Source organism: Acinetobacter sp. IK23, assembly GCF_035615275.1.
GTDB lineage: Bacteria > Pseudomonadota > Gammaproteobacteria > Pseudomonadales > Moraxellaceae > Acinetobacter > Acinetobacter seifertii.
Genome location: NZ_JANBNX010000017.1, coordinates 1 through 57,671, shown reverse-complemented (window position 1 = coordinate 57,671; position 57,671 = coordinate 1). Strand labels below are relative to the sequence as shown.

Genomic DNA, 57,671 nt, shown 5'->3' with positions numbered 1-57,671 from the left:
GAATTGTGCGGCAAGTTCACTGCTATAAACTTCACCTGTTGGGTTACGTGCAATAAAAACTGCATTCTTAGGCGCTTGCATACCAATTTTTTTGGCAACCCGATGCCATCCACGTGGAGTTTTCCCAGTATTTTCTTGTTCCCCTATTCCATTCTTACCTGTAGAAACTACATAAAACTTATTATGCTTAGGAAGGTTTAAAGTTTGGTTTGCTAAATCGATAAGAATATCTGCATCTTCAAGTTTAAATTGGGACATGGAATTTCTTCTCTTATGTGAACTCAACTCTATTTTGAGCTTTAATAAAATGAAATGGGAAATTTGTCGGGTGTCATAAATAAAAGATTATCAATCTTCTTTTATCTACGCGCAGTTTCACTGCTTGTCTTGCACCAAAATTAAAAGATTATCAATCTTCTTTTATCTACGTGCAGTTTCACTGCTTGTCTTGCGCCAAAATTAAAAGATTATCAATCTTTTAATTTTGGCTCAGGGCGTAGCCATAACCAAATTGCAACAACGAGCATGGTAGTATCAGTGAAAACTTTCACCCAAAATGGCGCAGTGGTAAACAGCATTAAAATACCGCTTACGGTCATCATAATACTGGCAATCCATTTCGCTTTACGTGGTACTGTGCCATTTGCTCGCCAGTCACGTAGAGTTGGCCCATATTTCGGGTGATTTAACAACCATGCATCCATCTGAGGCCATCCTTTTGAGGCAGCCCAAGCAGCCAGAATAAGAAACACTGTTGTCGGCATGCCCGGTAAAATTGCTCCAATAATACCAAGCGTGATAAAAATCACGACCAGAGTTCGCCAAAACAATGTTCGCATATATAAACCTTAAACTATTGTTGATCGTAGTATAAAGTGTTTTTCTGGTATTGTTTTGTTGATTAACCATGAAATTGGGATGAATTATTTCGAGTACTCAACGTATGAATATTGCCTCAGTTAAAACATCCTATTTTGAACCATGGTTACAGTTTAATCACCCAATGGTAAGACAATTAGCATTTACCATTGCTAGCCCTAATTTACTTTGCCATCTTCCTCAAAGTCTCGCTATTCAGCATAGCTTTCAACTTCATTCTGATCTGACTTGGAGACAGCATTTTCAAAACTATCTACCACGTTTGCAACAACTAGATGAGTCTCCTGAACCTTTACTCCTGTTTATGTCTCGCCTTAAAAGCACGCGTTTAGGTTTACGTTTTGAGAACTTACTTTGGTTTTGGTTACAGGAAGACCAATATCATTCCTATCAATTATTAGGCCATAGTATTCAAAAAATTGAAGGGGCTAAGACGTTAGGTGAACTCGATTTTTTGGTTTTAAATAAAGAAACTCAACAAATTGAGCATTGGGAAGTTGCTCTAAAATATTATTTGGGCGAAGGACAATTAAATTTAGAACAATGGATTGGCCTAAATAGAGAAGATACTTTGAGTACAAAGCTTTATCACTTCACTGATAAGCAATTTCAATTTTCAGAAGCTTTAGATTGTAAAATTCAACAACGTTTTGCTGTTCTTAAAGGTCAGCTTTATCTACCACTCAATTTGGCTCAAGAGCAATCTATTCCTCACTGGATCAATTCAAACCGTCGTCTCGGATATTGGGGCACAAATATTCCTGACTCTAAATTTTATCGTCTAGAAAGGCATGAATGGCTTTGCCCTAATAAACAAGTAAGCTCAAATACGGCTTATTGGTGGACTGATGGCTTATATTGCAAAAATAACGAAGTCACCCAGTTTTATATGTTCAGACATCCTTCACTATTAAGCCTAGGCCATGTTGGCAACGAAAAAATGCAACTTTACAAGTAGGTATAGACTTCTAGAAACAATTTATAACGTTTTTACTATTAAATAGTCATGTTTCTTTTTACGTTTGTTTTTTAATCTAAATTTACTTCATTATTAAATTTAAACGGAGAAAATGATGAAAAAAGTTTTAGTCGCGTCTGTAATGATTGCATTTGTATTAACTGGCTGTAATACGTTCAAGGGTTTTGGTAAAGATGTCTCTAAAGCTGGTGATGCTGTAAGTAATACCGCACAAAAAACTGAGAATAAAATGTAAGTTATGTACAGCTTCGGAAAACCTTATCGCTTCGATAAGGTTTTTTTATTTTTAAATACCCAACCTTCAGAGATTCGCCTATTATATCGGACTATATTTCCCCTACCCAGCATGCAATTTCCGGTATGAACCACTCAGACACTCTCTCGCTTAGCTTAGAACTTTTACAACAGCCTTCTGTTACTCCTATTGACCATACTTGCCAAACCATTATGGCTGATCGCCTAGCGAAAGCTGGCTTTCATATTGAACCAATGCGTTTTGGGGATGTTGATAATTTATGGGCTCGTCGCGGAACTGAAGGCCCTGTATTTTGTTTTGCTGGACATACCGATGTTGTTCCAACAGGTCGTTTAGAAGCATGGAATTCAGACCCATTTGCACCAGAAATTCGTGATGGCAAATTATATGGCCGTGGTTCAGCTGATATGAAAACTGCCTTAGCTGCAATGGTGGTTGCATCTGAGCGTTTTGTAGCAAAGCATCCAGACCATAAAGGTTCAATTGCTTTTTTAATTACTTCAGATGAAGAAGGCCCTGCTGTTAACGGTACAGTTAAAGTTATTGAAACGCTTGAAAAGCGCGATGAAAAAATTACTTGGTGTTTGGTTGGTGAGCCATCAAGTACAAGTAAATTAGGTGATATTGTTAAGAACGGCCGCCGAGGTTCCTTAAATGGCGTATTGCACGTTCACGGTAAACAAGGTCATGTGGCGTATCCTCACCTAGCGCGTAACCCAATTCATGAAGCTTCAGCACCCTTAGCAGAGTTATGCCAAACTGTTTGGGACAATGGAAATGAATACTTTCCTGCAACTTCATTCCAAATTTCAAATATTCACTCAGGCACTGGTGCAACTAACGTTATTCCGGGTACTTTAGAAGTGACTTTCAACTTCCGTTACTCAACAGAAGTTACAGCTGAGCAGCTTAAGCAACGTGTGCATGAAATTTTAGATAAGCATGGTTTGCAATATGAGATTGACTGGAATTTATCTGGCCTGCCATTTTTGACACCAGTAGGTGAATTAGTTAACGCTGCTCAAACTGCTATTTTAAATGTAACTGGTACTGAGACTGAGCTATCTACTAGTGGTGGTACATCTGATGGGCGTTTCATTGCTCCAACAGGCGCACAAGTTTTAGAACTGGGTGTACTTAACGCTACTATTCATCAAATTAATGAACATGTAGATGTACACGATCTTGATCCTTTAACAGATATTTATGAGCAAATTTTAGAAAATTTACTAGCTTAAAATATTAAAAAAGTGATCTATATAAAAAGCACCTATATTAGGGTGCTTTTTATTATTTTCAGTTTTCATTATTCTGCTTTTAAGAACATGAAATAAGATTTTCATTTGTTAAATCAGAGAGATAATTTTAGAATTGTTATAGAACTTCTTTTGAATGCTTATCTATCCACTGCAATATAGTTGGCCAAACCTCTTTAGCCGCATTTTGACTCAGTGCAATTCGACTATGAGAATAATTTTCTAAGTTATTATTAGCATAGCCAAACTCACAGAATACATTGTTTTCATTTTCAAAGGCTTTTAAATATTTATAACAACCTTTAACAGGGGCAATAAATTTATCACCACTCCCAGAGATAGAGTATATTGGAACTCTTATAGAACTCATAAATTCTTTATAATCAATATTTTTAAATTCACTGATAAAATTTTGCTTTAAATTCCAATTAAACCAAGGCCGCATCGTATAATAGGTTTCATTTAAACGACCTAGCTTAAATTTATTAGCAGGAATCTGACCTAGACCTTTAGTTACTAGTTTTGCAGAAAACAACCTAATAAAATCAAATGAGTTATTTATAGCGCCAAATGCTTGGCAAGCAACTAAAGTAATACTTTTAATATTTTTCAAATATTCTGGATAGTTAATCAAGAACATTGTTAAGCATAAACCTCCACCACTATGCGTTACGCAGTGTAAAGAAGTTATATTAAAATGATCATGAATATAGTGAAATGCTGCCTTGTATTCATATAATGCAACGGTTTCAAAATTGAAGGGAATATCTGTTTTGGGACTAGTACCATGCCCCCGCCATTCTAAAATAAAGCAGATATAGCCTTCTCTTGCCAAATAATCCGCAATACCCATACAAACAGTTTTATCTGAAAATGCCCCATGAGATAAAAAAATGGCTTGCTTCTTCACCATACGATTATCTTTTTTATAAATTTCCCATAAGGCAAATTCACAATCATCATCCGTTTTTAAAATATGCAGCTCTTTATGAATTGACATTTATTTTTCTACTGTTGCAATGATTTTATTCTCGGTTGACTTAATAATGACTGAATAAGCGGAGTATAAAACTCTCCCTCATTAATCAGTTTAATACATTCATCACCGTACTCTACCCAGCCTTCTTCAACTAATGCATCCCAAATAAGCTTATAATCAAGTTTAATATCACTGTTAAAAATTTTCTCGTACTTTTTAGTGCTAATTTTCATTTCTTGCAATGCTTGAAATATCCAAATTAACTTTACGTCTTCAGTATCATGAATAAACATGCGTTCAACAGGAAGTTTATTCAATGATATTGCATTATAGTATTCGGTTAGATTTCGATGGTTCATTGCTGAGACAGATTTAATGCTTGATGAGTTTGGTTGCAATCTCATATTAACGGCTGCATAACCTATCCCACTCATTGTGGTCATTTTACTTTGGCCGTTTGCATCTAAACAATCTCTGAGATTATCTTCATATAAATATTTCTCTGAAATTAATAGGTTATTATCTTCTTTTTCCCAATCATATACTGTTTTTTGTTTATAGCCTCTGCTAATTAAAAATTGTTTTGCAATGTTATACATTTCAATTTTCTTCTCAATAGATGGCGTATTTTGCTTTTGTTTTGTCGCAAAGTCAGAACGGCCAGCGATATTAAGCTCATAGTGAGTAATATGCTTTATTCCTGATTGAACAATACTTTCCAAGTCTCCTAACATTGCTTCAACTGTTTGATTTGGCCAACCATAAATCAAATCGACGTTACAAGATAAAGAATATTTATGAAATAGCTCAATTGCATCAAAAACCTGCTTTCTTGTTTGTTTTCGGCCACTTGTAGCAATTAGTTCATCATTAACCTGTTGCACTCCCATACTGACACGATTAAAACCAGCATCCTTAATTGCTCTTATTTTATCTTCATTGAAAAGTTGAGGAATACCTTCTAATGTCATTTCTATAGGGCTAGATATACCAGCATCGGGAAAAAGAGAAGATACAACTTTAGTCAGTTTCATATAATCATTAGGCTGAAGTAAATTAGGTGTACCTCCTCCTACATATAAACTTTCAAGCTTAGCTCCCTGATAAAACTCTTTATATAAATGCGCTTCCTTACTTAAAAAATCCAGATAATAGTCCATCTCCCTCTTACCTTTATAATCTTGTGTAGGGAAAAGACAAAATCCACAATGGGGAGGATCAGTAGGAATACAATATGGAATACCTAAGTATAAGTTTATGGACTTATATTGAGCATCTGTATGCAGTAGTAAGTGATTATTTTCTTCTTCATTTAAATCTGTTTTCCACATTTTAGGTGAAGGATGAGTATGTAGAACCTTATTTGATAGATGTCGTACTTTATTTTTTTGTATGAATTTTTTAATTGCAGCAATATCCATAATCAATATATTTATCATTTTATATTAAAAAATATATTGTATTTAAATATAATATTTCATGCAATTGATTTAGCTTTTTTTTTTACATTCATCACTTATTTTCAAATTTAATTAAAGTTTAAAATCTTTAGCTGTATTTTATGAACTTACAAAATAATTGAGTCATCATAAAAAAAGGAACTCATTTGAGTTCCTTTTTACTTTATAAACCTAAAGTTTTTTCAATATATTCTAGGTTCGGAATATGGTAGCGTCGATCTTGCATTCGTACATATTTAAATACTGTTGGATGCTGTTCAGCTTCTTGGTGTTCATCTATTTCATCGACAATTTCAGAAATACGTAAACGAACAGAAAGCGGCATAGTTTTGCACATTAATGCAAACCGTTGGCTGATATCTTCCCCTTCAATTACCAAGGCTACAGCATATTGATCGGTTGTGTTATGAACTGAGTAGATAGGTAGCTTTACATCATGCCACTCAATATGTTTTACGCCATTTCTTACGTCCATGGCCGATAAGACAATATTTTGTGGCAACAGCATAGGTACCTGATCATTACATTCAATGATATAGGCATCAATAAAACCAGTTGAAACCGTAATAAGATGCTGTAGCTCTTGCTGGTCCATATTACCAATCAGAGATGTATTTACACTACCTTTCATGATTTGACCTCACTTTCAAACGCTACAAGTAAAGCATCGATATTCTCTAGTAATTCTTCCTCTTGGAAAGGTTTACCCATATATTGACTTACGCCTAATGAGAATGCTCGTTCTCGATGTTTTTCACCTGTTCGGGACGTAATCATAATAATTGGCATGTATTGATGCATATCATGATGTCGTACAAGATTCAGTACTTCGAAACCATCCATACGCGGCATTTCAATATCAAGTAGCATTAGATCTGGCTTAATGTTTTCTAGCTGCTCTATGGCATCCACACCATCTTTAGCCGTAACAACATCGTAGCCTTGGCGTTCAAGTAATCGAGACGTTACCTTACGTACAGTTACCGAGTCATCGACAATCATAACGAGACGGCGCTCGTCAGATTCACGTTGTCTATATACTGCTTCACCAAGCTGTTTATGACGCGGAGTAGACTGAATTTGTCGCGCAATATTTTGTCCGTCTAAAATTAAGCAAACTTGTCCATCACCTAAAATAGTCGCACCTGCAATTGCCCCAATGCTAGCGAACTGTTGGCCAATTGGTTTCACTACAATTTGTGCTCGAGAACCAATTAACTGGTCAACAAGTAAAGCTACCGTTTGGCCATTGTTGGCTTTAATCATTAAGACAGGTAATGAATACATCACGCCATTTAGACGCGGCATTGGTTGATTACCCACAAATTCTGAAAGATAACGTAATGGATAACGTTTATTTTCATACTCGAATAGTTCTTTAGGGCTTTCAAAATACTGTTCTAAAGAAGCTGGTGAAACTCGAACAATTCGATCGATTTGAGCAAGTGGAATCGCAAACTGCTGATCTGCCACTTTCACCATTAAGGCATCACTTACAGCTACCGTAGTCGGTACACGAATAGTAAATGTTGTTCCCTTACCATAAACAGAGTCTACGCTAACATGTCCACCTAGAGCCTTAATGTCGCTTTGTACAACATCGAGTCCAACACCACGCCCAGAGATTTGAGTAATCTGATCAGCGGTACTTAAACCTGGATGGAAAATCAGTTGTAAAATATCTTGGTGTTCCAAGTGCTGTTCCGGTTTGATCAGACCCGCAAGCAGTGCTTTTTGACGTACTTTTTCTACATCAATACCTTGTCCATCATCGCTAAAGACAACAACCACATCTGTACCTTGACGTTGAATATTGAGTTCAATACGCCCAGCTTCAGGTTTATTAGCTTGTTGACGTTGTGTTCTGTCTTCTAAGCCATGGTCAATTGTGTTTCTGAGCATATGCTCAAGCGGTGTTACCAAGCGTTCTAAAATATTACGGTCTAGTTCACCTTCAGTATTATTTACAAAAAGCTCAGCAGGTCTGTTCAATGCAGTAGAGGTCTGACGAACAATTCGCTGTAAACGTGGTAGTAACCGTGAAAATGGAACTAATCGTGTTCGCATCAAACCTTCTTGAATTTCTGCCTGAATTCGTGACTGTTGTAAAAGCAGACTTTCTGTATCTCTGATCTTGTGAGACAACGTATTTTTAAAGTCGACTAAGTCCGATGCAGATTCAGCAAGAGATTTCGATAACTGATTTAAAGATGAATATTGGTCCATCTCTAAAGGGTCAAAGTCGGTATAACGAGAATGCTCAATACCATGTTTGGCAATAATTTGTGTTTCTAACTCGCCTTCCATTCGACGTAACTGATCGGCAAGTCGTTGAATAGCCAATTCCATTTCAACCAATGTATGACCAAACTGACTTAGATCCATTTCAATTCGCGAACGGTTAATCGAATTTTCACCAGATAAATCAATCATCTTCTCGATTAAGTCTGCTGAAACTCGGATCATTTCATTATTTTGATCCAGACGTTCTGTTTGCTCCCATACTCCCATCATTGGTGGTGGTTCGGTACCATCACCTTGTATAAAGGTCATCACAGGTTCTGAGCTAAACAAATCAGCTTTCGTTAACTTCGCTGGAATTTGGATATTCGTTTCAAAGAATTGAATATTTTCTAAACTTTGTTGTAGTCCATCGAAATGCTGGTAGTTGTGCTTGAAAATTGCATCTTTTAGCCATGCAATTGCACTTTCGAGCAGATGGTCATAAATATTCGAGTTGAAGTGATGCAGTGCAAACTGTTCAAAAGTATTTTCCAGTTGATAAGCAATTGCATACACGGCCTCTAAACCGACCATGCGTGCACCACCCTTCAAACTGTGCACGGCTCTTTGTAACTGAAGCAAGATACTACGGTTCGTACGCTGATCAAACCATTGTTTCAATAGCACATCAGCCATTTCTAACAATTCAGCAGCTTCTTCGAGGAATGTCTGCTCAACAACGAGGGTAATATCTTCTTCGTCAACTACAGCTTCATTCTCTTGCGAGGATTCAACTGATGTTATTACTTCAACTGGCGTAGCCAATTCAGTAACAACGGTATCCAATACTTGATCGTGATGAGCTTCTAATTCGTCAACAACAACTTCTGTTTCCGCTGGTACCTCATTTATTAATACTTGAGACACCACCTCTTGTTCAGAGAATATCTCACTTTCAGTATCAAATACTTTAACCTCAGGTACAGGTTGGAAGTTAGAGTTTTTACCCGCTTGTTTTAACGCATTAATTGTGTAAGGAGCCGCATAATCTAGCTGTTTTTCACGCATGATTTGTAGACGATCGGCCAAGTCATCTTGAATCAAACGAATAAAATCAATTAGAGGTGAGGTTGCAATTAACTGCTTTTGAATTAAACGCTCATATATGCTTTCTAATTCATGGGTAATCGAACCGATATAAGTCGCCTGAACCATATTTGCTCCCCCTTTCAAGGTATGCAAATAACGCATTAAGTTGTTCAGAGCTGCAAAGTTTTCTTGCTCACCTACCCATATATTGAGATCAGTATCAATCCCCTCAAGTAGCTCATCAGCTTCTTCAAGGAAAATGTCCAAAAGGTCAGGATCAAAGTTTCGATTTACCTGTACAGATGAAATATACTGACGATCTTGCTGTACACTCTGGCTTAATACGGTCCAGTCGGCGGAATCTGATAAATTCTCTACCGTAATAACTTCTGGTTCTAGTTCAGTATTGAATAGTGGCTCATCAAAAGTAAAATTCTGATGAGGTAAATCGTTTTGAATACTCGGCGTATGTAACGTATAAAGTTTTAATTCTTCTAGAATACTTTGATGTTGCTTAACAATACCGACTCGCTGACCAGCAGCTAAAGCATCGAACAATTGAATAAGTTGTTGATGCGCTTTCTGATAAATTTCAAAAATATAGTCTGATTGCAACAAGACAGGTTTATCAAGCAATACATTATAGCTGTCTTTTAATTGGCTCGTATATTCATGCAAACCAAGCATTGCTTGAGAGTGAGTATGCTGTAGCAACAGATCAGCCTGTTCACTTAGACGTTCAAGATAACCAGGAAACTCGTTACGAATTCCTTTCTCAAAATCTAATTCTGCATCTAGTAACTCAGAAACATCTAGCAGCAATAATTGCGACACCAAACCATGTGAAGGCATTAATGGATCAGTTCGATCACCATGTTGCTCCACGTAGGCATCCCATGACTGATTAAACTGCGCCAATCTCGCTTCAAGCTGTTCACTTGAACTATTGCTAGATAGCAGTTCTAAGCTCTCGCCAATAAACTCACGATATTCTTGTAATAATAAAATCTCATCTGAATTAGAAGAAAGCTCCTCTTGCAATAAGATTTTAAATAAGTGCTCAACTTTAGTACTGGCTTCAAAAATTGTTTCGACCTGCGCCATTGCAGAACTGCCACGCAAAGTGTGTAGAGCACGTATTAAAGCATTGTAGCTATCATACTGATGTAGTTCTTGATTTAAGAACTGATTAATTGTCGATAAATGCTCTTCCGCCTCTTCCATAAACAAGGCTAAAGTTTCATTTAGATTTATTTCAATTTCAGTATGTACATCTTCAACAATTGGCTCAGCCAATAAATCTTGCTCAATATAGTCTAGCTCAAGCCCAGTGATTGTTTCGGCAGTAAGCGTATTTGAAAGTTGTAAAAGCTCTTCTAAAGCAGGTTCTAAACTTTGCTGTTGTTGTAGTTGTTGGCCTAATAAAATAAGCGGTCTAAAATCTACTGCATGTGCTCGTTTTTGCTTAAAGTTATCTACTAATTTAAGGAAATAGAACTTAAACACTAACTGAACATAGCCCTGAATAGCTGGAGTCAGCTTAAGGCTTTGATTGATTACTCGATTGAGCGTATCTTCAACTGTCCAAGCAAGCTCAGCTGAAGATTTAGCACCAATCATTCTCCCCGAACCTTTTAAGGTATGAAAATGGCGGCGAATTTCAGTGAGCGTAGCAGTATTTGCAGACTGCATCCATTCATTCAACAATGGCTGCAAATCAACAAAAATTTCATCAATTTCTTCGACAAAAATCTCAAGAAACTCAGCATCTTGTTCAGAATAGCTATCTTCAGGTAGCGTCATTGCTTCAGTTAAAGTTTTTAATATTTCTTTCATAGCAAAGGCTTCTTTTGCTTACCCCCTATGTGGGGAAAACTACAGAGTCAACACCAGAAAAATAGCTATTTCCCCAATATTTGTCTGGCGCTGCTCATACTTTTAAAAGAATAGCTATTATAAGAATAGCTATTCTCATCCCCCAATTTAGTCAGGTAATTTAAAGTCCGTTACTGACTCACGTAATGACTCCGACATGTTCGCCAATTCAGATACAGAACGAGCAGTATCGAAGGTTGCTGTTGTTGTTTGTGAAGTAATTTCTTGTACGACTGTCATGGTTGCAGCAATGTGACTCGCAGATGCTGACTGAAGTTTTGCAGCATCAGAAATGCTCGCAATTAAGTTTGCCAAGTCACCCGATACTTTTTGAATTTCATCAAGTGCAATACCCGCATCTTTCGCCAAGTTAGCACCACGTACAACCTCAGTTGTCGTTTGTTCCATCGAGATTACGGCTTCGTTGGTATCCGTTTGAATCGTTTTAACAAGCGTTTCAATCTGTTTAGTTGCTGAAGCAGAACGTTCTGCAAGACGTTGGACTTCATCGGCAACCACGGCGAAACCACGACCTGCTTCACCGGCCATAGATGCTTGAATTGCTGCATTTAATGCAAGAATGTTTGTTTGGTCTGCAATATCGTTAATAAGCGATACGATGTTACCAATTTCTTGTGAAGACTCACCCAAACGTTTAATACGTTTTGAAGTTTCCTGAATCTGTTCACGAATGGTATCCATACCCTCAATAGAACGGTTTACGACTTGTGCACCATTAGATGCAATAGATACCGAACGTTGTGCTACATTGGCAGATTCAGAAGCGTTGGCAGATACTTGGTCAATAGACAATGCCATTTCGTTCATTGCAGTTGATGCACCCGCAATTTCTTGTGCTTGGTGCTCAGATGCTTCTGCTAACTGGTTAGTAATGCTCTGAGTATCTTGTGTATAACGAGCAACTTCTTGAGAAGTTTCGTGAATTCGAGATACGAGGTCACGTAATTGGTCAATCGCAAAGTTAATCGAGTCGGCAATCGCACCAGTAAAGTCTTCAGATACCGTTGCATATGAACGCAAGTCACCATCTGCAAGATCGGCAATTTCATCGAGTAAACGTAAAATCGCATTCTGGTTACGATCATATTCTTCTTGTAATGTCGCTACACGCTGCTTATCTGCTTTACTACGAAGTGATAAAAGTTTTAAGACAGAACCAATTAAGCCAAGAAGCGATAATGTAAGCAATGCAACTAATGCAAAAGCCTGCCAACCGTATTGTGTTTGATCTGAAAGATCACCTAATGCGTTTAACATTGCATCAGATTGAGAGAAGATCTCACTAGATGATTGACGTACGTTTACGATCTGGTTGGTATGTTTAAGAACTGATGTCGCGGCAGATTTTAAAACTTTATCGTACTCAGTTTTAATGCCTTCCAAAGATTCACGCACTTCAGGAGAATCAACTTTAGCTACGCCTAATTCAGCATTTCCGTTTAGCTGCGCATCTAAATACACACCAAAAGTCTCGATATCGACACTAAAGTCATGCGCTGAGTTCTCAGAGTTCTCTGTACCAACGAAAACGGAGTTAATAGATCGTAGAATACGTTCCGCAATAAATACCTGGTTTTTAGCAACCACGACCTGATTACTTGATACTTTTTCACGAACCATCTTATCAACCATCAAGTTATATTCAGCTTGAATCTCAGGAATAGAGTCACTAATCGAGATATTCATATTATATAACTGGTTAATTACATCCTGTTGTGACGAGATCAAATCAATGTCATAAGCCAAAGATTTCCACAAGCCAGCTACTTTTTTGTATTCTTTTGAAGATGTACCATAAATGTCTTCGACATTTTTTATATTTTTGGCAAAAAGTTGACGCGATGCAACCAACTCTTTCATCGCTTCAGGTGATCCAGAAGCTGTTGCTTCCGTAGCCTGTCTAGAAATGGTTTGTGATAATAAGCGCAGCTCACCCATACTACGTGTTAATTCGTTATGGCGAGGTACACTATAGAATAAATAAGCAAGCGAAGTTGAAGCTACTACTAAACATACAGATGCTACATAAAGGATAGGCTTGGACTTTTTACTTTCCCCAAATAAACTGGCATATTGCTCAATTTGTGACTGGATTTTCGCAACAAAGTTGACATTCGATTTTTCGTTTACACTACGATTGCCACTTTTCTTTTTAAGTTTAAAGCCCATACAGCTTCTCCCCAGAAAAATATACTGTTTATTAACAGCATAAAAATTAGTTTATAAATTTTGTCGATGCATTCATGTAATGTGGGTTTTGCAATAGTCGACTAAATAAAAAGACGTGCCAGTGCTGATTATGCTGGTGAAAATACCCCTGACAATATTCTTTTAAATTTTCCTCCAAGTTTAAACTTTGAGAAAAAAAGCTTTTTTTATTAAAGTGTTGGATCCCCAAAACCTGATCAACAACCAGCCCCACATACTGATCTTGATGGCTAATACATAACACTTTTTGGGCAGCCGAAAATGCACTTCGTTGCCCTGAAATAAAATGTGCCAAGTCTGAAACCGAAAGTAACCTTCCCCGAATGTTTGCCAATCCTTTTACCCAACTTTGGGTATTTGGAACAGGTGTATATTTTGGTGGATAGATAACTTCTGACACTTCCCCAAGTGGTGCGACGAAGTATTGCCCTCTCATTTCAAAAGCAATTCCTGACCATCGCTCTGCTTCATTTTGGACTGAAGCGTAATTCTTATTACCTCGTTTAGATAAACGAAGTAACTCGATAAATCCGTTCGCGGCCATACTCGATCCTATAAGACGGGCTTAGACCCGCCGTTTATGTTTTTATGGATGGATGAGTTAATTTAGAAATTGTTTAATTACATCAATCAATTGCTTTTCTTCAATTGGCTTAATTAAGTAATCAAGCGCGCCTTGACGTTTGCCCCATACTCGGTCAGTTGCCTGATCTTTAGTACTCACAATAACAACTGGAATATGCTTAGTGTCTTCATCACGAGTAATCTGACGTGTTGCTTGAAAGCCATTTACACCAGGCATTACAACATCCATTAACACTAAATCAGGCTGTTCTGCTTTTGCCAAAGTTACACCATCCGCACCATTAGATGCTTCAAGTACATCATAACCATGCTTGGTTAAGATCTCTCTAAAACGATAAGTTTCTGTTGGTGAGTCATCAACAATAAGAATACGTGCCATTTCTTTGCCCTTAAATTACTTAATTATGAACTTACATGATTACGAATCGCATTTAGCAATTCATCTTTGCTAAAAGGTTTCGTCAAGTATTCATCTGAACCTACCACACGCCCTTTTGCCTGATCAAATAGACCATCTTTACTTGAGAGCATGATAACGGGAATGTTCTGATAATTTTGAGAGTTCTTAATCAGAGCACAAGTTTGATAACCGTCTAAACGAGGCATCATGATATCTACAAAAACGATATCCGGATTCGCTTCAGCAATTTTAGATAAAGCTTCAAATCCATCGACAGCAGTAATCACTTCACAACCTTCTCGTTGCAATAATGTTTCTGCTGTACGGCGAATAGTTTTTGAGTCATCAATAACCATTACTTTCAGATTTTGGAACGCATCTTCCATTTAATCTTCCATCCCCATAACATAAAATATAAATGCAATTTAACTTAAATTTGTTTTTACAGATTTATACGCATTTTTAACATATCTATACTTCTATTTTCAATGAAAGGTTTTTGTCTACTTTCTCATTTATAAACAATAACTTTTAACCTCATCACACTTTCGAAAAAATTATCATTTTTTTTATAATATTAATATTTTTATTCAGTTAAATAATAACTAATATATTTAAGATTAACTATTTAAAAATAAGTGGCTTAGCTTTCTTTTTTTGGGGAATTTTATGAATAAGCGGGTGAAATACGCCTTTTATAGGAACTGCTTGTCTGTATTTATAGGCATTGCTTCTTGTGGAGCACTGTTTTTCTCTTCCCCAACGTTTGCCGCAAATGATGCCCCTAAAGCTGTTTGGTATCGCTATTATGACCAACATGGGATTGCTAATATCAGTACATCCGTAACACCTGCACATATCCGTCATGGTTATGAAGCACTCGACCAAAATATGCAGGTGATAAAAAGAAATCATCCCTATAATTCAGAGACCGATTTAAATCAATCGTCACAACGCGCATTATCAGCCCGATACAGAGAGGAAGATAACAAATTAAAAAAGGCATATAGCAATAGTAAAACTGCTGTGATTAAAAGGGACCAAGCTCTATTGGCAATAAAAAAACAAATGAATTATCAGCAAGAACAACTCAACCATTTGCAACAAGATAAAATTTTATTTAAACGTCAGGAAATGGAATATTTCCGTAAAGGTGAAAAAGTTCCTGAGAGGCTTAAAGCATTGATTGAAAACAATCTAACCAATATTTTCAAGGTTAAACAAACACTTGAATTACTTTCAAAAAATTATAATCACACCAACAATGAGTATGAAAATATTATCGAACGTTTAAAAAAGCTTGAATAAGCGCACAGCTTTATCAAGAATAGGGGCAAAATAAAATTTGAACTACAGGATGATGCTGTATGCGCACAACGCATCTTACCCCTTCTACTTTTTTTAAATTAAGCTTAATTAGCCTGAGTTTGATTTTAGCTGCATGTCATCAGCAAGACGCACCAAAAACAACAGCATCTGAACCTAAAAAAATTGAACTTATCCCTCAAGATTTAATTTCTATAAAAGAAGGCTCCGTAGCTACTCAGACCTCTTTTACAGGAACTATTCGTGCAGTACAACAAAGTTCTATTCAAGCTCAAGTCAGTGCGACAGCAACATCCGTTAATGCAAATGTAGGTCAAAAAGTACAAAAAGGCCAAGTATTAGTCAGATTAAATAATCAAGATAATGCTGCACGTTTAGCTCAAGCTGAGGCTAATCTTGCTTCTGCTCAGGCACAAGCAGAGCTTGCACGTAATTTGATGAATCGAAAACAAAGATTACTCAATCAAGGCTTTATTGCCCGTGTAGAGTTTGAACAGAGTCAAGTAGATTATAAGGGTCAACTTGAAAGTGTTAGAGCCCAGCAAGCGAATGTTGATATTGCTAAAAAAGCTAATCGAGATGGCATTATTACGAGCCCTATTTCAGGTGTTATTACTAAACGACAAGTCGAACCAGGACAAACTGTATCGGTTGGACAAACATTATTTGAAATCGTTAATCCTGATCAATTAGAAATACAAGCGAAGCTACCTATTGAGCAACAATCTGCACTAAAAGTCGGTAGCTCTATTCAATATCAGATTCAGGGTAATTCAAAACAATTACATGCCATACTGACTCGGGTCTCACCTGTAGCGGACCAAGATAGTCGACAAATTGAATTCTTTGCAAGCCCTAAAGAAGCAATTGATTCACTCAGTATCGGCGCATTTATTAATGGCATTATTTTGCAAAATGATCGCAATCAAGGACAAACCATTCCTTTAGATAGTATTCAAAACCTGCAACAAGATCCTTTCGTATGGGTAATACGCAATCAGACTATTCAAAAGGTCAAAATTCGCGTAGTTGAGCAACGTTACAATGAAAACATTGCTTTGGTACAAGGTTTACAAAGTACAGATCAGGTAAGTCGTATCCAGTTTGAAGATTCTGATATCAATAAAAAAGTAACGCTTACAGCCGAAAAAAATAAATAAGGTAGCAAATAGCTTATGTGGTTTACCCGAATCAGTGTGAAGTACCCCGTTTTTACCATTATGATGATGCTATGCTTAATGGTACTCGGGTTAGCCTCTTGGAAACGCATGACGGTTGAAGAGTTTCCTAATGTAGATTTCCCATTCGTAGTCGTTACCACGCAATATGCTGGTGCCTCACCTGAAGCGGTTGAGTCAGATATTACCAAAAAACTCGAAGACCAAATCAACACGATTTCAGGCATTAAACAAATTACTTCACGTTCAAGTGAAGGGTCTTCGATGGTGATTGCCGAGTTTAATCTTGATACCTCTTCTGCAATTGCAGCACAAGATGTGCGCGACAAAATTGCTCCTGTTATCGCTCAATTTCGTGATGAGATTGATACGCCGATTGTGCAACGCTACGATCCTTCATCTAGCCCAATTATGTCGGTAGTGTTTGAGTCGAATACGATGAGCTTGGCTCAATTAAGTTCGTATGTAGATAAAAAAATTGTGCCTCAGCTTAAAACCGTTTCTGGTGTAGGTAATGTCAATCTACTTGGTGATGCTAAACGTCAAATCCGTATAAAAATCCATCCTGAACAATTGCAAAGCTACGGTATTGGTATTGATCAGGTTATTAACACGCTAAAAAATGAAAACATAGAAGTCCCTGCGGGAACTTTACAGCAAAAGAATTCTGAACTCGTTGTACAGATTCAATCAAAAGTTATTCATCCTTTTGGTTTTGGTGATTTGGTTATTGCCAATAAAAATGGTTCCCCTATTTTTTTAAAACAAGTAGCAACTGTTGAAGATACTCAAGCCGAACTGCAATCTAGTGCTTTTTATAATGGAAGAACGGCTGTCTCTATCGATATTTTAAAAAGTTCAGATGCTAATGTAATTCAAGTCGTCGATAAAACTTACCAAACGTTAGAGAAGCTAAAAGCTCAAATGCCTGCAGGTTTAAATTATAAAGTCGTGGCAGACAGCTCTAAAGGTATTCGTGCTTCAATTAAAGACGTTGTTCGTACCATTCTTGAAGGGGCAGGCTTAGCAGTTTTAATTGTTTTACTCTTTTTAGGTTCTTTCCGTTCTACCGTCATTACAGGTTTAACTTTACCGATTACCCTGCTTGGAACATTAACCTTCATTTGGGCTTTTGGGTTTAGTATTAACATGATGACGCTGTTAGCCCTGTCACTGAGTATTGGTCTGTTAATTGATGACGCAATTGTCGTTCGAGAAAACATAGTTAGACATACAGAGCTTGGCAAAGATCATGTCACTGCGGCTTTAGATGGCACCAAAGAAATTGGTTTAGCCGTACTCGCAACCACACTTACCATTGTGGCAGTATTTTTACCTGTTGCTTTTATGGGTGGGTTAATTGGGCGTTTCTTCTACCAGTTTGGAGTAACTGTAAGTACAGCTGTTCTTATTTCCATGTTTATCAGTTTTACACTCGACCCAATGCTTTCAGCACATTGGAAAGACCCAGTAAAGAAAAAGGAAAGTCGACTACAACGTTTCTTTAATCGTATTTCTAAATTATTAGATGGCCTTACCCATATTTATGAAAAGTTGTTGAAGCTTGCTCTGCACTTTCGTTTTATTACAGTCATTATTGCGATTGCTTCACTATTCGCTGCCTTAGGTTTATCAAAGCTTATTGGAACCGAATTTGTACCAGTCCCAGATAAAGGCGAAATTCGTATTCAGTTCGAGACGCCCGTCGATGCTTCTTTGGAATATACCCAAGCCAAACTACATCAAGTCGATCAAATTATTAGGCAATTCCCTGATGTTGTTTCTACCTACGGGGTTGTAAATAGCACAATAAACTCTGGGAAAAACCATGCGGATTTAGGAGTGACTTTAAAACCAAAACAACAACGTAGTTCAGACTTAGCAACGCTCAACAATGAGTTCCGTGATCGTTTGCAAACCGTAGCGGGCATTCATGTTACTTCCGTTGCTGCTGCTCAAGATTCAGTTTCTGGTGGTCAAAAACCTATCATGATTTCCATTAAGGGAACTGACCTAAATGAGCTGCAAAAAATTTCAAATCGGTTTATGACTGAAATGGGCAAAATTAAAGGTGTAGTCGATTTAGAAAGCTCTTTAAAAGAGCCAAAACCAACTTTAGGTGTTCATATTAATCGTGTATTGGCAAGTGACTTAGGCTTGTCTGTTTCCCAAGTTGCCAATGCAATCCGTCCATTAATTGCAGGCGATAATGTCACCACGTGGGAAGATCGTGACGGCGAAACCTATGACGTTAATATTCGGTTAAATGAAGACAAACGCATGCTTCCTCAGGACGTTCAAAATCTATATCTCAACTCAAACAAAACTGGTGCAAATGGACAATCAATATTAGTTCCATTGAGTGCGGTAGCAACAACTGAGGAAAAACTCGGCGCGTCACAAATTAATCGACGCGATCTTGAACGTGAAGTACTCATTCAAGCTAATACATCTGGACGCCCAAGTGGAGATATCGGGAAAGATATTGATAAAATGCAAAAAGCATTTAAGTTGCCTGCTGGTTATACCTTCAATACCCAAGGGGCTAATGCCGACATGGCCGAGTCTGCAGGTTATGCATTAACTGCTATTACGCTTTCCATTGTATTTATTTATATTGTTTTGGGTTCTCAGTTTAATAGTTTTATTCACCCAGCTGCGATTATGGCATCTTTGCCGCTGTCATTGATTGGGGTATTTCTTGCCCTCTTCTTGTTTAGAAGTACCCTAAATCTATTTTCGATTATTGGCATCATTATGCTTATGGGGCTGGTAACAAAAAACGCGATTTTACTTATCGACTTTATTAAAAAGTCCATGGAACATGGGGAAAGTCGTTATGATGCTATTTTACAAGCGGGTAAAACCCGTTTACGCCCAATCTTAATGACCACAAGTGCGATGGTCATGGGTATGGTTCCATTAGCTCTAGGCTTGGGTGAAGGTGGAGAGCAAAGTGCACCAATGGCTCATGCTGTTATTGGTGGTGTAATCACCTCTACCCTGTTGACACTAGTAGTTGTACCCGTCATTTTCACTTATCTGGATGACTTGAAAAACTTTCTGCTGCGTCAAACTCGACGATTCATGTCATAATGCAGCGACTATCGTATAATCTGCGTTTTTATAACGCTTAACTTTTTTAGGACTTTTTCCATGCGCGCAAGCCGCTTTTTATTTGCAACGTTGAGAGAAACCCCAAACGATGCTGAAGTGATTTCACATCAGCTCATGTTACGTGCGGGGATGATTCGTAAATTGGCATCAGGTTTATATACATGGCTGCCGATGGGAACACGTGTGCTTAAAAAAGTTGATGCGATTGTTCGTGAAGAAATGAATCGTTCAGGTGCTATGGAAGTGTTCATGCCCGTGACCCAACCCGCAAGCTTGTGGGAAGAATCAGGTCGTTATGAACAATACGGCCCTGAATTATTACGCTTCAAAGATCGTCACGACAACCCGTTTGTGCTTGGTCCTACACATGAAGAAGTAATTACCGATTTAGCACGTAACGAGCTAAAAAGTTATAAACAACTTCCTGTAAATTTCTATCAAATTCAAACCAAATTCCGTGATGAAATTCGTCCACGTTTTGGTGTAATGCGTTCACGCGAGTTCATTATGAAAGATGCTTATTCTTTCCATGCAACTCAAGAATCATTACAAGAAACTTATGACGTGATGTACGACACTTATAGCCGTATCTTTACTCGCTTAGGTTTAGACTTCCGCCCAGTTCAAGCTGACACAGGCTCGATTGGTGGTTCAGCTTCACATGAATTCCATGTATTGGCTTCAAGTGGCGAAGATGACATCGCATTTTCAACTGAATCTGATTATGCAGCAAACGTTGAAATGGCTGAGGCAGTTTTAGTGGGTGAGCGTGCAGCACCTACACAAGAATTTAAATTGGTTGAAACACCAAACCAAAAAACAATTGATGATGTTTGCCAGTTCTTAAATGCTGATCCGAAACAATCAGTAAAAGCATTATTAGTTCAAGGTGTTGCTGATGAAAAAGGCAATGTTCCTGTAGTTGCCCTATTCTTACGTGGCGATCACGAACTGAATGAAATTAAAGCTGAGAAACATCCTTTAGTTGCCGCTCCTCTTACATTTGCAACTGAAGAGCAACTTCAAGCATTTGGTTTAACGGCTGGCTTTACAGGTCCACAAGGTTTAGTTGAAAAAGGCTTAACTGTTATTGTTGATCGCGCTGCATCTGTTCTTTCTGACTTCGTTGCTGGTGCAAATGAAGCTGATAAACACGCTGTAGGCGTAAACTGGGAACGTGATGCGCAAATCACTGAAGTCTTTGATTTACGTAATGTGGTTGAAGGCGACCCATCTCCAGATGGTAAAGGCACGATCCAAATTAAACGCGGTATTGAAGTAGGTCATATTTTCCAGCTTGGTACTAAGTACTCTGAAGCTTTAGGTTGTAAAGTTTTAGGTGAAGATGGTAAGCCATTTACAGTAACAATGGGCTGTTACGGTATTGGTGTAACACGTGTAGTTGCAGCTGCAATTGAACAAAACTACGATGACAAAGGTATTATTTGGCCACAAGCGATTGCTCCTTTTGAAATCGCAATTGTTCCAATGAATGCACACAAATCACCTCGTACTCTTGAAGCAGCTGAAGCACTTTATGCAGAACTTCAAGCTCAAGGTTTTGACGTATTACTTGATGACCGTAACGAACGTCCAGGCGTTAAATTCTCTGACCTTGAGTTAATGGGTATTCCACACCGTATTGTGATTGGTGAGAAAGGTCTTGATGCTGGTACTTTTGAATATAAAGGTCGCCGCGATGCTGAAGCGAGCAATTTAACTAAAGAAGAACTTGCAGCTAAATTAGCTCGTTAATAAATACATAAATAAAAAAGCAGCTTTTAGAAGCTGCTTTTTTACATTTAATTTTATGCCTGAACCGTTAAATCTTTAATGGTTGTCGAAGATCCATTGGTTTTAACCGATTCAATCCCTTTGTCGCGTGATGCTTCGCTCGCGTAGAACTGACTCGTACCAATAATTTGATGATTGGCTGCTTTTAAATTGAAGTAAGGTTTTCCATTTTTTGCAGTTAAACGATCGTATCGCCCATCGTCACCACTATTTTTTTGAACTGACTCAATACCATTGACTGCCGATGCTTTCGCTTTATATAGCTCACTATTTAAAATAATTTCGCCATTACCAGCCTTGAGTACAAAGCGATATTGTCCATCACTCGCTTGTGAAATCTCGTACCATCCTGCCATATGAACCTCGTTTTTTTGTTGATGTGGGTATGACTTTCGTTATTATTCTGGACGAAAGTTATTTGTTATTGATGACAATATAAATGAGGTGTGCAACTTTGGATAGACTACTTTTTATACATTATCGTAATAAAATTATAAGGATGTTGAAAGTTAAAAAGGTAAAGGCTACATGAGTACCTCTACCAAGATGTAATTAAAATTAACAAATTAAGCTTTTTTTACAAATTCAGATTTTAATTTCATCTGACCAATACCATCAATTTTGCAATCAATATTATGGCCATCACTTGCATCTGGAACTAAACGAATTGTTTTTACTTTTGTTCCTACTTTTACAACCGAAGATGAACCTTTAATTTTTAAATCTTTAATCACAGTGACATTATCGCCATCTGCCAAGACATTACCATTTGCATCTTTAATCACTTCTTGTTCATCAGCAATTGAAGCTCCCCCTTCCTTCCACTCATGTGAGCATTCAGGGCAAATTAGTAAGTCGCCGTCTTGATAAGTATATTCTGATTGGCATTTTGGGCAATTTGGCAAAGACATAAAAAAATCTCAAAAAGTATATTATGCGAGATATGACTCATTTTTAAAGTTTTAAATAAAAGACTTTTACCAAAAAAAATTTTATACATTCATTTTGAGTTTTTACTTAATAAATATTCTTTCAAAATAATTGCATGGTTATTTTCCACATCTTTTGCTGAATATAAAAGCGTAACTGTATGTTTTACCGCAATGTGCTGTAGCTCTTCGACTGCGGAGTTGGTTTCTAGCTCTTTTAAATAACATCGCTTAAATTCTTCCCAATGATCTGGCGTTGCCGCATGGAACCACTTGCGCAATTCAGTTGAAGGCGCCACTTCTTTTAACCATAAATCTAAATGAGCATTTTCTTTACTTATTCCGCGGCTCCATAGCCGATCAACTAATATTCGTTTCCCATCACTAGGGTCAGCATTTTCATAAATTCTTTTAATTTGGATATCCATTTCTGACCTCTACTCTGCTGAATCTAGACATTATTGGTTTAACCATTACAGTGATTTGCCTGCTTCTACAATCTAAATCTTTTGCACAAAATATTATCTCAATTTGCCATTTTTGATTAATTCAGGCATATAAATTGCTTTTGAACTTTTCATTATTTTATCAAATGGTAAAAAATGAAATATTATATTTATCCATGTTACTCTCAGGAAGACGCCCCTTATTTGATTTTGTCATCTGGGTTAGGTGGTCATGCTAGTTTTTGGAGTCCACAGCTTGAATCATTGAGTGGACATTTCAACGTCGTGACTTATGACCAAGAAGGCTGTCACCAAGACAGTGCTTTATTACCTGCACACTACCATATGTGTGACATGGCAAATCAAGTACTACACTTATTAGAACATCTTCAAATTTATGAGTTCCATATGATCGGGCATGCTTTGGGTGGCATCATCGGAATGGAACTCGCAAAGCAACTGAAATCTAGCTCAATTACCATGCTCAGCCTGACACTGATTAATGCGTGGGACAAACTAGATGCGCATACACAAAAATGTTTTGATGCCCGTATCGCATTATTGGCGTCAGCAGGTACTGAAGCCTATGTGCGTGCACAGGCATTATTTTTGTATCCTCCAGCCTGGATTTCTCAGAATCATAGCCATATTAAAAGTACTGAAGATATTCAACTCCAAAGTTTTCCACCTAAGACAAATGTCTTTGCCCGACTCAAAGCATTAATGCATTTTCAATTACAGACAGAGCACGTACAGGCACTACAAGACACAGCAATTCATATCGTCGCCAATCAAGATGATTTTTTAGTTCCGGTACATAAATCACAAGATCTTTTTACCAAACTCGGTCATGGTCAACTTTGCATTTTACCCTCTGGTGCCCATGCTTCCACAGTGACCGAGTCTCAACCACTAAATCAAACTTTCATCCAATTTTTCTACAGTATTAAGGCTTTATCATGAATGCAAAAACATTAAATATTTTAGATCAACTTTTTTTAGAAGCTAGAACCCACAGCACATGGTTAGATAAAGCCGTCCCCCCTGAGCAAATTCAACAAATTTATGATCTGGTCAAAATGGCACCGACTTCTGCCAACTGTAGCCCAGCTCGTTTTGTATTTTTAACAACACCTGAAGCTAAACAAAAACTCAAGCCAGCATTGTTGTCTGGCAATGTAGAAAAGACGATGACAGCTCCTGTCACTGTTTTGGTTGCAACCGATGCAAGATTTTATGACAAACTGCCAGAACTATTTCCTTATGCCGATGCAAAATCATGGTTTACATCAAGTGAAGCCGTAGCACATGAAACTGCCTTTCGTAATAGTTCATTGCAAGCTGCATATTTAATTATGGCATGCCGTAGTTTAGGTTTAGATACAGGTCCAATGTCTGGTTTTGACGCGAAACTGGTTGATGAGCTATTTTTTGCAGGGACAAATCATCATATTAATCTCATCATTAATATCGGCTATGGCGACCCTCAAAAAGTTTATACTCGCCTTCCTCGCTTAAATTTTGAAGAGGCTTGTCGGGTGGAATGATTAAAGTCCATACCACTCTCTTTAATCTCAAAAGAGAAATATCTTAGTTCTACACGGCGACTTCAATGTCGCCTTTTTTGTTCTACTGTCTCAGAACAATGAATGTAATACGCACTCCAAAAGCAAAATTGATCAAATGATGCACAATGAAGCAAGTTAGTTCCTGCTTGGTGCATAACCGCATTATTTTTTACTATTTGATAAAAATTATACCAAACAATAAATTCAAGACATTGATAAGTATTTAGATATTAAAGTTGGCACGCACTATGCATTATTAAAAATACAAACAAATACTGAAAATTATATCTTTTATAACTTTCAGTTCGACTTCCTAAACTCACGATGGGGAATCAAGATGAAGATCGGCGTTTTTTGTCCAATTGGAAATAATGGCTGGCTGCTTTCAGAAAATGCACCGCAATATAAACCTACCTTTGAGTTAAACAAACAAATTGTACAACGTGCTGAACACTACGGTTTTGACTTTGCCCTTTCCATGATTAAGTTGCGTGGCTTTGGCGGAAAAACTGAGTTTTGGGACTACAACCTTGAAACATTTACCCTCATGGCAGGTCTCGCTGCCGTCACCAGTAAAATCCAAATTTATGCAACCGCAGCAACACTAGTCATGCCTCCTGCAATTGTGGCACGTATGGCATCGACCATAGACTCGATTTCCAACGGTCGCTTTGGACTAAATGTCGTGACTGGATGGCAAATGCCTGAATACTCCCAAATGGGTATGTGGCCCGGCGATGAATATTTTGCTAAACGCTATGACTACTTATCTGAATATGTCGAAGTTTTACGTGAACTTTGGGCAACCGGGAAGTCAGACCTAAAAGGCGAGTTTTTCCAGATGAATGATTGTCAGGTCAAACCACGGCCTCAAGCTGATATGAAAATTATCTGTGCAGGACAGTCTGATGCTGGTTTAGCTTTTTCCGCAAAATATGCCGATTACAACTTTGTTTTTGGAAAAGGTTTAAACACACCGACAGCCTATGCCGAAATTAATGATCGCTTAAGAGCTCAAACTGACAAAACTGGACGCAATGTACAGACCTATGTGTTGTTTATGGTAATTGCAGCCGAAACAGATGCTTCTGCAATGCAGAAATGGCAACACTATAACGATGGTGCGGACATGGAAGCTATTCGTTGGCTACAAGACCAAGGTGCAAAAGATAAAGTGTCTGGCACTGACACCAATATTCGTCACATGGCCTCTAGCGTTTCTCCAGTCAATATCAATATGGGCACCATTGTTGGCTCTTTTAAAAATGTCGCAAAAATGCTTGATGAGATTTCCGAGATTGAAGGTACAGAAGGAATTTTGTTGACCTTTGATGACTTTGTACAAGGTGTAGAAGATTTTGGTCAACGCATTCAACCGCTCATGAAATGTCGTGAAAGTGTCGTTACCGAACTGGCAGAGCAAGCCGAACCAACTGTTTTGGAGAAAAGCGCATGAATGAAATGTCTAATATTGTGTGTGCAGAATTCACGGCACAGATTGGTACAGGCAAAGTATTAAAAGCAGAACCTGAACATATTCAACTAGCAGCAGAACAAACTGCACTTGTTGTGATTGATATGCAAAATGCCTACACCTCTTTAGGTGGGTATTTAGATTTAGCAGGTTTTGATGTCTCAAAGACTAAGCCTGTAGTCGAAAATATTAAAAAGGCGATCGATGCTGCACATAGTGCAGGGATTCAGGTCATCTATTTCCAAAATGGTTGGGATAAAAACTACGTTGAGGCTGGTGGTTTAGGCTCACCAAATTTTCATAAATCCAATGCCTTAAAAACCATGCGTAAACGCCCCGAATTACAAGGCCAACTTTTATCTAAAGGCGGTTGGGACTTTGCTTTAATTGATGAGTTACAACCACTTCCACAAGACATCATTATTGAAAAGCCACGTTATAGCGGTTTCTTTAACACCGCGCTCGACAGCATTTTACGTGCTCGTGGCATTCGTAATTTGGTCTTTGTTGGTATTGCCACCAATGTCTGTGTCGAGTCGACCTTACGTGATGGTTTCTTTTTGGAATATTTCGGTGTTGCACTTAAAGATGCTTGCTATCAAGCCGGACCTCAAGAGGCTCACGACGCAGCGCTATATAACATTAAAACTTTTTTTGGCTGGGTATCTGACACCAATAGTTTTATTGAAACCTTTAGTTCGGCATCAACATTGCTACAGCAATCTGCCTAATTCATACATTTAATTTTATCTAAAATTTTTGATTTGGAGCATCTTATGTCTAAACAAGTTGTTATTCCTGAAGGAACATCGGCAACACTTGCACCCTATGTTCCTGCAACCAAAGCAGACAATATTGTGTATGTCTCAGGCACATTAGCTTTTGATGAAAATAATAATGTGGTTTGTGTTGGTGATGCTGCAGGACAGACTCGCCATATTTTAGAAACAATCAAAAAAGTGATTGAAACTGCGGGTGGCACCATGGATGACGTAACGTTCAATTCCATTTTCATTAAAGATTGGGCGGACTATACCGCAGTGAATACGGTATATGCAGAATATTTTCCGGGTGACAAACCTGCTCGCTTTTGTATCCAGTGCGGCTTGGTGAAACCCGATGCCTTAATTGAAATTGCATCGATTGCCCATGTGGGATAAACGATGTCACTGATAAAAACCTTCAGCATCATCACTAATGTGATGTTTTAGCCTCGATTCATTGTAATGATCATGCATTGGGGTTGGAGAGCAATCATGCAAAAAACAGAAGAGAAACAGGTTTTAACTCCATCTACGATTCAGCAGGCTCAAACATGCTCAACACACTTAGAAGTAGATCAGCATACTTTTAGACAAGGCATGGCAAATCTTGGAGCAGCAGTGAATGTCATCACGACAGATGGGCCTGCGGGACAGGCTGGCTTTACAGCCTCCGCTGTATGTAGCGTAACAGATACACCGCCGACACTATTGGTTTGTCTCAACCGCTCAGCATCAGTTTTTAATACTTTTAAACAAAATGAGGTACTTTGTGTCAATACTTTAGCTGCCCATCAAAGTACGCTATCTACAATTTTCGGTGGAAAAACACCAATGCCAGAACGCTTTGCTCATGGGGAATGGAGCAAGCTACTCACTGGTTCTCCGATTTTGAATGAGGCCTTGGTATCATTTGATTGTGAAATTGTACAAAGCATGAGTATCGGTAGTCATGATGTCTTGTTTTGTTCGGTCAAAGCAATGAAACACCAAAGTGGACTTAATGCACTTATGTACTTCAACCGCAATTATTGCGAATTACAAACAGCATGCTAATGCAGATAAAAAATGAAAAAGAGGATCTGTTATGCGAACAAAAGAATCTTGGCTTCCTAAATTTAAGCCGCACACAGGTAATTTAGAAACTCCCGTACAAATTGATGAATATCTTCCTCCTGGTAAAAGTATTGTTTTGGGGTTACAACATGCTTTTGCGATGTTCGGAGCAACTGTTTTAGCCCCGTTACTCATGGGCTTTGATCCGAACCTCACCATTTTTATTACTGGTATTGGCACCATCTTGTTCTTTTTAATGACAGGTGGGCGTATGCCTAGCTATCTCGGATCAAGCTTCGCCTTTATTGGCGCAGTCGCAGCCGCTACAGGCTATGCAGGGGTTGGAGCAAATCCAAATTTAGCTGTGGCGCTTGGCGGTACAATCATTTGCGGTTTGATTTATGCTTGCATCGGTTTAATTGTGATGAAAACTGGAACTGCATGGATTGAAAAACTCATGCCACCCGTGGTCACTGGTGCAATTGTGATGATTATTGGTTTAAACCTTGCACCTGTAACAATTAAAAGCGTTTCGACAAATAGCTTTGATACGTGGATGGCAGTCATTACCATTTTATGCATTAGTGCCGTTGCTGTTTTTACAAGAGGTATGATTCGCCGCCTTCTATTACTCATCGGGCTCATCAGTGCTTATTTTATTTATTTTCTACTCACCAATATCTTAGGGTTAGGCAAACCCATCGATTTTAATGCGATCAGTCAAGCTGCATGGTTTGGCCTACCCACTTTTCACTCACCTGTTTTTAATGCCAAAGCTATTTTATTGATTGCACCTGTTGCGCTTATTTTAGTCGCTGAAAACTTAGGACATTTCAAAGCTGTTTCTGCCATGACAGAACAAAATTTATCGCCGTATATGGGTCGTGCTTTTTTTGCAGATGGTATTTGTACAAGTTTATCAGCTTCTGTTGGTGGTACAGGTATGACGACTTATGCTGAAAATATTGGTGTGATGGCTGTAACTAAAGTCTATTCAACGACTATTTTTGTGATTGCGGGACTATTTGCAATTCTACTCGGTCTATCCCCTAAATTTGGAGCAATCATTAGCACCATCCCTGTTGCTCTATTAGGCGGTGCGTCCATTGTTGTCTTTGGCTTAATTACTGTAGCTGGAGCAAAAATTTGGATCGATAACAAAGTTGATTTCACCAAAAATAGTACTTTAATTATTGCAGCAGTCAGCTTGATTATGGGTGCTGGTAATTTAAGTCTACATATTGGGCCATTTGACTTAGGGGGTATTGGAACTGCGACACTTGCAGCAATTGTGCTTAACCTATTACTCAACAGAACGGAAAAATCCGAAAGTCAATCTATTGAAAAATCAGTAGAACCGCTTAATTCTGTCCCACACCTTTAATTCTGGAGAAACTCCTTGATTCAAAGTGCTTCATTTATCGGTTTAGGTGCAATGGGATGGCACATGGCTTCCCATTTAACCCAAGTATGTAGCCAAGTCTATGTTTGGAATCGTACTTTTGCCAAAGCAAAGCAACATGAACAAACCTTTGGTACGCAGGCTGTAGACCTGACACAAGCTCTGCAAGCAGATATTATCTTTTCATGCCTACCGACTAGCCAAGATGTAGAAAATTTAATTGCGGATTCTCAACTAAAACAAGGCTGTATTTGGGTAGACTGCACTAGCGGTGTGCCAGAGACTGCAAGAAAACTCAGTCAACAGCTCAAATTAAGTGGAGTTGATTATTTAGATGCACCAGTTTCAGGACAAACGATTGGGGCTGAACGAGGAACTCTCACGGTAATGGTCGGAGGTAACGAGTCTGCTTTTAAAAGAGCAAAACCAATCATTCAAGCATTTGCTAATTTAATTGAATATGTCGGCGAAAGCGGTGCTGCTTTTGCAGTAAAAGCTATCAATAACACACTAATGGCAACACATCTTTGGGCGCTAGCAGAGGGTTTGAGCATTCTTAAATCTCAAGGCGTAAATTTACATTCCGCAATGAACTGCATTAACCACTCTAGTGGCAAAAGCAATGTTTCAGAACATATTATGATGCAACGTGTTTTAAGCCGTAAATTTGAAAAAACTTTTGCTTTAGATTTATTACAAAAAGATATTGGGATAGCACTAAATTTAGTTACTCAAAATAATTTAGAACTGCCAGCTTTTAGTCTAATTCAACAACAGTTTAATCAGGTTTCCCGACCTGATGCACAACAAGTCGATTTTTCAGCCATAGTTAAATTATTGGAACAACAAAACCAATTAGAGCTATGTTAAGAGTAAGTCTTACGACCTACTCTTTTTTTTAGAAAAATAAAATTCTTTTACTGATCCGGAATTGCAGCTTCCACCAAAAGTGCCAATAACGACAAAGACTCTTGCCATCCTAAATAGCATGCCTCTACAGGAATAACTTCGGGTATTCCTTCTTGAGTAATATGCACCTCCGTGCCGACCAGTACAGTCTTTAATGTAATAGTCACCTGCATCGTACCAGGTAAATTTGCATCATCGAATTGATCGTTATAACGAATTAACTCATTTGGGATAAGTTCAACATAAGTTCCACCAAATGAATGTGTTGATCCTGTCGAAAAGTTAGTAAAACTCATTTTGTATGAGCCACCTACATTTGAATCAAAACTATGAACTTTCGCAGTAAAGCCGTGAGGAGCCATCCACTTAACTAAAGCATCTGGGTCTAGAAATGCGCGATAAATACGTTCAGCAGGTGCTTTAAATACGCGATGTAATTTTACTGTACCTGTTGCCATGATCTTCTCCTTATTTTTAATTCCATTTAAGTTATAGAAATAATGTTTACTAGCTTAAACTTTAGAAAGTGTTTTAACGTATATTTTTGGTGTTTTTTCAACCTAATCAGCTTATTTTAAACAAAACTAAATTACGAAAACTAAGGCTGATTTTTTAGTAAAAATGGAGCAAAATAGTCAGCAATCATAATGAAACATATTGAATTTGAGATTAATCATGAGTCTGCTCGCTTTCTCCTCTTATGCATTAAACGGTGTAGATGCACAGAAGTTTTTACAAGGTCAAGTGACTGTCGATACTGAACGTTTAGCTGAAAATGAAACACGCTATACAGCCATTTGTGATCTTAAAGGCCGTATTCATTTTGGCCTGTGGCTGAAAAAGTTGAACGCTGAAAGTTTTGAGATTGTTGTTACTCAAGATCAAGCTGAAGAGTTCGCCAAGCATATTAAAAAATATGGCGCATTTTCAAAAATGACTTTAAGTGAACAAGGCGCTGTGTTTCCAAAAGTTGTAAATGGTCACACTGAGTTCAGCTCTACAGAAACTGATGTTTCCGAATGGCAAAAACAAGCCATCATGACGGGGCAAGCATGGATTGCTCAAGCGACCGAACATGAGTTCCAACCACAAGAATTACGTTTACATCAACGTGAAGGCGTCAATTACGATAAAGGCTGTTACTTAGGTCAAGAAATTGTCGCACGCCTTTGGTTTAAAGCAAAACCAAAACACTGGTTGCATCTAGTTCAAGGTACAGATGAAGCACCTGCTCCAGCTACTCAATTAAATAACGATATTGAAGTAGTAAATAGTACTCAAACCACTGACGGATATATTGCATTAGTAGTTGCAAAACCAGCCGCTCTAGCTGAACTCGGTCTTCAAGTCCTCGATTTGCCAGAAGCATTAAGTGGTGATGTGGCTAGACCACAGTAATTATATTTAGTAAATAAAAAGCCCTTAGAGACTCTATGGGCTTTTTTATAGATACAAAATTCTAATAAATTCATTTAATTAGGGCATCAATTTTTTAATTTTTCTATGCCATCATAATCTAGGTTGAAATCTAAGAGAAAAAATATGAAAACTAAACTTGCTACACTCATGTTGAGTTTGGCTTTTTTCGGTTCTGCTCATGCTGATGTGAAAACACTTGAACAAAATCTGAAGACAAATTATCCAGACTTACCTGTAAAAGGTGTTTATCAATCACCTGTGCAAGGTATTTATGAAGTGTATACAAGCGGTCGTATTGTTTATACCAATCAAGATGCTAAATACTTTTTTGTAGGCAATTTAGTTGATATCAAACAACAAAAAAATATGACAGAAGAACGAATTGCCGAATTGGGTAAAATTGATGTCAAAAGCCTCCCCCTAAATCAGGCGATAAAATATGTAAAAGGTAAAGGTGAGCGTACTCTTTATATTTTCAGTGACCCAGATTGCCCTTACTGTCAGCGTTTAGAACAAAATATGGTTGGGGTGGATAACGTAACGGTATATGTATTCTTATATCCGCTGACTAGCTTGCACCCAAATGCTGAGAAAGTTGCAAATCAAATCTGGTGTTCAAAGAATTCGTCTGAAGCTTGGACTAACTATATGCTTAATCGCAAATTGCCGACTAATAGCAAAAGCTGCTCAAGTCCAATTCAAAAGAATATCGCTTTAGGCCAAAAATTAAATATCGATGGAACACCAACCCTGTTCTTGCAAGATGGACAAAGAATCTCTGGTGTACCAAGTGATGCAAAACAAATTGAAGCATTACTTAAGTCAGAAAAATAAGTCTATATGCCACTCTCTTAGCTAGAGTGGCATATCATTTTTCTCCACAGTTTGCTTTATAGACATCGTTTTATATACAAATCGGCTGTTTACTTTCATGCATCACTATTTATGATGAGAAGTTGAGTTGATTCAATACATCGACGGAATGATGTAGCTACGAAGTAAAAGGTTAAAAAGAAATGAAGAAATTACTCATCGCCAGCCTAATCGCCATTTCAAGTTCTTCCATTTTTGCGGCAGACAATACAGCATCTGTGGCAAAAAATGATGTCTTTAAACAGGCAGAACAACTGTATGCAGCAAAAAATTATCCTGCTGCCTTTCAAGAAGTCCAGCGTCTTGCACAGACAGGAAATGCTCAAGCGATCTATAACTTAGGCTATATGACGCAAATGGGCCAAGGTACTGCCAAAGATAATGCTAAAGCTCTGAAATATTATGAAGATGCCTCAAACAAAGGTTATGCTCAGGCCAGTTATAGAATTGCACAGATTTATGAAACTGGTGAGTTAGGCGTTGCAAAAGATAGTAATAAATTTAGCCAATATGTACAGAAAGCATCAGCTCAAGGCTCTGATGATGCAACGGTAAAAATTGCGACCATTTTATTTGCTCAGAAAAAGCCACAGTCTCATCAAATTGCTTTACAAAAGCTAGCGCCTTTAATCAGAAAAGGTAACTATCCAGCTACTCAGGTGAAAGCACTTTATGATATTAGCCAAGGTGTCGAAAATAAAAATCCGTTAATGAAACGCCAAGGCATTGAAGCATTACAAGCGATCGCCCAAAAAGGTTATGCGCCAGCATCTATGGCTTTAGCGACCATGATGGCGAATGGCAATATCATTCCACAAAATTTACCTGAGGCCAAAAAGATCTTTACTGAACTTGCCAATCAAAATGTTCCTAACGCTAGAGAATCTTTAGCTTCAGTCGAAAAGATTATTGCTGAGAAGAATAAACAAGCTGCGGCCGCACCTACACAGTCCGCACCTAAAAAATAGTAAAGAAACAATAGCCCCGTATGGGGCTTTTGTTTTACCACCACAAAGCGATAAGCCCACTTACTCCAATAAAACCAATAATGGTACTTATCATTAAAGGTGTTAACGCCTTTTCATTTAAACCGTATGCTTGTCCAAAAATACCAAAAGCAATTGGCATCGGCAGCGCTGCAATTAATGTTCCTGCATAAAGCATTTCACGGCTTACATTTGGCAATAAAAGAAACAATCCAAAAATCACAGCTGGCATAAGAATGACATTAAACCCAGCTAACAATATACTTTGTAAATTCACGGCGGTAATTCCTATACCAACCAAACTGCCGCCAATAGCAAATAATGCTAAAGGTGAGGCTGTTTTTCCTAAAAGTTCTAAAGCTTGCCCAAGTTTTGAAGGCAGATGAATGCCGAGTAAAATACAGCTCATGCCAACCAAAATTGCAATAATTACGGGGTTTTTAAGTAAATTAATAAATGTCTTTTTCAGCAAAGGAAAAAGCTGTTGCTGTTGCTGTAATCCCGCTTCAGCCAAAATGAGCATTAAAGCGACGATTAATAAATTTTCAATAATTAAAGTTAAAGATATATAGATTGCAGCATGACTACCCATGAGCATGGTCAAAATAGCGGTACCCATAAATCCTGTATTTGACATAGAAGCACCCATCGATATGACGGCACTATGGGTTAGGCTGTTTTTAAAAAGCTTTCGATAAATAATAAAAGCAAGAAAAAACAAGATTAAAGAGCCGCCACCATAAGCAATAAAATAAAATGGGTGCCAAATCTCTTGTAAGTTTTTATTGGCTAAAGACTGAATTAAAAATGCAGGAAGAGCAATTTTAATAACAAATGCGCTCAGGGCCCTAATCTGCTCAGGTGTTACCAATTTAATGAGGACACTACAGTACCCCATCAACAATAAAATTAAAATTGGTAAAATTACCTGAAAAACCACAGAATGTTCCCTCACTCATCTGAAAATAAAAACGGGCAAATCTTAATTTGCCCGCTGATCAACTAAAAAGAATCAAAAAGCTGTTTTAATCCATGTGGTTGACAACGCAAATACTGAGGTGCAATTTTAACTTTTGCTCCCAATGTAGCTGCTGCATGCCACGGCCAACGAGGGTCATATAACATAGCACGAGCAAGGCCAATTGCATCAGCTTGCTGAGTTTCTAAAATTTGTTCAGCATGTTCTGGCTCGGTAATCAGTCCTACTGCAATCACAGGAATAGACACATGCTTCTTAACCTGTTCGGCAAAAGGAACTTGGTAGCCCGCTCCAATGGTAATATTTTGAAGTTCATGTAAACCACCGCTAGACACATGAATATAAGCGGCTCCCAATTGCTCTAAAGCTTTTGATAATCCAACTGTAGATTCAATATCCCATTGTTCATTGCCATCCATCCAGTCAGATGCAGATAGACGTACTCCTACTGGATAGCCTTCAGGCACCGCGAGTTTAATTGCCTGAAGTACTTCAAGCGCCATACGCATACGGTTTTCTAAAGAACCGCCATATTCATCAGTACGCTGATTGGCAATTGGCGATAAGAATTGATGTAGTAAGTAACCATGTGCTGCATGTACTTCGATTAGCTCAAAGCCAGCTTCTACTGCACGTTTTGCAGCAGCAGCAAAGTCTTGTTGAACTTGTTTAATTTCATCGATTGTTAATGCATGTGGCGCAGCATCGTGAACCGAAAAAGTACTTGTACTTGGGGCAACCGTTTGCCAGCCATGTGGCTGATTTTTTGCAATTTGACCTTTACCCAACCAAGGCTTTTCAGTCGATGCTTTACGTCCAGCATGCGCTAACTGAATTCCAAATGGCATAGGAGAAAGTGTTTTAACTTTCCCCAATAAAGTTTTGATCTGGTCACCTTGTTGGTCATTCCAAAGTCCAAGATCTGCATAACTAATTCGACCTTCCGCTTGTACAGCCGTAGCTTCCACAATACATAGCCCAGCTCCTGACAATGCGTAATTTGCCCATTGCTGCTCATGCCAATAAGTAATTTCGCCTTCATCAGTTGCCGAATACTGACACATTGGGGCTATTACAATTCTATTGACCAGTTGTAGCAAATCAAAATTAACCGTTTCAAATAATTTTGCCATTTTAAATTCCTAGAATTGTTTAATTACACGTAAACCTGCACTCCAGTTACGCCCATCCGCAGGCTCAAAGTAACGATCATTACCATCATTTACAATCACTGAACCCGCATAGTTTTTATCAAATAGGTTATCTACACGAGCAAAGCTTTTGACTTTCCAATCGCCTAAATCCCATGCATAACCAATATTTGCTGAAGTTACACTGTAGCTCGGTGCTGCGTCACTGTTGGTATCATTCACGTATACTTTGTCCATATACTGTACGTCTACACCACCATATAGACCATGCGATGGCTGCCATGCCAAAGAGGCATAAGCTTGGTTTTTAGCAATACCCGGAATTTTATTTCCTGATGGGATCTGGGCAATATTTCCTAAAGCTGGAATATCAGCATCAAAATTTGCATCTAAATAGGCATAGCTTGCAGTCGCTGTTAAATCTCGCCACAACTTTTTGTTCCACGCAAACTCTACCCCTTCACGTAAAGTTTTATCTGCGTTACGAAAGGTAGAACGTCCGTTTGAGCTTCCTGCTGAAACAATGTCATTTTTGGTTTTAGTTTGAAAAACTGCCAAAGTAAAATCACCTAATTGGTTTTGTGATTTTAAACCAGCTTCATAGGTATCACTCGTTGATGGTCTTAAATCAAAGTTAAAACCTGGCTTTGTCGTATCAGTTTGATATGCCATTTCAGTAAAGGTCGGTGTTTCAAACCCTTTGGCATAACTTACATAGGCCATGAGCTCAGGTAAAATTTGCCAGCTTAAAGCAGCAGAAGGTAAAACTTTATCGTAATCGGTCTTCCCACTATCGTCGCCATTACTTAAATAGTTATCTTTAGATTTGTAATGCACATTGCTGTAGCGCATACCCGTATCTAAACGCCATGTTGGTAAGAACTGCCATGAAGCTTGCAAATATGGGTCGATATTCCACAAAGTATTGTCTTCATCACGGCGTAATTTACCTTTAACACCATAAGAAGGTTGACCATTTACTAAATTAAAGTTTTCAAAGCCTTTACGATCTTCATCCATCGCATCGAGTGCAACACCAACACTTACAGTAGTATTTGGAAGTAACTCTTTACCCGTCCAACGAAAATCTGCACCATAATAATTACGTTCAAAATCAATCACGCCACCAGCATGATTAATACTGGCATCTTGTGTCGATTTAGGTATAGATTGATACTGAGTGACTTGTCGATTACCTAAATATGCCATGGCATAGAGTTCATTTTTATCATTAATTGGCTTAGACCATGTCACCCCTGTTTGGGTTTGCTCAATGTCTTTACGAACATTAAATTGCTTTAAAAAAGGCACTTGTTGCTTTGGGTTCGCATTCCACTGGTCATGTGTTAAACCTTGCGGATCATCTGCATTGATTTTGACATAGTTAGTCACCCAGTTGATTTTGCTACCATCATCAAGGTTCCAACTGAGCTTGGCGTTATTTAAGATTTTATCTGCACCGCTATGATCTCGGTAACCATCCGTATCGAAGTACGATGAACTAATAATATAGCTTGGTTCATTCGCACCCTTTGCCCCACCTTGTAGTACTAACCCTGCTCGGCTTTTATTGTGGCTGCCTCCCGAATAGCTCAGCTCGATTGAGTCTTTCCCTTGTCCTTCTTTAGTAGAAGTTAAAATTGTCCCACCCGATGAGTTTCCATATAGTGAAGAAAAAGGTCCCGTTAGAACTTCAACATGGTCTAGACTACTTAAATCAATATTAGAGGTTTGGCCTTGCCCATCTGGCATAGTAGCAGGAATACCATCCACATATAGACGAATACCTCGAACACCAAAAGTAGAACGTGCGCCAAAACCACGCATAGATAGCTGCAAATCTTGCGCATAATTTTCACGATTACGAATCTGTAAGCTCGGTATCCCTTTCACAACTTCAGTTAAATTCACTTGTGAAGAGCTATCAGCTTGAGGTGCATCTATTCGAAAAACTGAAGCAGGTGTTTGTAAGTAAGTGGTATCGGTACGCGTTGCTTCCACATGTAAAGTAGGCAATTTGGCAACGTCTGAATTTAGGTCTTCTGCCCATACAATTGGACTAGAAATACAGCCCATACTCATCAAAATACAGTAATGAAGTCGGTCTAAGCGTAATAAGGACATGCTTATTTCCTTTATTTATATTGTAGTTATGATAACAAAAAGCAGTGCTTTGTCTGGATATTGAATTCAATCCACATAGTTGTAAATTTAGAACACTATTTCATTATTTAAAAATTAATTTCTAAATTTGGATTATCGACTTAACGAAGGATGATCTTTCCAGCAATATCGTTCAGGCCAGTCTTTTGCTTCTTCAGCATAGTCAATTCCAATACGTGGCGTTAAAACAACCTCTGGTTGTGTAGTAGCTGCTTCAATCCATAGCCCAGATTCTTTACCTAAAGTCTGACCTTTTAAACTACGGTCAATACCCAAATAACGCGTCAGTTTGCCCGGCCCAGCTAAAAGCTTATATTCATTTTTGGTTGAAGCATTACTTAAAAATACAGACCGAATCATTACTCCCTCAGGCACACCTTCTGTTTGAGTAATAATATTAAGCATTTCATACATGCCATAAATTAGGTAGATGTAAATCGTACCACCATGGCCATACATTACCTCAGTTCGAGCTGTTCGTTTATCATTGTAACTATGGCAAGCTTTATCTCGAACGCCCAAATAAGCCTCTGTTTCACTAATTGTGCAGCGGATGACTTGACCATCAGGCTGCCGCTTACACAATACGCAGCCGATCAAATCATAAGCTACTTGTGAAGTTTCTCGTTGAAACCAGCTTAATGGTAAAATATCTGACATAGTATTCTCTGAAATATTACATACCACACGTTATACTTGATTAATCCAGTATATCTGTTAATTCTGCGAGTTGGCATGCCTGAGTTACCCGAAGTAGAAACTACCAAAACCAGTTTATTTCCCTTATTGAATCAAAAAGTTCAAAGTGTAGAAGTCCGCAACTCTAGCTTACGCTGGCCTATACCAGACGACATTCAAAAACTTGTTGGGCAACGTCTCATTCGGTTAAATCGACGTTCAAAATATATTCTGGCAGAGTTTGAACAAGATCAAATGCTTTGGCATTTGGGAATGTCAGGAAGCTTTCGTCTGACCGAGCCAAATGACGAACTAAGAAAACATGACCACCTGATTATTCAATTTGAAGATCAGCAATTACATTACCATGACCCTCGTCGTTTCGGTTGCATCCTTTGGCTTAACCCTGAAACTCAAGGCAAACTCATAGATACTTTGGGACCAGAACCTTTAAGTACTGATTTTCATGCAGAATATTTAGCTTCTAAGCTCAAGAATAAATCTGTCGGCATAAAAATTGCACTTATGGATAATCATGTAGTGGTTGGTGTAGGCAATATCTATGCAACTGAAAGCTTATTTAATGTTGGCATTCACCCAGCACAACCTGCTGGTGATTTGACTATGCAGCAGATTGAGAAACTGGTTGTCGAGATTAAACGAATTTTGAAATCGGCAATTGATTTAGGTGGCTCGACTTTACGTGATTACAGTAATGCCATGGGTGAAAATGGTTATTTCCAGCAAACACTTCTTGCTTATGGTCGTGCTGGAGAAATGTGTGTTAACTGTGAAACCACATTAGAAAACTTAAAACTCGGTCAGCGTGCCAGTGTATTTTGCCCACAGTGCCAACCACTTAAAAAGCTGAGAAAGCCTTAATTTTTTGGAGGAAGACAACATGCAAACAGCAATTGTCCGACATATTTTAGTCAAAGATAAAGACCTAGCTGAACAGCTAAAAAAGAAACTACAAAGTGGTGCAGACTTTGCCAAACTTGCCAAGCAATATTCCACCTGCAATTCAGCTAAACGTGGCGGTGAACTTGGCGAAGTTAAAAAAGGTCAATTAGTACCTGTTATCGACAAAGTTGTCTTTACAGCTGCTGAACGCGTGTTGCAAGGTCCTATTAAAAGCCAGTTTGGCTATCATCTTTTAGAAGTTAAATTCCGAATGGGCAACTTACGCTGATTCCATTAATTTAATTATGGTTTTCAGAAGCTTGAGCCTGCGCATTCATTTGATATGTCCAGGCTTTAATATATTCACCCGACTCTAGTTTTACATCTGCGATGACACGCTGGTATTGAAAACCTTCAAAATCATCCAGCATCTGCCAGTTTTCAGCAAGTTTTTCTGTGGTAAACACATAACCATCTATCCAATCGGCTTGCGAATCTAACTCAAGTGCTTTTAAACCCTTGTCTGGACCCCAATCTAAAATATGAATCACGCCTCTTACACTGGCTTTTGTCCAGCTTCCACCAATCTGCTCTAAAATATGAGCATTGGTTTTATTCGGACATAAAGTGCCATACACAAAAAGCTGATTCATTTATTTATACCCTTTTTACAATGTACGTAGTTGAGCCTATCGATAGCCTGTCTATTTTATCAATATCTTTAGTCCAGTATAAAATACTAAGTAATAAAAAACGGTACTCTCGGTACCGTTTCTTATTAATTCAGAATATTGTTAAGCTTTCTTTTTCAACTCATCACGAATTTCGCGCAGTAATTGCACGTCTTCAGGCGTTGCAGCTGGAGCTTCTGGCTCATTCTTATCACGGCGAAGTCTGTTTAATAATTTCACCATCAAGAATACAACCCAAGCCAAAATAAGGAAGTTAATTAAAATGGTTAGGAAGTTACCATAAGTTAATACATTGATACCTGCTTTTTGCAAAGCATCTAAAGATTGCAGATTGGTCGGGTTGGATCCTAGAACAATAAATTTCTGCGAAAAATCAACGCCACCACCAGTAATTACACTGATAATTGGCATGATAATATCTTTCACCAAAGAGTCCACGATTTTGCCAAAAGCACCACCAATAATCACACCAATGGCTAAATCCATCATATTGCCTTTAATGGCAAATTCTTTAAATTCTTGAATAATACTCATCTAAACATCTCCAGATGTCGGGGGCCGAAACACGTCATATTTTTCTTTTTCATTGGCATCTTATCGAATTAGATAGTACTCGCCATGATATTGATAATTTAATATTTTTATCAAAAAAAAGAAAACTATCTCACACTTTAACAACATATTCGTTTATAAGAAAAATATGAATTTAAGGTTAATTTAATTTCAAGTATAACAATTAAAAAAACCGCTAAATTAATTTAGCGGTTTTTTCTTTTTCAATTAAGAAAAATTATTTATCACGGTTACGTTTACGTTCGTTTTCAGTCAAGTAACGTTTACGAATACGGATTGATTTAGGTGTTACTTCTACTAACTCGTCATCTTCAATGAATTCAAGCGCTTGTTCAAGCGTATATTCAATTGCAGGTACTAAAGTTAAAGCATCATCTGTACCAGATGCACGAACGTTAGTTAATTGTTTCGCTTTAGTTGGGTTTACAACCATATCGTCTGAACGAGAGTTAATACCCACGATCATACCTTCGTAAACTTCTAACTGTGGCTTAGCAAATAAACGACCACGGTCTTGTAAGCTGAACAATGCATAGCCCAAGCAAGTACCTTGAACCATAGAAATCAACACACCGTTTTGACGCTTCGCAACAGTACCTTGTTTAACAGGACCATAATGCGAGAAGCTTGAAGTCATGATCCCTGTACCAGAAGTCATGGTCAAGAATTCAGAACGGAAACCGATTAGACCACGTGAAGGTACAGTCGCTTCAATACGGATACGGCCTTTACCGTCAACTTCCATATTAGTCATTTCGCCTTTACGGTGACCCATTTGTTCCATTACAGCACCTTGATGCTGTTCTTCAACGTCAAACGTTACGTTTTCGTAAGGTTCTTGTCTTTCACCATCAATTTCTTTGATGATTACTTGTGGACGTGATACGCCCATTTCAAAGCCTTCACGACGCATGTTTTCAATTAAAACTGAAAGGTGAAGTTCACCACGGCCAGATACTTTGAAACGGTCTGGACTGTCAGTATCTTCAACACGTAAAGCTACGTTATGAATTAATTCGCGATCAAGACGTTCACGGATATTACGTGAAGTTACGAATTTACCTTCTTTACCAGCAAACGGAGAGTTGTTTACTTGGAAAGTCATAGATACTGTAGGTTCATCTACAGATAAAGCTGGTAATGCTTCAACATTTTTCGGATCACAGATCGTGTCAGAAATGTTAAGTGCATCAATACCAGTAATACATACGATGTCACCAGCAGATGCTGAATCTACATCAATACGCTCTAAACCGTGGTAACCCATGATTTTTAAAATACGACCGTTACGTGTATTGCCATCTTTGTCAATTACAGTAACAGGAGTGTTTAATTTTACTGAACCACGTTGAATACGACCAACACCGATAACGCCTACGAAGCTGTTATAGTCAAGTGATGAAATCTGCATTTGGAATGGACCATCAACGTCAACTGCTGGTGGTTCAACGATGTCTACAATCGTTTCGAACAACGGAGTCATGTCTTCTGCAAGTTCTTCAGGAGCTGGACCCGCTACACCACGTAAACCTGATGCATAAACGATTGGGAAATCTAATTGCTCATCAGTTGCACCAAGGTTATCAAACAAATCAAATACTTGATCGATTACCCAGTCTGGACGTGCACTTGGTTTATCAACTTTGTTGATAATAACGATTGGCTTCAAACCACGAGCAAAGGCTTTTTGCGTTACAAAACGAGTTTGTGGCATTGGGCCTTCTTGAGAGTCAACAAGAAGTAATACGCAGTCAACCATCGACATAACACGTTCTACTTCACCACCGAAGTCGGCATGTCCCGGGGTGTCCACGATGTTGATACGGTAAGTTGTATCAGTACGCTTATCCAACCAAGTAATAGAAGTGTTTTTCGCTAAAATGGTAATACCACGTTCACTTTCAAGCGCATTCGAGTCCATGACACGCTCAATCTCGCCTGCTCGGTCACCGAGAGCACCTGATTGCTGAAGTAGTTTATCGACAAGTGTGGTTTTCCCGTGGTCGACGTGCGCAATAATTGCGATATTACGGAGATTTTTGATATCTGACATGAAAATTAGAAACGCCTGAAATTTGAGGGCAAATTATACAGAAAAACACTACTCTTGAGTAGTGACAGTTTATTGACATTGACAAAAAAATTTCCCAATAGCCTGTATTTCGTTTTGTAAAGATAGGTATCTCGATTAGAATAGCGCCAATTTGCGAAATTGTGGCGTATTTACTCCCATGTCCAATCAACCATCACCAGACCATCTTGACCTTGTTTATGGACTAGATGACCGACCAAAACCCTTCGTGGCTTTTCTAGCTGCTTTTCAACATTTGCTTGCAATTATTGTCCCAATTATTACACCTGGGCTTCTTATTTGTTTAGCTTTGGGTGTTTCACGTACCGAAACCAACATGATTTTATCCATGTCTTTGGTCATTTCAGGAATTGCAACTTTCTTACAATGCAAAAAAGTTGGTCCTTTCGGTGCAGGTCTACTCATTGTTCAGGGTACTAGTTTTAACTTTATTGGCCCAATTATTGGTATTGGGAGTGCAATGGTTGCCGCAGGTACACCAGTAAATCAGGTTATGGCTGCTATTTTTGGTGTGGTGATTGCTGGTTCATTTATTGAAATGGGTGTGTCACAGATCCTACCATGGGTAAAAAGACTTATTACTCCGCTTGTGACAGGTATTGTTGTACTGCTGATTGGTTTAACGCTTATTAAAGAAGGCCTCATTAGTATGGGTGGTGGTTACCAAGCTATGCAAGATCATACTTTTGCAAGTTCTGATAACCTTATAATGTCTTGTACAGTTCTAGCTATTATTATTGTTTTAAATCGCATACCCGTAGTGTGGATTAAAAGCTCAGCTATTTTGATTGCTTTAGTTATTGGCTATATTCTTGCTGGTTTCATGGGTTATTTAGATTTCTCTGGTCTAAAAGACGCTCCTGTTATTCAAATTCCGACACCTATGCACTTTGGCTTAAGCTTCTCATGGGGCTTATTTATTCCAATGGCATTCATTTATCTGGTGACTTCATTAGAAGCAATTGGTGATGTCACAGCAACCAGTAAACTTTCAAACCAACCTGTAGATGGTCCTCAGTGGATGCAACGCATCAAAGGTGGCGTGTTAGTGAATGGCGCAAACTCCTTACTTGCAGGATTATTTAATACTTTCCCTAGTTCTGTTTTTGCCCAAAATAATGGTGTTATTCAACTCACTGGTGTGGCGAGTCGTTACGTAGGGATCTGGATTGCTGCTTTACTCATTCTATTAGGTCTATTCCCTGCTGTAGCAGGTGTAATACAAGCCGTACCACAGGCGGTATTAGGCGGAGCAGTTATGGTAATGTTTGGTGCGGTTGCTGCCTCAGGCATTAACATTCTTTCATCTATTCACTTAGACCGTCGTGCTCTTTTAATTATCGCGATTTCACTTGCACTAGGTTTAGGTGTTGCTCAAGTTCCACAAATTTTGGAACACTTACCAGAGTTATTTAAAAATATTTTTAGTTCTGGTGTAGCAACAGGTGGTATTGCGGCATTAATTTTAAATGTTGTACTTCCTGAAACACATAAATAACCCTTTTTTAATTTTTTGATTACTGCCCAGTTTCCACTGGGCATTCTTCTTCATGAGAGATGTACATGGATCCTAGAAGTGAAGTGGTATTAAGACAGCAAGACTATTTAAAAGGTAGGCTTTTGTTGATTAATGCACCCAATGATGCCTTAGTCAGTCAATTACCATCTGGGGTTGATGCATCAGTCTGGACGTGGAATTATGCGGATTATCAAGGCTTTGTTAATGCAGGCACGACAGCACATTTCTCGGTTGAGTTTCCATCACAAGAATTTGATCAGGCTATAATTTTTGTTCCAAAATCAAAAGAGCTTTTAAACTATATATTGCATGTGGTGATGAGCCATCTAAAAACTGACCAATCAGTTTTTTTAGTAGGTGAAAAAAAAGGTGGTGTTGAAAGAGCTGCTAAACAACTACAAAGTTTTGGCAAAATTCTTAAACTTGATAGCGCTCGACATTGTCAGTTATGGCATATAAAAATTGAGAAAACTGAAAAGCTCAAACCTCTTGAAAGCTGGTTAAAAACCTATACTGTTCAAGCAAATGGACATGAACTTACCATTTGTGCCCTCCCTGGCGTTTTCAGTCAAAGTCATCTAGATGTCGGAACTGCTGTTTTACTCCCTTATCTTAATGACGTGAAATCAGGTAGAATTGCCGACTTCGGGTGTGGTGCAGGAATTATCAGTTGTTATTTGGCAAAAATAAATTCAAGTAATATTATTCATGCCTTAGATATTGATGCTTTCGCTTTACGGTCAACGGAAATGACTTTTAGTCGAAATGGAATAGGTTCAAACCAGTTGAGATTGCAACCTGTTATAGGAATTGCAGACGCCCCAACAGAACTTGATGCCATTGTCAGTAATCCTCCCTTTCATCAAGGTATTCATACCAACTATGATGCAAGTGAAGGACTCTGCCAGAACGCTAAAAAACATTTAAAGGCATCGGGTGAGCTATGGATTGTAGCAAACCGTTTTTTAAACTATCCGATCTTAATTGAGAAGCACTTTGGTCAGTGTGAGATTAAAACTGATCTTCAAGGCTTTAAGGTGTTATATGCCTGTGCATAACAAACTATGTAAGGAATCTCCATGAGCGAAACACATGCTCCTGAAAAACTCCAGCGAAAGCTTGGAGCTCGTCATCTGAATATGATCGCCATTGGTGGTTCCATTGGTACAGGTCTCTTCCTTGCTTCTGGATCAACCATTGCAAACGCAGGCCCTGGTGGGGCTCTACTCGCTTACTCTCTTATTGGTATTATGATTTACTTCTTAATGACCAGTTTAGGTGAGCTTGCGACTCATACCCCAACATCTGGTGCATTTTTTACCTATGGCAGTCGCTATGTTGAAGATGGCTTTGGTTTCGCTCTAGGCTGGAATTATTGGTACAACTGGGCAATTACGGTTGCATTTGAACTTGTTGCTGTACAGTTTATTATGAAATTCTGGTTTCCAGATATTCCCGGATTTTACTGGAGTGCCCTTTTCCTCGTTATCATTTTCATGATTAACGCAATGAGTGTAAAAGGTTTCGGTGAAAGCGAATTCTGGTTCTCAATGGTTAAAGTTATTGCAATTATTGCCTTCATTATCATCGGTATCGCCATGATAATTAAGCTCATGTTGACACCGGGTGTAGCGACTTTTGGCAACTGGACCTACAAAGATGCGCCTTTTGTGGGTGGTTTACAAGCTATGATTGGCGTCGCCATGATTGCAGGATTCTCATTTCAGGGAACCGAAATGGTGGGTGTTGCTGCGGGTGAATCGAAAGATCCAAAGAAAACTATTCCACTTGCAATTAAACAGATTTTCTGGCGAATTTTATTATTCTATATCTTGTGTATTTTCATTATCGGCACACTTATCGCCTATGATGATCCAAATTTATTACAAGCTGCAACAACGGAAAATGTTGCCCTTTCTCCTTTTACCTTGCTTTATGAAAAGGTAGGCTTTGCTTTCGCTGCGAGCTTAATGAACGCGGTTATTTTGACTGCTATTTTGTCGGCAGGTAACTCGGGCATGTATTCTTCTACCCGTATGTTATTTGACATGGCTCAACAAGGCCGTGCACCAAAATGGTTTGCAAAACTCGATAATCGTGGTGTTCCAATGAATGCGCTATATGCAACGACATTTATTGCTGCATTCTGTTTCTTAACGACATTTATTGGTGAAAAACAAGTCTTTAACTGGCTACTCAACATGTCAGGGATGTGTGGTTTTATTGTCTGGTTAGGTATTGCAATTTCACATTATCGCTTCCGTAAAGGTTATATCGCTCAAGGGTATAAACTTGAAGATTTAGCATATCGTGCCAAGTTTTTCCCATTTGCACCTTGGTTCGCATTCATTCTGTGTTCAATCATTATCTTAGGCCAAAATTATCAAGCTATTTTGGGTGGAAAAATTGATTGGATCGGCTTACTTTCTACTTATATTAGTTTGCCTTTATTCTTAGTAATTTGGCTCGGATATAAATGGAAATATAAAACTAAATTAATTAGTTACGACAAAATGAATGTAAAACCAGAGCAAGATTAACAGTAAGTTTAAGTCGTTAATTAAAGTAAGCTGAAGATCCAAAGCTTGATCTTTAGTTAAAAACAGGTAAAATGCCGTTCAGATTTTCAACGGCACTTTTTAAAAAAGGAGGACATCATGCCAACACTACAAGGTAAAACACAGTAACGATTTGGCACGATGTCAGCTCACGGACAAGTGTACAAATTTAATTCACTTGTCCGAATGCTCTAATTTAAGACCTAGCATTCGCTAGGTTTTTTTATGCCTATTCGGACAGAAAAATAAGAGAAAAATTATGGGCATACAAAAAATATTAAATGAAGAGGCACTCTATGGTGTCCCTGTTAAAATTTTCACTCAAGATATAGATAGTGAAAGTATCGAACAATTAAAGAAAATGGCGCAACTGCAATTTATATATTCACATATTGCTGTTATGCCAGATGTTCACGTAGGAAAAGGTGCAACGGTAGGAAGTGTTATTCCGACTAAACATGCCATTATTCCAGCTGCAGTCGGTGTAGACATTGGCTGTGGAATGAATGCAATTCGTTTAAGTCTAAAGGCTTCACAGCTACCTGATAACTTGAGTCGTTTACGTGATGCAATTGAACGTAAAGTACCAGTTGGATTTGCTTTACATAAGCAAGTCAAAGCTAAAGCATCGAGTATTATCCCACTTGAAAAACGCTTAGAGCCTATTATCAAAAAGCATCCTGGACTTGTTCGAATGCTTCGACAATTTGATGCAACTTGGCAAAAACAATTAGGCACATTAGGAGGTGGCAATCACTTTATAGAGTTATGTATTGATGAAAATCAAGATGTATGGGTAATGCTACATTCAGGTAGTCGAGGTTTGGGTAACGTCATTGGTACTTATTTTATTGAACTTGCCAAGAAAGAAGCACAACATCGCTTTGGGCATGTACCTGATAAAGACTTAAGTTATTTTGCTGAAGGTTCAAACAGTTTTAATGATTATGTAGAAGCTGTGGAGTGGGCCCAAGAATATGCTTTTGAAAATCGTAAAGAAATGATGCGATTAGTCTTAGAAGCAATCCGACCTATCCTACCCTCATTTCAAATGACAAAAGAAGCAATTAATTGTCATCATAATTATGTAAGTCGAGAAACCCATTTTGGTGAAAATCTTTTAGTTACCAGAAAAGGTGCTATTAGAGCAGGTTTAGATGAGTTAGGAATTATTCCTGGCTCTATGGGAGCACGCTCTTATATTGTTAGAGGAAAAGCTAATCCTGAGTCTTTTTGTTCATGTTCTCACGGCGCTGGGCGTAAAATGAGCCGTAGCAAGGCAAAAATTCTGTTTAATCAACAAGACTTAATTGAGCAAACCAAAGGTATTGAGTGCCGTAAAGATAGTGGCGTTGTCGATGAGATCCCAAGTGCTTACAAGGATATTGATGAAGTCATGGCGAACCAATCAGATCTTATTGAAGTGGTTCATACACTTAAACAAGTTTTATGTATTAAAGGTTAAAAAATGAAAATTAAAGAAATGCCAAAAATTAAGGTCCGTAACCACGTAGCTCTGTCCCCTTTACTTCAAAAAGGTGGCATGCATGAGACAGAAAAACCTCGTGCACAGCATCGTCGAGATAGACAAGATACTAAACAGCAATTAAAAAAAGGTGTTTGGTAAAAACTTATCTATCAACAATTAACTGAATAGATATTATTGAGGAGATATAGAAATGAAAAAATATTTGAAAAATCGCAATAAAAAAGCGACTCTAACGAGTCGCTTTTTTACTGTTCAGAAACTCAAATTATTGAGCTTGTTGACCAGGTTGAACTACTACAGTACGGCTACCAGTGATTGTCGCGAATACACGACGGTTCATAGCACGACCTTCTTTAGTTTTGTTGTCAGCAATCGGTTGATCCCAAGCGAAACCTTGAGTAGACAAACGAGAAGCATCAACATTGTATTCGTTTACAAGAGCTGATTTAACAGAGTTAGCACGAGCTAAAGATAAACGTTCGTTCAACTTACGTGGACCAGTGTTATCTGTGTGACCTTCGATACGTGCAGTAGCGTTAGGGTATTCAGTTAACTTCTCAGCAACTTTAGCGATTTCTGGCTTGTATTGGTCTTTGATGTTTGACTTGTTAGTATCAAAGAACACACGAAGTTCCATGTTAAGGTCTTCAGTTAACTCTTGTGGTTGTGGAGCAACTGGAGTTGGTTCAACTGGAGCAACTTCTACTACTGGAGCAGCAGGCTTCAAGTGACCACCAAGAACTACGTTTAAACCAGCAAGAGCTGTATAGTTCCAGAATTGTTCGTCAAAGTTATAAGTACCACGAGCTTCTGTACGAAGAGATAAAGCATCGTTGATGCGATAGAACGCACCGATACCAGCATTACCTAAAGTACCTTCTTCAGAATTACCACGTGTACCACGATTTACACCATCAAAGTCATATTTGTAGTGACCAGCACCTAATAATACGTATGGCTTAAATTTGCTGTCGTAGTTTTTAGTGATTAAATCAGAAGTAGCATAGAAGTTACCGTTGATTTGCTTTTGTTTGTATTCAGCACCAGCAGAAGCACCGTTTACATCACCTTTAACTTGGTTATATTCAGCTTCAAAACCTAACCATGGTGTTAACTCAACACCAAGAGCTGCACCAACGAATAAATCGTCCTGTAACTCAGGACCGTTTGTTAAACTACCTTTGTCACCACCGTTATTGTGTTGGCTGTCTTGGAAAGTGTAACCAAGCAATAATGGAGTAACAGTTACGCCAGCATTAGCAGCAGCTAATGGAGCAGCAACCAGCATAGTAGCAAGTGCAATACGACTCAATTTCATGGATATCCTCCAGAGATAACAATTGTTGTTCAAGCTCAGCCTAAATTTATTGGCCCCTGAGATATTTTTACCCCAGTATTATTTTTAAGCTATTCACATTTGAATCATACAAACACTTGATAAACTTTCCAAGTGCTTGATAATTTTAATCAAGTAAATTATTGACAAAATTACTTACAATTTCCGTTGTAATTCGGTAATTTTTTACTCAACTAGCAAATATGAACAACTTCTTTGTTTCGCTTGCGGTGATTTTACCAGTATTCTAGTCAACTGATAACCCTTATTTAATTTTGTGTTTCCTTATTATAAAAAATAATATAAATCATTGTCAGAAAACATAAAATTGCTCTATTTATACATATATTAAGGTTTTTTAATGTTTAAATCTCCTGGTTTTACTATAGTTGAATTCTCTGTAACCCTCGTAATTATTGTAATTATGTCAGTTATAGCCATTCCTTTATACCATCAATTTATGGCATCTGCAGAATTAAAAAATACTCCGCGTGTACTCACAATTCATATACAAAAAGCCAAATATGACGCGATTGTTAGGCATACAAACATTGTTCTGTGTCCCAGTTCCGATCAATTCATTTGTAATACGAACTGGAATAGTCAACTCATTAGCTTTGTAGACAATAATCGTAATCTACAACATGACTTAAATGAAGAGTTATTAACTTCAGTAGATCTTAACCATCATTATGGTTCTATGAAATTACAACGTTTTGGAAAAAAACAAAATAGTATTGTTTTTCAGGGCAATTCAGGACTTCCAATCGAGTCTAATGGCAGTTTTATTTATTGTTCTTATGATCAGCTTAAAAATTTTAAGTTAATTCTCAGCAAAATGGGGCACGTCCGCTTAGAAGAATCTCAAAATTGTTAGAACTCTACAGTCTAATGCAGAACCCAATACTATCCCCATTTTGCAATATACTGCTTAAGTTTTAATGTTTTCTTAATTTGAGATAAAGAACAATCGGAGATTACAACAATGACTGACATCGTAATTGTTAATGGTGCTCGTACTGCTATGGGTGGTTTTCAAGGATCACTATCTGGTCTAACTGCTCCCGAACTAGGTGCAGTAACAATTAAAGAAGCAATCGCACGAGCAGGTTTGCAGCCTACTGATGTTGAAGAAGTCATTATGGGATGTGTTCTTCCTGCTGGTTTAAAACAAGGCCCTGCTCGTCAAGCGATGCGTAAAGCTGGTTTACCAGACTCTACAGGTGCAGTGACGATTAATAAACTTTGTGGTTCAGGCATGAAAGCCGTGATGCAAGCAGCCGATATGATCAAAGCAGGCAATGCTGAAATTGTGGTTGCAGGTGGTATGGAGTCGATGACAAATGCCCCTTATATTTTACCAAAAGCACGAGCTGGCTACCGTATGGGTCATGGCGAAATTAAGGATCACATGTTTCTTGATGGACTTGAAGATGCTGAAACAGGTCGTTTAATGGGTTCTTTTGCTCAAGATATGGCAAATACTCGTGGCTATACACGTGAGCAAATGGATGACTTTGCAATTCGCTCTTTAAAACGTGCTCAAACTGCAATTACCGAAGGCTATTTCAAAGATGAAATCGTTCCTGTTACCGTACCTAGCCGCAAAGGTGATGTCGTTGTTGATCAAGATGAACAACCTTTAAATGCAAAGATTGACAAAATTCCTTCACTTAAACCAGCTTTTGCAAAAGACGGTACAATTACCGCAGCAAACGCAAGCTCTATTTCAGATGGTGCATCTGCATTAGTATTAACTTCAAGTGAGGTTGCTACTCAACGTGGTTTACAACCATTGGCAAAAATTATTGCAACAGCTTCAAACTCTCAGCATCCTTCAGAATTTACAATTGCTCCTGTTGGTGCCATTGAAAAAGTTCTTAAAAAAGCAGGATGGAATGCTCAAGAAGTTGACCTGTGGGAAATTAATGAAGCCTTTGCTATGGTTACAATGTGTCCAATTGATGATTTCAAACTTGATGCAGAGAAAGTGAATATTAATGGCGGTGCTTGTGCACTAGGTCACCCAGTAGGCTCAACAGGTTCACGTATTATTCTTACCCTGATTCATGCACTTAAACGTACTGGCGGTAAAAAAGGTATTGCAGCACTCTGTATTGGTGGTGGCGAAGCAACAGCCGTTGCGATTGAATTGATTTAATAAAGATTGATTTTTAAATCCCACTTCGGTGGGATTTTTTATGAAAAAATTACAAAAAAAGACCCACAAAATCACTTTTAAGTTTTAACTTATTCCTCTAAATGAAAACAACAATGGACAATAACAATGCAACTCAATCACTATCTCAACTTTCAAGGTCAGGCGGAACAAGCGTTTAACTTTTATAAATCAGTATTTGGTGGAGAGTTTGCCATGCTGAGTCGCTATGGTGATATGCCCGCTCCCGAAGGTGTAACCTTATCAGAAGCCAATAAAAACCTGATTTTACATGTGTCTTTACCCATTAACGAATTCACAGTACTTATGGCATCAGATACCAATGATCAGTTCTGTGCGCCTAACAGTGTTTTTACCCAAGGCACTAATCACTACATTGCAATAAACCTTGAAAAAGATGAGCAAGAGAAAGCAAAGCAGCTTTTTGATAAGCTATCTGTAAATGGCCAAATTGAAATGCCTCTAGAAAAGACTTTTTGGGGAGCATTATACGGAGCGTTTACCGATCAATTTGGTATAAAGTGGATGGTTAACTGCCAATTAGACACTTAATTCCCAATATAAAAAATCCCGCAAATTGCGGGATTTTTTACGTCAGCATATCTTAAGCACCAGTTTGGTAGCTCGCTTTTGGCACAGCAGTTGAAGCTTGATACGGATTGGTAAAATCTTGCAAACCTGCCGCAGCTTCTTGTACGTCTTTGCCTTCTTTTACGACAAAGCTATCAAAACCAGAACGCTTTAAGTAGTTTAGAACATCCTTAAACACATCACCTGTTGCACGTAACTCACCTTGGAAACCTTGGCGACGTAACAATGCTGCAAATGAGTAACCTCGACCATCGCCAAAACCTGCGAACTCAATGAAGATTGCATCAAGTTCATTTAATGGAAATGTATGATCTTCAGGTGAATCATTTACCGTCACATACAAAGCTTTTTTGCCTTGAATGTTGGCTAATTGGTCAAGTTGAGCCGTTGTTACGACAACGTCACCTTGAGGAACAACACCATCTTCAGCAATGATTTGATAAGTATTGTCTGCAATCGTGCCATCTTTATAAAGCACTGGTAGAGCTGTATTAAGCATATGCACGCTCCTTAAATGGTTGAATTCCTACACGGCGATATGTGTCAACAAAACGCTCACCTTCGGTACGTAAATCAAGATATGTATTTAATACTTCCTCAATTACGTCAGGCACAGCATCTGCTGCAAATGATGGCCCTAAGATGTCACCGATTGAGGCATCATGGTCTGAATTACCACCTAATGTAATTTGGTAGAACTCAGCGCCTTTCTTATCTACACCTAAAATACCGATATTACCAACGTGGTGATGACCACAAGCATTCATACAACCAGAAATATTTAGATCTAAATGACCAAGATCATAAACTTTGTCTAGGTCATCAAAACGACGTGTAATCGCTTCAGCAATTGGAATTGATTTCGCATTTGCTAGTGAACAGAAATCACCGCCTGGGCAACTAATGATATCGGTAATAAAACCAATATGTGCACGTGCCATGTTTTGTTGTTCAAGCGCTTGCCATACATCGAACAAGTCTTTTTGAGGCACATCTGCCAAAGCAATGTTTTGTTCGTGAGTCGTGCGAAGTTCACCGAAAGTATATTTATCAGCAAGATCTGCAATAAAGTTCATTTCTTCGGTGGTCATATCGCCCGGTGCAATACCTGCACGTTTTAGAGAAATCGTAACAATACGATAGCCCTTCACTTTATGTGCATGCGTGTTGATATTGAACCATTGTTTGAATTTTGGATGCTCAGCAAATAAAGCTGTAAAGTCTTCGTCAGCTAAATCTTGATAATCAAACGGAGTGAACTCTTCATCCAGTTTTTTCAAGATTTCTGGCTGAATTTTCAATGCTTCGCGTGTATGTTCAAATTCAGCTTCAACTTTCTGTGCAAACACTTCAGGCGTTAATGCTTTAACCAAGATTTTGATACGCGCTTTATATTTGTTATCACGACGGCCATGCAAGTTATAAACACGTAGAACTGCTTCTAAGTAAGCAATTAAATCTTCACGTGGTAAAAACTCGCGAATAACGCTACCAATAATTGGGGTACGGCCTAAACCACCACCAGCCATAATTTTATAGCCAATTTCACCCGCTTCATTACGCACGATGTAAACACCAATATCGTGGAATGCCGTTGCTGCACGATCTTTTTCTTCAAGTGCAGAAACTGCGATTTTGAACTTACGTGGCAAGAATGCAAATTCAGGGTGGAATGTACTCCACTGACGAATCAATTCACATGTTGGACGTGGGTCTGCAATTTCACCAGCAACCACACCAGCATATTGGTCAGTTGTTGTGTTACGAATACAGTTACCACTCGTTTGAATGGCATGCATTTGTACAGTTGCAAGTTCAGCTAAAATATCTGGCACGTCTTCAAGTGCAGGCCAGTTTAATTGAATGTTTTGACGCGTAGATACATGCGCATAGCCACGGTCATAAGCAGTTGAAACTTCAGCAACTTTTCGTAATTGTTTAGAATTCATTAAGCCATACGGCACAGCAATACGCAGCATAGGCGCATAACGTTGCACATATAAACCATTTTGCAAACGTAATGGACGATATTCATCTTCAGAAAGTTTGCCAGCTAAATAGCGTTCAGTCTGATCACGGAACTGAGCAACTCGTTCATTAACCAGCTGCTGGTCGAAATCGGTATATAAATACATGGCGTATGGCTAGTAGATTCATTATTAAGGCGGATAGCATAGCGAGCTTTTATTCATCAATAAAATGCTTTTTTTGCATATTTAATAACGGTTTTATTGATAAGCTTTAATATAAATCAATATAAAAAAAGCCCAGATCAATCTGGGCTTTTTTTATAGCAAAGGTTTATTTGTTATCTGGCAATGCATAAGCCACTAAATAGTCGCCCATTTTTGTACCAAATGAACCATGACCACCGGCCATGATCACAACATATTGCTTACCATTAATTTCGTAAGTCATTGGTGTTGCTTGTCCACCTGCTGGTAAACGCGCTTCCCAAAGTTTCTTACCATTCGTAACGTTAAAGGCACGGATGTAGTTATCTTGAGTTGCACCAACAAACATGACATTACCTGCGGTAGAAATTGAACCACCTAAACCAGGAACACCAATTTTCACAGCTGGTAATTGGAATAGTTTTGGCAAGCTATCACGGATAGTACCAATACGTTTTTTCCATACAACCTGATGCGTTTTCAAGTCTACACCAGCTACATAACCCCAAGCTGGTTGTTTACAAGGTAAACCAAGTGGAGATAAGAATGCGCTGATTTCGACACCATAAGGTACGCCATACATTGGCTGAATACCCTGCTCAGTTCCTGCACCTTTTGCAGTTTGTGCACGGTTTGGATCTTCAGGAATTAAACGGCTTACGAATGGCAGACCAATCGGGTTCATTACAGCAACCTGACGATCAGGGTTAACTGACATACCGCCCCATTCAAACACGCCTAGGTTACCAGGGAAAACTAAAGTACCGTTTTCTGATGGTGGTGTATAAATACCATCGTAATTTAGACGTTTGAAAGATACACGACACATGAGCTGATCAAGCATTGTGGCACCCCACATATCTTTATCAGTCAATTTATCTTGTGGCGCCAAGTTCAAGTCAGAGAATGGCTGAGTTTTTGAATAGTGCTCGCCTTTGGTTTGTGGACCGCGCTTAACTGTTTGTGGAACTGGTTTTTCAGTTACAGGAACAATCGGCTGACCATTACGACGATCAAGAACAAAAGCATTACCTGTTTTAGTCAATACATAGATTGCTGGAACAGTTTTACCTGCTTTGTCTTTAATATCTGCCAAAGATGGCTGAGATGGCACGTCCATATCCCACAAGTCATGATGAGTGGTCTGGAAGTTCCATATCAATTTACCAGTTGAAGCATTAATCGCTAACATTGAGTTCGCATAACGTTCTTTCAACTCAGTACGGTCACCACCCCAGATATCTGGAGTACCTACGCCTGTTGGAACATAAACGATATCAAGTTTGGCATCGTATGCTAAAGGTGCCCAAGCATTTGGAGAGTTATGAACAAATGTTGTACCTTGTCCAGGCATAGCATTTGGATCTGCTGCACCAGTGTCAAATACCCAAAGAAGCTTACCAGTATTTACGTCATAACCACGAATAACACCTGATGGCTCTTTATTTGAGTAGTTATCTGTTACAGAACCCGCAATTACGACAGTTGAACCTGTCACAACACCCGGAGATGTTGGGTTATAACCACCTGGATAAGCATATGGCATGAACTCTTGTAAGTTCACTTCACCATTTTGACCAAAGTCAGTACATGCTTTACCAGTGTCAGCATTTACAGCAACTAAACGTCCATCATTGACTGGAACAAAGACTTTACGAGGACATTGAGTTGAAGTCGACTTCTTGGTTTGCAAGCTTGTCGCAAACTCAGTTGTGTTGTTTGCATCGTAGTACATTACACCACGGCAAGTTAAATGCTGGAACGATTTATCCGTTTTAAGCTTCGGATCAAAACGCCATTTTTCTTTACCAGTCGCTGGATCAATCGCAATTAACTGTTGATGAGCTGTACAGATAAACATGTTATTGCCAATTTTAATTGGCGTAACCTGATTGGTTGTTTCACCCGAATCATTATCTGTCTTGAAATCACCAGTACGTAGTGTCCAAGCCACTTTCAAATCTTTGACGTTTTGGTCATTAATCTGTTTAAGTGGAGAATAACGTTCACCTGCTTGAGTACGACCATAAGCTGGCCAATCACTCTCTGCTACACCTGGAACGGCTTGAGCAGTTTCTGGTTGTGGTGTTTTAATCTCACCATTAATTTCTTGCGGATCGTTAAAGATAGAATAAACCATCAATACGATTGCAATCGCTAAAGTTGAAGATAAGGCAACTTTACTTGATCCAAGGTTGTTGATTCCACGAGTCACAGCCGGAACCAATAACCATAAACCAAGAATACCTAAAATATCTAAACGTGGTGCAAGCGCCCAAAAGTCTGTTCCAACTTCCCAGACACTCCAGATAATGGTACCTAGCATTAATGCGGCATAAACCCACAAAGCTGTTGACGCACGCTTGTAGAGTTGCCATGTAACAATGAGAAGTAAGACTCCAGCTACAATGTAGTAAATTGAACCGCCTAGTGTAGCGAGCCAAATACCTCCAATTAGCAGGAATAACGCCAATAACCCAATAATAATTACGGTAAAAGTCGTTAAACCTGATCTTGAAGAAGGTTGATTCATAAACCACCTCTTATTAATCATCATTTTTATCGGAAAGATGTGTCAAAAATCTTAGAGAGAAATGACATCACCAATACATCTAAAACAAAATTCAGGCACGAAGAAAAAAACGGAAGGTCTGGATACTTCAATTAATGATTTAGCCATCGACAATCCGTTTTTCGGAATAGTTACTTAGAATACGGTTGAGAATTTAATACCGCCTACCCAAGTGTTATCACCATTTTTTAATGCACCAACATGACGAACATATTGCACATTTGGACGAATAGTTAGCCAATTAGTGGCATGAATACCGTAATAAAGCTCGGTATTGTATTCAGTGTCATATTCTTTAGCTTGAATATCGCTCCAGTCATCATTGATATGAATACGAGCGACACCAAGTGCTAATTCATCTTGAGGACGTTGATTGAGCAAACCTTTGTAGACCAAGCCTACATTTTGCATGTTGTCGACTTTATTGGTATCTGAGTCATGGAAAGTCGAGCCTGTAAATTATTTTGTGTAAGTTCCATTTTTTATAAATGATCTTTTAATCGATCATCGAACTGAATCGTAAACCAATTCATTGCTAAACGCCAATTTTGAATTGGCATCGTCCATTTCTTCG

General features: G+C 38.4%; 53 protein-coding genes and 1 pseudogene (1 of these 54 running past the window's edge). 28 read left to right on the top strand and 26 right to left on the bottom strand.

All coding sequences use genetic code 11. The features are described 5' to 3' along the window. A protein-coding gene (gene elsL / locus MSG95_RS12430; protein ID WP_004705786.1) for a cell wall-recycling L,D-carboxypeptidase ElsL crosses the window boundary here: on the bottom strand, positions 1–258 show its 5' portion. The gene continues 246 nt to the left of window position 1, outside the view; the window shows 258 of its 504 coding nt (coding positions 1–258); the start codon lies at positions 256–258; its stop codon lies off the left edge, out of view. A gap of 212 nt (positions 259–470) precedes the next feature. Beyond that, complete coding sequence (locus MSG95_RS12425) at positions 471–839, bottom strand: YbaN family protein (RefSeq protein WP_004705785.1); 369 nt, start codon at positions 837–839, stop codon at positions 471–473. 104 nt (positions 840–943) lie between these two features. Here MSG95_RS12425 and MSG95_RS12420 point away from each other — a divergent pair, with 104 nt between their 5' ends. The 3 genes from MSG95_RS12420 (at position 944) to dapE (ending at position 3,352) form a co-directional block, all read left to right on the top strand. Continuing rightward, the gene (locus MSG95_RS12420; RefSeq protein WP_004705783.1) at positions 944–1,837 is read left to right on the top strand and encodes a DUF1853 family protein; all 894 of its coding nucleotides are present in this window, start codon (positions 944–946) and stop codon (positions 1,835–1,837) included. Positions 1,838–1,949: 112 nt separating this feature from the next. Beyond that, positions 1,950–2,093, top strand: a complete 144-nt coding sequence (locus MSG95_RS12415) for an entericidin A/B family lipoprotein (RefSeq protein ID WP_002051109.1) — start codon at positions 1,950–1,952, stop codon at positions 2,091–2,093. Positions 2,094–2,218: 125 nt separating this feature from the next. Further along, positions 2,219–3,352, top strand: coding sequence for a succinyl-diaminopimelate desuccinylase (gene dapE / locus MSG95_RS12410; protein WP_004705781.1), 1,134 nt, complete (start codon positions 2,219–2,221; stop codon positions 3,350–3,352). A 136-nt stretch (positions 3,353–3,488) separates the two neighbouring features. Here dapE and MSG95_RS12405 read toward each other — a convergent pair whose 3' ends face one another. The 8 genes from MSG95_RS12405 to pilG form a co-directional block, all read right to left on the bottom strand. Further along, entirely contained in the window at positions 3,489–4,370 is an 882-nt protein-coding gene (locus MSG95_RS12405) for an alpha/beta fold hydrolase (protein WP_004705780.1), read from the bottom strand. An 8-nt stretch (positions 4,371–4,378) separates the two neighbouring features. Beyond that, complete coding sequence (locus MSG95_RS12400) at positions 4,379–5,770, bottom strand: coproporphyrinogen-III oxidase family protein (protein ID WP_004705779.1); 1,392 nt, start codon at positions 5,768–5,770, stop codon at positions 4,379–4,381. Positions 5,771–5,972: 202 nt separating this feature from the next. Beyond that, positions 5,973–6,440: a hypothetical protein gene (locus tag MSG95_RS12395; RefSeq protein WP_004705778.1), complete on the bottom strand. Its 468-nt coding sequence runs from the start codon at positions 6,438–6,440 to the stop codon at positions 5,973–5,975. Further along, the gene (locus MSG95_RS12390; protein ID WP_324645073.1) at positions 6,437–10,957 is read right to left on the bottom strand and encodes an Hpt domain-containing protein; all 4,521 of its coding nucleotides are present in this window, start codon (positions 10,955–10,957) and stop codon (positions 6,437–6,439) included. The genes MSG95_RS12395 and MSG95_RS12390 overlap by 4 nt, the downstream gene beginning before the upstream one ends. 147 nt (positions 10,958–11,104) lie before the next feature. Beyond that, entirely contained in the window at positions 11,105–13,186 is a 2,082-nt protein-coding gene (locus tag MSG95_RS12385; protein ID WP_004705776.1) for a methyl-accepting chemotaxis protein, read from the bottom strand. Between the two features lie 46 nt (positions 13,187–13,232). Then, complete coding sequence (locus MSG95_RS12380) at positions 13,233–13,769, bottom strand: chemotaxis protein CheW (RefSeq protein ID WP_004705775.1); 537 nt, start codon at positions 13,767–13,769, stop codon at positions 13,233–13,235. A 57-nt stretch (positions 13,770–13,826) separates the two neighbouring features. Beyond that, on the bottom strand, positions 13,827–14,189 hold the full coding sequence (locus MSG95_RS12375) for a response regulator (protein WP_004705774.1): 363 nt from the start codon (positions 14,187–14,189) through the stop codon (positions 13,827–13,829). Positions 14,190–14,212: 23 nt separating this feature from the next. Further along, positions 14,213–14,596 carry a twitching motility response regulator PilG gene (gene pilG / locus MSG95_RS12370; RefSeq protein WP_000389061.1) on the bottom strand — a complete coding sequence of 128 codons (384 nt, stop codon included), beginning with the start codon at positions 14,594–14,596 and terminating at the stop codon, positions 14,213–14,215. A gap of 283 nt (positions 14,597–14,879) precedes the next feature. Between pilG and MSG95_RS12365 the strand changes: the two genes are divergently transcribed. Genes MSG95_RS12365 through MSG95_RS12350 form a run of 4 tightly spaced genes read left to right on the top strand, consistent with a single transcriptional unit; the run spans position 14,880 to position 21,586 of the window. Next, positions 14,880–15,518, top strand: a complete 639-nt coding sequence (locus MSG95_RS12365) for a hypothetical protein (RefSeq protein ID WP_004705773.1) — start codon at positions 14,880–14,882, stop codon at positions 15,516–15,518. A gap of 59 nt (positions 15,519–15,577) precedes the next feature. After that, positions 15,578–16,696 carry an efflux RND transporter periplasmic adaptor subunit gene (locus MSG95_RS12360; RefSeq protein ID WP_004705771.1) on the top strand — a complete coding sequence of 373 codons (1,119 nt, stop codon included), beginning with the start codon at positions 15,578–15,580 and terminating at the stop codon, positions 16,694–16,696. 15 nt (positions 16,697–16,711) lie between these two features. After that, positions 16,712–19,810: an efflux RND transporter permease subunit gene (locus MSG95_RS12355; RefSeq protein ID WP_004705770.1), complete on the top strand. Its 3,099-nt coding sequence runs from the start codon at positions 16,712–16,714 to the stop codon at positions 19,808–19,810. Positions 19,811–19,870: 60 nt separating this feature from the next. Further along, on the top strand, positions 19,871–21,586 hold the full coding sequence (locus tag MSG95_RS12350) for a proline--tRNA ligase (protein ID WP_077165582.1): 1,716 nt from the start codon (positions 19,871–19,873) through the stop codon (positions 21,584–21,586). 53 nt (positions 21,587–21,639) lie between these two features. On the opposite strand, the gene MSG95_RS12345 is transcribed toward MSG95_RS12350, so the two are convergent. The 3 genes from MSG95_RS12345 to MSG95_RS12335 all read right to left on the bottom strand — a co-directional run bounded on the left by MSG95_RS12345 (position 21,640) and on the right by MSG95_RS12335 (position 22,982). Further along, the gene (locus MSG95_RS12345; protein WP_039253226.1) at positions 21,640–21,981 is read right to left on the bottom strand and encodes a YegP family protein; all 342 of its coding nucleotides are present in this window, start codon (positions 21,979–21,981) and stop codon (positions 21,640–21,642) included. Positions 21,982–22,191: 210 nt separating this feature from the next. Continuing rightward, positions 22,192–22,536: a zinc ribbon domain-containing protein YjdM gene (locus MSG95_RS12340; RefSeq protein WP_077165583.1), complete on the bottom strand. Its 345-nt coding sequence runs from the start codon at positions 22,534–22,536 to the stop codon at positions 22,192–22,194. An 89-nt stretch (positions 22,537–22,625) separates the two neighbouring features. Next, on the bottom strand, positions 22,626–22,982 hold the full coding sequence (locus tag MSG95_RS12335) for a DUF488 domain-containing protein (RefSeq protein ID WP_077165584.1): 357 nt from the start codon (positions 22,980–22,982) through the stop codon (positions 22,626–22,628). A gap of 174 nt (positions 22,983–23,156) precedes the next feature. Here MSG95_RS12335 and rutD point away from each other — a divergent pair, with 174 nt between their 5' ends. The 8 genes from rutD to MSG95_RS12295 all read left to right on the top strand — a co-directional run bounded on the left by rutD (position 23,157) and on the right by MSG95_RS12295 (position 30,131). Beyond that, the gene (gene rutD, locus MSG95_RS12330) at positions 23,157–23,963 is read left to right on the top strand and encodes a pyrimidine utilization protein D (protein WP_077165585.1); all 807 of its coding nucleotides are present in this window, start codon (positions 23,157–23,159) and stop codon (positions 23,961–23,963) included. Next, positions 23,960–24,547 carry a malonic semialdehyde reductase gene (locus MSG95_RS12325; RefSeq protein ID WP_077165586.1) on the top strand — a complete coding sequence of 196 codons (588 nt, stop codon included), beginning with the start codon at positions 23,960–23,962 and terminating at the stop codon, positions 24,545–24,547. Before rutD ends, MSG95_RS12325 begins: the two co-directional genes overlap by 4 nt. Before the next feature lie 358 nt (positions 24,548–24,905). Further along, complete coding sequence (gene rutA / locus MSG95_RS12320) at positions 24,906–26,024, top strand: pyrimidine utilization protein A (RefSeq protein WP_077165587.1); 1,119 nt, start codon at positions 24,906–24,908, stop codon at positions 26,022–26,024. Further along, entirely contained in the window at positions 26,021–26,773 is a 753-nt protein-coding gene (gene rutB / locus MSG95_RS12315) for a pyrimidine utilization protein B (RefSeq protein ID WP_077165588.1), read from the top strand. Before rutA ends, rutB begins: the two co-directional genes overlap by 4 nt. A 45-nt stretch (positions 26,774–26,818) precedes the next feature. Then, entirely contained in the window at positions 26,819–27,202 is a 384-nt protein-coding gene (gene rutC / locus MSG95_RS12310) for a pyrimidine utilization protein C (protein WP_324624798.1), read from the top strand. Positions 27,203–27,268: 66 nt separating this feature from the next. Further along, positions 27,269–27,859 (top strand): NADH-dependent FMN reductase RutF, encoded by a 591-nt coding sequence (gene rutF / locus MSG95_RS12305; protein WP_077165590.1) that lies wholly within the window; start codon positions 27,269–27,271, stop codon positions 27,857–27,859. A gap of 31 nt (positions 27,860–27,890) precedes the next feature. Next, positions 27,891–29,243, top strand: coding sequence for a pyrimidine utilization transport protein G (gene rutG / locus MSG95_RS12300; protein WP_077165591.1), 1,353 nt, complete (start codon positions 27,891–27,893; stop codon positions 29,241–29,243). A 15-nt stretch (positions 29,244–29,258) separates the two neighbouring features. Then, positions 29,259–30,131, top strand: a complete 873-nt coding sequence (locus MSG95_RS12295; protein ID WP_077165592.1) for an NAD(P)-dependent oxidoreductase — start codon at positions 29,259–29,261, stop codon at positions 30,129–30,131. Between the two features lie 47 nt (positions 30,132–30,178). On the opposite strand, the gene MSG95_RS12290 is transcribed toward MSG95_RS12295, so the two are convergent. Continuing rightward, positions 30,179–30,631 (bottom strand): SRPBCC family protein, encoded by a 453-nt coding sequence (locus MSG95_RS12290; RefSeq protein WP_077165593.1) that lies wholly within the window; start codon positions 30,629–30,631, stop codon positions 30,179–30,181. A gap of 214 nt (positions 30,632–30,845) precedes the next feature. Here MSG95_RS12290 and MSG95_RS12285 point away from each other — a divergent pair, with 214 nt between their 5' ends. The 3 genes from MSG95_RS12285 (at position 30,846) to MSG95_RS12275 (ending at position 33,430) form a co-directional block, all read left to right on the top strand. Further along, positions 30,846–31,568 carry a YgfZ/GcvT domain-containing protein gene (locus MSG95_RS12285; protein ID WP_077165594.1) on the top strand — a complete coding sequence of 241 codons (723 nt, stop codon included), beginning with the start codon at positions 30,846–30,848 and terminating at the stop codon, positions 31,566–31,568. Positions 31,569–31,712: 144 nt separating this feature from the next. Further along, on the top strand, positions 31,713–32,423 hold the full coding sequence (locus MSG95_RS12280; RefSeq protein ID WP_077165595.1) for a DsbC family protein: 711 nt from the start codon (positions 31,713–31,715) through the stop codon (positions 32,421–32,423). Positions 32,424–32,605: 182 nt separating this feature from the next. After that, positions 32,606–33,430 (top strand): tetratricopeptide repeat protein, encoded by an 825-nt coding sequence (locus MSG95_RS12275; protein ID WP_077165596.1) that lies wholly within the window; start codon positions 32,606–32,608, stop codon positions 33,428–33,430. Between the two features lie 34 nt (positions 33,431–33,464). On the opposite strand, the gene MSG95_RS12270 is transcribed toward MSG95_RS12275, so the two are convergent. The 4 genes from MSG95_RS12270 to MSG95_RS12255 form a co-directional block, all read right to left on the bottom strand. Continuing rightward, on the bottom strand, positions 33,465–34,388 hold the full coding sequence (locus MSG95_RS12270; protein WP_077165597.1) for an AEC family transporter: 924 nt from the start codon (positions 34,386–34,388) through the stop codon (positions 33,465–33,467). A 62-nt stretch (positions 34,389–34,450) separates the two neighbouring features. Further along, positions 34,451–35,560, bottom strand: coding sequence for an NADH:flavin oxidoreductase/NADH oxidase (locus MSG95_RS12265; protein WP_077165598.1), 1,110 nt, complete (start codon positions 35,558–35,560; stop codon positions 34,451–34,453). Between the two features lie 9 nt (positions 35,561–35,569). After that, positions 35,570–37,702 (bottom strand): TonB-dependent receptor, encoded by a 2,133-nt coding sequence (locus MSG95_RS12260; protein ID WP_324624799.1) that lies wholly within the window; start codon positions 37,700–37,702, stop codon positions 35,570–35,572. Between the two features lie 132 nt (positions 37,703–37,834). Beyond that, entirely contained in the window at positions 37,835–38,401 is a 567-nt protein-coding gene (locus MSG95_RS12255; RefSeq protein WP_077165599.1) for a DNA-3-methyladenine glycosylase, read from the bottom strand. Between the two features lie 75 nt (positions 38,402–38,476). On the opposite strand from MSG95_RS12255, the gene mutM reads away from it, so the two are divergent. Continuing rightward, the gene (gene mutM / locus MSG95_RS12250; RefSeq protein WP_077165600.1) at positions 38,477–39,301 is read left to right on the top strand and encodes a bifunctional DNA-formamidopyrimidine glycosylase/DNA-(apurinic or apyrimidinic site) lyase; all 825 of its coding nucleotides are present in this window, start codon (positions 38,477–38,479) and stop codon (positions 39,299–39,301) included. Between the two features lie 19 nt (positions 39,302–39,320). Further along, on the top strand, positions 39,321–39,611 hold the full coding sequence (locus MSG95_RS12245; RefSeq protein ID WP_077165601.1) for a peptidylprolyl isomerase: 291 nt from the start codon (positions 39,321–39,323) through the stop codon (positions 39,609–39,611). Between the two features lie 10 nt (positions 39,612–39,621). Here MSG95_RS12245 and MSG95_RS12240 read toward each other — a convergent pair whose 3' ends face one another. The 3 genes from MSG95_RS12240 to typA all read right to left on the bottom strand — a co-directional run bounded on the left by MSG95_RS12240 (position 39,622) and on the right by typA (position 42,640). Then, positions 39,622–39,975 carry a gamma-glutamylcyclotransferase family protein gene (locus MSG95_RS12240; RefSeq protein ID WP_077165602.1) on the bottom strand — a complete coding sequence of 118 codons (354 nt, stop codon included), beginning with the start codon at positions 39,973–39,975 and terminating at the stop codon, positions 39,622–39,624. 141 nt (positions 39,976–40,116) lie between these two features. Then, on the bottom strand, positions 40,117–40,548 hold the full coding sequence (mscL, locus tag MSG95_RS12235) for a large conductance mechanosensitive channel protein MscL (protein ID WP_077165603.1): 432 nt from the start codon (positions 40,546–40,548) through the stop codon (positions 40,117–40,119). 256 nt (positions 40,549–40,804) lie between these two features. Next, positions 40,805–42,640, bottom strand: a complete 1,836-nt coding sequence (typA, locus tag MSG95_RS12230; RefSeq protein ID WP_004705742.1) for a translational GTPase TypA — start codon at positions 42,638–42,640, stop codon at positions 40,805–40,807. A gap of 178 nt (positions 42,641–42,818) precedes the next feature. Between typA and MSG95_RS12225 the strand changes: the two genes are divergently transcribed. The 5 genes from MSG95_RS12225 (at position 42,819) to MSG95_RS12205 (ending at position 48,383) form a co-directional block, all read left to right on the top strand. Beyond that, positions 42,819–44,177 carry a uracil-xanthine permease family protein gene (locus tag MSG95_RS12225; protein WP_077165604.1) on the top strand — a complete coding sequence of 453 codons (1,359 nt, stop codon included), beginning with the start codon at positions 42,819–42,821 and terminating at the stop codon, positions 44,175–44,177. Positions 44,178–44,242: 65 nt separating this feature from the next. Further along, complete coding sequence (locus MSG95_RS12220; RefSeq protein WP_077165605.1) at positions 44,243–45,256, top strand: class I SAM-dependent methyltransferase; 1,014 nt, start codon at positions 44,243–44,245, stop codon at positions 45,254–45,256. A 21-nt stretch (positions 45,257–45,277) separates the two neighbouring features. After that, positions 45,278–46,738: an amino acid permease gene (locus MSG95_RS12215; protein ID WP_004705739.1), complete on the top strand. Its 1,461-nt coding sequence runs from the start codon at positions 45,278–45,280 to the stop codon at positions 46,736–46,738. A 277-nt stretch (positions 46,739–47,015) separates the two neighbouring features. Next, a complete protein-coding gene (locus MSG95_RS12210; protein WP_077165606.1) occupies positions 47,016–48,221 on the top strand; it encodes an RtcB family protein in 1,206 nt (401 codons plus the stop codon). Positions 48,222–48,224: 3 nt separating this feature from the next. Beyond that, the gene (locus MSG95_RS12205) at positions 48,225–48,383 is read left to right on the top strand and encodes a hypothetical protein (RefSeq protein ID WP_004705737.1); all 159 of its coding nucleotides are present in this window, start codon (positions 48,225–48,227) and stop codon (positions 48,381–48,383) included. A 127-nt stretch (positions 48,384–48,510) separates the two neighbouring features. Here MSG95_RS12205 and omp38 read toward each other — a convergent pair whose 3' ends face one another. Next, positions 48,511–49,563: an outer membrane protein Omp38 gene (gene omp38 / locus MSG95_RS12200; RefSeq protein ID WP_077165607.1), complete on the bottom strand. Its 1,053-nt coding sequence runs from the start codon at positions 49,561–49,563 to the stop codon at positions 48,511–48,513. Between the two features lie 379 nt (positions 49,564–49,942). On the opposite strand from omp38, the gene MSG95_RS12195 reads away from it, so the two are divergent. The 3 genes from MSG95_RS12195 (at position 49,943) to MSG95_RS12185 (ending at position 52,312) form a co-directional block, all read left to right on the top strand. Further along, positions 49,943–50,458: a GspH/FimT family pseudopilin gene (locus MSG95_RS12195; protein ID WP_077165608.1), complete on the top strand. Its 516-nt coding sequence runs from the start codon at positions 49,943–49,945 to the stop codon at positions 50,456–50,458. Between the two features lie 108 nt (positions 50,459–50,566). Then, complete coding sequence (locus MSG95_RS12190; protein ID WP_077165609.1) at positions 50,567–51,742, top strand: thiolase family protein; 1,176 nt, start codon at positions 50,567–50,569, stop codon at positions 51,740–51,742. A gap of 126 nt (positions 51,743–51,868) precedes the next feature. Then, entirely contained in the window at positions 51,869–52,312 is a 444-nt protein-coding gene (locus tag MSG95_RS12185) for a VOC family protein (protein ID WP_019457527.1), read from the top strand. Positions 52,313–52,364: 52 nt separating this feature from the next. On the opposite strand, the gene MSG95_RS12180 is transcribed toward MSG95_RS12185, so the two are convergent. The 4 genes and pseudogenes from MSG95_RS12180 to MSG95_RS12165 all read right to left on the bottom strand — a co-directional run. Next, a complete protein-coding gene (locus MSG95_RS12180; protein ID WP_077165610.1) occupies positions 52,365–52,850 on the bottom strand; it encodes a DUF934 domain-containing protein in 486 nt (161 codons plus the stop codon). Further along, positions 52,843–54,486, bottom strand: a complete 1,644-nt coding sequence (locus tag MSG95_RS12175) for a nitrite/sulfite reductase (protein WP_004789205.1) — start codon at positions 54,484–54,486, stop codon at positions 52,843–52,845. Before MSG95_RS12175 ends, MSG95_RS12180 begins: the two co-directional genes overlap by 8 nt. A gap of 166 nt (positions 54,487–54,652) precedes the next feature. Continuing rightward, a complete protein-coding gene (locus MSG95_RS12170; RefSeq protein ID WP_019457525.1) occupies positions 54,653–57,058 on the bottom strand; it encodes a glucose/quinate/shikimate family membrane-bound PQQ-dependent dehydrogenase in 2,406 nt (801 codons plus the stop codon). Positions 57,059–57,232: 174 nt separating this feature from the next. Beyond that, a pseudogene (locus MSG95_RS12165) lies at positions 57,233–57,556 on the bottom strand (carbohydrate porin); the annotation flags it as partial. Positions 57,557–57,671 lie beyond the last annotated feature (115 nt).

Excerpts from the sequence above, each read along its gene's own strand:
- MSG95_RS12425 (WP_004705785.1), bottom strand. The coding sequence starts at position 839 with ATGCGAACATTGTTTTGGCGAACTCTGGTCGTGATTTTTATCACGCTT.
- MSG95_RS12420 (WP_004705783.1), top strand. The coding sequence starts at position 944 with ATGAATATTGCCTCAGTTAAAACATCCTATTTTGAACCATGGTTACAG.
- MSG95_RS12415 (WP_002051109.1), top strand. The coding sequence starts at position 1,950 with ATGATGAAAAAAGTTTTAGTCGCGTCTGTAATGATTGCATTTGTATTA.
- dapE (WP_004705781.1), top strand. The coding sequence starts at position 2,219 with ATGAACCACTCAGACACTCTCTCGCTTAGCTTAGAACTTTTACAACAG.
- MSG95_RS12405 (WP_004705780.1), bottom strand. The coding sequence starts at position 4,370 with ATGTCAATTCATAAAGAGCTGCATATTTTAAAAACGGATGATGATTGT.
- MSG95_RS12400 (WP_004705779.1), bottom strand. The coding sequence starts at position 5,770 with ATGGATATTGCTGCAATTAAAAAATTCATACAAAAAAATAAAGTACGA.
- MSG95_RS12395 (WP_004705778.1), bottom strand. The coding sequence starts at position 6,440 with ATGAAAGGTAGTGTAAATACATCTCTGATTGGTAATATGGACCAGCAA.
- MSG95_RS12390 (WP_324645073.1), bottom strand. The coding sequence starts at position 10,957 with ATGAAAGAAATATTAAAAACTTTAACTGAAGCAATGACGCTACCTGAA.
- MSG95_RS12385 (WP_004705776.1), bottom strand. The coding sequence starts at position 13,186 with ATGGGCTTTAAACTTAAAAAGAAAAGTGGCAATCGTAGTGTAAACGAA.
- MSG95_RS12380 (WP_004705775.1), bottom strand. The coding sequence starts at position 13,769 with ATGGCCGCGAACGGATTTATCGAGTTACTTCGTTTATCTAAACGAGGT.
- MSG95_RS12375 (WP_004705774.1), bottom strand. The coding sequence starts at position 14,189 with ATGGCACGTATTCTTATTGTTGATGACTCACCAACAGAAACTTATCGT.
- pilG (WP_000389061.1), bottom strand. The coding sequence starts at position 14,596 with ATGGAAGATGCGTTCCAAAATCTGAAAGTAATGGTTATTGATGACTCA.
- MSG95_RS12365 (WP_004705773.1), top strand. The coding sequence starts at position 14,880 with ATGAATAAGCGGGTGAAATACGCCTTTTATAGGAACTGCTTGTCTGTA.
- MSG95_RS12360 (WP_004705771.1), top strand. The coding sequence starts at position 15,578 with ATGCGCACAACGCATCTTACCCCTTCTACTTTTTTTAAATTAAGCTTA.
- MSG95_RS12355 (WP_004705770.1), top strand. The coding sequence starts at position 16,712 with ATGTGGTTTACCCGAATCAGTGTGAAGTACCCCGTTTTTACCATTATG.
- MSG95_RS12350 (WP_077165582.1), top strand. The coding sequence starts at position 19,871 with ATGCGCGCAAGCCGCTTTTTATTTGCAACGTTGAGAGAAACCCCAAAC.
- MSG95_RS12345 (WP_039253226.1), bottom strand. The coding sequence starts at position 21,981 with ATGGCAGGATGGTACGAGATTTCACAAGCGAGTGATGGACAATATCGC.
- MSG95_RS12340 (WP_077165583.1), bottom strand. The coding sequence starts at position 22,536 with ATGTCTTTGCCAAATTGCCCAAAATGCCAATCAGAATATACTTATCAA.
- MSG95_RS12335 (WP_077165584.1), bottom strand. The coding sequence starts at position 22,982 with ATGGATATCCAAATTAAAAGAATTTATGAAAATGCTGACCCTAGTGAT.
- rutD (WP_077165585.1), top strand. The coding sequence starts at position 23,157 with ATGAAATATTATATTTATCCATGTTACTCTCAGGAAGACGCCCCTTAT.
- MSG95_RS12325 (WP_077165586.1), top strand. The coding sequence starts at position 23,960 with ATGAATGCAAAAACATTAAATATTTTAGATCAACTTTTTTTAGAAGCT.
- rutA (WP_077165587.1), top strand. The coding sequence starts at position 24,906 with ATGAAGATCGGCGTTTTTTGTCCAATTGGAAATAATGGCTGGCTGCTT.
- rutB (WP_077165588.1), top strand. The coding sequence starts at position 26,021 with ATGAATGAAATGTCTAATATTGTGTGTGCAGAATTCACGGCACAGATT.
- rutC (WP_324624798.1), top strand. The coding sequence starts at position 26,819 with ATGTCTAAACAAGTTGTTATTCCTGAAGGAACATCGGCAACACTTGCA.
- rutF (WP_077165590.1), top strand. The coding sequence starts at position 27,269 with ATGATCATGCATTGGGGTTGGAGAGCAATCATGCAAAAAACAGAAGAG.
- rutG (WP_077165591.1), top strand. The coding sequence starts at position 27,891 with ATGCGAACAAAAGAATCTTGGCTTCCTAAATTTAAGCCGCACACAGGT.
- MSG95_RS12285 (WP_077165594.1), top strand. The coding sequence starts at position 30,846 with ATGAGTCTGCTCGCTTTCTCCTCTTATGCATTAAACGGTGTAGATGCA.
- MSG95_RS12280 (WP_077165595.1), top strand. The coding sequence starts at position 31,713 with ATGAAAACTAAACTTGCTACACTCATGTTGAGTTTGGCTTTTTTCGGT.
- MSG95_RS12275 (WP_077165596.1), top strand. The coding sequence starts at position 32,606 with ATGAAGAAATTACTCATCGCCAGCCTAATCGCCATTTCAAGTTCTTCC.
- MSG95_RS12265 (WP_077165598.1), bottom strand. The coding sequence starts at position 35,560 with ATGGCAAAATTATTTGAAACGGTTAATTTTGATTTGCTACAACTGGTC.
- MSG95_RS12260 (WP_324624799.1), bottom strand. The coding sequence starts at position 37,702 with ATGTCCTTATTACGCTTAGACCGACTTCATTACTGTATTTTGATGAGT.
- MSG95_RS12255 (WP_077165599.1), bottom strand. The coding sequence starts at position 38,401 with ATGTCAGATATTTTACCATTAAGCTGGTTTCAACGAGAAACTTCACAA.
- mutM (WP_077165600.1), top strand. The coding sequence starts at position 38,477 with ATGCCTGAGTTACCCGAAGTAGAAACTACCAAAACCAGTTTATTTCCC.
- MSG95_RS12245 (WP_077165601.1), top strand. The coding sequence starts at position 39,321 with ATGCAAACAGCAATTGTCCGACATATTTTAGTCAAAGATAAAGACCTA.
- MSG95_RS12240 (WP_077165602.1), bottom strand. The coding sequence starts at position 39,975 with ATGAATCAGCTTTTTGTGTATGGCACTTTATGTCCGAATAAAACCAAT.
- mscL (WP_077165603.1), bottom strand. The coding sequence starts at position 40,548 with ATGAGTATTATTCAAGAATTTAAAGAATTTGCCATTAAAGGCAATATG.
- typA (WP_004705742.1), bottom strand. The coding sequence starts at position 42,640 with ATGTCAGATATCAAAAATCTCCGTAATATCGCAATTATTGCGCACGTC.
- MSG95_RS12225 (WP_077165604.1), top strand. The coding sequence starts at position 42,819 with ATGTCCAATCAACCATCACCAGACCATCTTGACCTTGTTTATGGACTA.
- MSG95_RS12220 (WP_077165605.1), top strand. The coding sequence starts at position 44,243 with ATGGATCCTAGAAGTGAAGTGGTATTAAGACAGCAAGACTATTTAAAA.
- MSG95_RS12215 (WP_004705739.1), top strand. The coding sequence starts at position 45,278 with ATGAGCGAAACACATGCTCCTGAAAAACTCCAGCGAAAGCTTGGAGCT.
- MSG95_RS12210 (WP_077165606.1), top strand. The coding sequence starts at position 47,016 with ATGGGCATACAAAAAATATTAAATGAAGAGGCACTCTATGGTGTCCCT.
- MSG95_RS12205 (WP_004705737.1), top strand. The coding sequence starts at position 48,225 with ATGAAAATTAAAGAAATGCCAAAAATTAAGGTCCGTAACCACGTAGCT.
- omp38 (WP_077165607.1), bottom strand. The coding sequence starts at position 49,563 with ATGAAATTGAGTCGTATTGCACTTGCTACTATGCTGGTTGCTGCTCCA.
- MSG95_RS12195 (WP_077165608.1), top strand. The coding sequence starts at position 49,943 with ATGTTTAAATCTCCTGGTTTTACTATAGTTGAATTCTCTGTAACCCTC.
- MSG95_RS12190 (WP_077165609.1), top strand. The coding sequence starts at position 50,567 with ATGACTGACATCGTAATTGTTAATGGTGCTCGTACTGCTATGGGTGGT.
- MSG95_RS12185 (WP_019457527.1), top strand. The coding sequence starts at position 51,869 with ATGCAACTCAATCACTATCTCAACTTTCAAGGTCAGGCGGAACAAGCG.
- MSG95_RS12180 (WP_077165610.1), bottom strand. The coding sequence starts at position 52,850 with ATGCTTAATACAGCTCTACCAGTGCTTTATAAAGATGGCACGATTGCA.
- MSG95_RS12175 (WP_004789205.1), bottom strand. The coding sequence starts at position 54,486 with ATGTATTTATATACCGATTTCGACCAGCAGCTGGTTAATGAACGAGTT.
- MSG95_RS12170 (WP_019457525.1), bottom strand. The coding sequence starts at position 57,058 with ATGAATCAACCTTCTTCAAGATCAGGTTTAACGACTTTTACCGTAATT.